The organism is Phenylobacterium conjunctum, assembly GCF_042679085.1.
GTDB lineage: Bacteria > Pseudomonadota > Alphaproteobacteria > Caulobacterales > Caulobacteraceae > Phenylobacterium > Phenylobacterium conjunctum.
Map to the genome: position 1 here is coordinate 1 of NZ_JBHTLQ010000005.1, position 57,671 is coordinate 57,671.

Consider the following 57,671-nt stretch of genomic DNA (forward strand, 5'->3'; position numbering starts at 1 on the left):
GGGCTCGACGGCGCAGGCCGGGGCGGCGTCATCGGCGCAGGGGCGGATGCCTGTTGCGCCAAGCTGCTCGGCGCGGACGCGGGCGGGGGCGCCGGCGGGGCCGGACGGGGCTCAAGCCGCGCCGACGCCGCCCGCGACTGCTCGAAATAGGTCGTAAAGACGCATTGGGCGTAGACCTTCAAGGCCCGCATCATATTGGGGGCGCGCACCTTGCCCGCCCGGTCTTCAGCAACCTCGACGGCGATCAGCTCGTCAAAATTCTCTCCGACTTGCGCCAGGGCGTTTGTCTCATCCGCAGGGGTGATCAGCTTGCCGCCCCCTTGGGCGAGCCCTGACTTGTAGGGGGCCATGAGCCCCGGCCCGAAGTCCACCATGAGGGCGCGGAACTCCTCGTGGTGGCCCGGAACTCTGGCGTCAGCCTTGGCGAGGTCCAGGTCAACGCCCCGCTCTACTGCGGACCACTGCGTCGGGCAGTAGGCGTCCAGCTCCTGGAGCGTGACCGACAAGCCTCGCACCTCGGCCGAAGCCGGCGCCGCCCAAAGCGCCGCCACGGCCACCAATCCGGCCCATCCCGTCATCTTCATCACGCGTCCCCCGCTGGCTTCCAAAGGGAGGGCAGCGGGGGCATGGCGTCTACCAAGGCGAAGTTGTCGCGCGCGACCTATGCTCGCCACGGGGCGGCTTTGATCTGCATCTATGAGCCGTCCCTCAGGCTGGCCCCGCGCCGCCTCAGCGCGCGGACGTGAGCGTCACGGCCGCCGCCGCGAGGGCTGCGATCCGCATCAGGCTCTGGCGATAGCGCGTCGCCGGGACCGGTTCGCCCGCTTCGGACTTGGCGCCCCTGGCGGCCTCCAGGACAGACGCGATCAAGGCATCGGCGTCGTGCCCGAACCGGGCCAGGGTGATCTCGCCACGATCCAGCGCCAGATTGCACAGCGCGGTCAGCCGCGCCGCATAGGTCGCGTCCGCCGCGCTGGCGATGTCCGCCCCCACAGTCATGCGCGTGACGCCCAGTTCGACCAGATGCTCGGACGCGCCATAGCGTTCGTGCATCCAGCCGTAGTTGGCCTCCAGCAGCCCCGCCAAGGCCTCGTGAAACCCAAGGCCCTGGGCCTCCACCGCCGTGCAGCGACGGTTCACCTCCTCAAGGTTCCGGGTCTGCATGGCGCGGAACACCGCCGCCTTGCCATCGAAGTAGAGATAGAGCGTGCCCTTGGCGACGCCGGCCTCGCGGGCGATGTCGTCCATCGAGGTGCGCCTGTAGCCGAAGCGGGAGAACAGTTTCTCACCCGCCGCGACGATCGCTTCCGCCTTGTCCCGCTCGGTACGCGCCTGAACCATGCCCCTTGATTGCAGCCTGCCGGCTTGACTTCAAGTCAGGCCTGTCCAAACTGACCGAAATCATCAAATTGGTCATTTCGTCGGGAGGCGCACATGGAACGTCGCAAATTGGGCAAGGCGGGGCCGGAGGTCTCGGCGATCGGTCTGGGCTGCATGACCATGAGCCCGGTCTATGGTCAGACCCTGGACGAGGCCGAGGCCCTGGCCACCCTGGGGCGCGCCCTGGACCTCGGCGTGACCTTCTGGGACACGGCCGACGTCTACGGCATGGGCCACAACGAGCAGCTGATCGGCGGCTTCCTGAAGGGCCGTCGCGACGCCGTGTTCCTGGCCACCAAGTTCGGGATCACCCGGGCGGGCGTGAACGGCGATCCGGCCTATGTGGAGCAGGCTTGCGACGCCAGCCTGCAGCGGCTGGGGGTCGAGGCCATCGATCTCTTCTATCTGCACCGCGCCCAACCGGGCCGCCCCATCGAAGAGACGGTCGAGGCCATGGCCAAGCTGGTGAAGGCCGGCAAGGTCCGCCATCTGGGCCTCTCTGAGGTCTCGCCCCAGACCCTGGAGCGGGCCTGCAAGGTCCACCAGATCACCGCCGTCCAGAGCGAATACTCCTTGTGGACCCGTGACCCGGAGGCCGGCGTTCTGGAGGCCTGCGAGCGGCTGGGGGTTGGGTTCGTGCCCTACAGCCCCCTGGGCCGCGGCTTCCTCACCGGCGAGATCCGCAGTCCGGACGATTTCGAAGAGGGCGACTGGCGGCGTGGCAATCCGCGTTTCCAGGGCGAGGCCTTCGCCCGGAATCTGGGCCTGGTCGACAAGGTCCGCGCCCTGGCCGAGGCCAAGGGAGTGACGCCGTCCCAGCTGGCCCTGGCCTGGGTGATGGCGCGCAACCCGCACATCGTCCCGATCCCGGGGACGCGGCGGCGGAAATATCTGGAAGACAACGCCGGGGCCGTGAACGTGGCGCTCAGCGCCGCGGAGCTCGCCGAGATCGACGCGGCCTTCCCGCCGGACCTGGACGCCGGCCAGCGCTATCCCGACGCCATGATGGGCGCGCTGAACGGGTAAACACGCTCCCTCTCCCCGCAGGCGGGGAGAGGGCTGGAGTGAGGGGAACGGCGGTCAAGCGGGCTCGGCGTATCAAGCCCAGGTGAGGCGCGTTCGCGTGGCGGGCCCCCTCACCCTGACCCCCTCCCCGAGGGGAGAGGGAACTTGAGTCACTCCGCCTTAGGAGCCTGGCCGGTGATCATCTCGACCAGTTCGGGGCGGATATTGTCCGTGCCTTTTTCGACCATGTGCTGGACGATCCGGGCGCCGACGGCGGCCTGCATCTGGCCGGTGAACTCAGCCTTGTTGCGCTTCACCCAGTCGATCGAGGCGACGCGGTTCTCGTTCAGGCCCTGGAAGCGCGGGGCCACGTGGCGGGCGAACAGCTCGTAGGACTTCTTGGTGGCCGCGAAGTCCGCCCAGTTGTGGGCCATGAACAGGAAGGCGCCGAAGCCGCCCGACTGCTCCATCAGCTGCTCGATGCGGGCGGCGGCGTCGTCCGGGGTGCCGATCACGGCCATGCCGCTTTCGACCATCCGGTCGATGGGATCGCCGTCGCCGGCCGGGATCACCGGCAGGTTGGCGATCTCGCTGAAGTAATAGGCCCACTTTTCAAGGCCGTAGCGGACGTCCTTGTAAGCCTGCTCCTTGGTCTCGGCGATGTGCATCGGCCCGACCAGGCGCCAGCCCGAACGGTCCATGGTCTTGCCGTAGGTCTTGGCCTGCTCTTCCGCGATGGCCCAGTTGGAGGCCAGCGCATTGAAGGCGGCGGTGGAGGTCGCGCCCAGGGACAGAAGGCTCGCGCCATGCTTGCCGGCCGCGCGCGCGCCGGTCGGCGAGACCTGGCTGGCCACCGCGATCTCGACGCTCGGACGCGAATAGGGGGTCATCTGCAGGCGGGCTTCCGCCAGCTCGAACCACTCGCACTTATAGGTGACGGTCTCGCCGTTCAGCAGCTGGACCAGCACGTCCAGGGCCTCGTCCATTCGGTCCCGCTGCTTGGAGGCCGGGATGCCCATCATGAAGGCGTCGGACACCAGGGCGCCGGGGCCCACCCCGAACATCACCCGGCCGCGGGTCATGTGGTCGAGCTGGTTGATGCGGTCGGCCAGCATCAGCGGGTGGTGATAGGGCAGGGAGGAGACGCCGGTGCCCAGCTTGATGTGCTTGGTGCGCTCGGCCGCGGCGGCGATGAACAGTTCGGGGGAGGCGATCAGCTCATAGGCGCCGGAATGGTGCTCGCCGATCCAGGCCTCCTCGTAGCCCAGCTTGTCCAGCCACTCGACCAGCTCCATGTCGCGGTGCAGGGCGAGGGTCGGGTTCTCGTCGATGGGATGGAAGGGGGCGATGAACGCCCCGAAACGTAGCTTTGCGCCGGCCATGATGGGGGTCCCCCTAAAGATTATAGTTGGCTCTAAGTTAGCCCGGAGCGGCCGGTCTGCCTAGCCCGTCATACCCATTATTCGAATTTGGACGCCTCCGAAATCCTTGCTGCGTATGGGACGGGGAGCTTCCGCGAGGTGACCGCGGGTAGGTCGCCTTGTGGCGGGCGGCCTCGGATCATGGTCTCAAGCTTTGGAAAAGCCTCGGTTCATGGCAGGGAAACGGCGTCTGGCCCGGCCCGAAGGATCCACCGCTTGAACTATCGCCACGCCTTCCACGCCGGCAACTTCGCCGACCTCGTCAAGCACGCCGCCCTGCTGGACCTGCTCAAGCGCCTGATGGCCGAGCGGGAGCCGCTGAGGATCATCGACACCCACGCCGGCCGTGGCCTCTATGACCTCGGCGGGGCGGAGGCCAAGCGCTCGGGCGAGGCGGAGCAGGGGGTGTTGAAGCTGATGCAGGCGCCTGGCCTGCCGGCCGCGATCGCGCCCTTGCGGGCGGCGGTGCTGCGGCTGAACAAGGGCGGGACGGCGCGGCTCTATCCCGGCTCGCCGCTGCTGGCCGCGGAGGCCCTGCGGCCGGGCGACACCTATCTGGGCTGCGAGCTGCGCAGCGAGGAGCACGGCGCGCTCAAGGTGGCGCTGAAGGACCGGGCCGGGGTCAGCACCCTGTGCGCCGACGGCTTCCAGACCGCCGCCGACCAGGTCCCGGCCTCCGGCCCCGCCCTGGTGCTGATCGACCCGCCCTTCGAGCGCGGCGATGACTACGACAATATCGTCCAGACCCTGGCCGCCGTGGCCCGGCGCAATTCGCGCGCCGTAGTGATGATCTGGCTGCCGTTGAAGGACCTGGAGACCTTTGACGGCTTCCTGCGCGAGGCCGAGGAGGCCGGGGCGGGCCCGCTGCTGGTGGCCGAGGCGCGCATGCGGCCCTTGACGGATCCGATGAAGATGAATGGCTGCGCCCTGGTGGTGGCCCGCGCTCCGGACGGCTTCGCCCAGGTGCTGGACAGCCTGTGCGCCTGGACTGTGCAGACCTTGGGGCAAAAGGGCGTGGCCAAGGTCTGGACGGCCCGGTAACGCGATTTTGCATGTGCGAACTAGCGGGCTGGTTTATGTTGCGACGCACAATAGCCGTCTGCCAGGAGCCCGTTCGTCCATGTTGACGTCAAAGCTGTTCGAGACCCCCGATCCCGCCAAGCGCCTGAACTTCCAGGTCGGCGTCGCCTCGCCCCTATGGGGCCTCTATGCCGGCATGGCGTCGGCCGGCGTCGCCTATTGGTGGCTGGCCCGCTGGCGCCAGGCGACCAACCTCGAGGCCCTGCTGCCGGCCGCGTCCGAGGCGCAGCCTGAGCCGCAGGTTGAGACCGCGCCTGAGCCGGTGATCGAAGCCGTCGCCGAGCCCGTCGTTGAATTGACCCCCGAGCCGGTGCTTGAGGCCGCCCCTGAGCCGGTGGTCGAGGCCGCTCCGGAACCGACGCCGGAGCCGGTGCTGGAAGCGGCGCCCGAGCCGGTCCTCGCGCCCGGCCCGGCGGCGCCGAAGAAGTCCAAGGCCAAGCCCGCCGCCGAGGCGTAGCCAAGCGCGGCGGCGCGCATTACTTCTCCGTCGCGAACGGGGGAGGGGTTGCGTGCTGAAGCGGCTGATGGACATAGGGGGCGCGGGCCTGGGCCTGCTCATCCTGTCGCCGCTGCTGCTGCTGATCGGCCTGGCCGTGCGGTTGGAATCGCCCGGTCCGGCCCTGCACTGGTCGCGCCGGGTCGGGCGGGATAACCGCATCTTCCGGATGCCCAAGTTCCGCAGCATGCGCACCGACGCCCCCGACGTGGCGACCCATCTGCTGCCGGACCCGGAACGTTGGATCACGCCGCTCGGCGGCCGCCTGCGCCGGACGAGCCTGGACGAACTGCCCCAGCTGTGGAGCGTGTTGGTCGGTGACATGAGCCTGGTGGGGCCCAGGCCCGCCCTGTTCAACCAGGACGACCTGGTCGCCCTGCGCACGGCGGCGGGGGTTCATACGCTACGGCCGGGCCTGACCGGGTGGGCGCAGGTCAATGGGCGCGACGAGATCCCCATCGCCGAGAAGGCCCGCCTGGACGCTGAGTACCTGGCGCGGCGCTCGATCTGGATGGATATCGGCATCATCCTGCGCACGGCGCGCACAGCCCTGTCCGGCCGGGGCATCCGTCACTGACCTGACGCGCTTCGGTGATTGACCTGACGGCGGCGGCGCCAGCACTCTCGCAATCAAAGAGAATCCAAGGAGCGTTTCCATGAGCCTCATCCGTCGCAACCGTCCGGCCGCCCTCGCGCTGGGCGTGGTCCTGGGGCTCGCCGTGGGCGGCGGCGCGGCCTTCGCCGCGGTCGACGCCGGCAAGGTCGTCGCCAGCCGCATCGATGGCTTCAAGAAGATGGGCGCGGCCTTCAAGGGCCTGAACGATGGCCTCAAGGCCGATGCGCCGGACGTAAAGGCGCTGCAGGCCAACGCCAAGACCGTCAACCAGTACGCCAAGCAGGTGGGCAAGTGGTTCCCCGCTGGCACTGGTCCCTCGAGCGGCGTGAAGACCCGCGCCAAGGCCGAGATCTGGTCGGACGCCGCCGGCTACAAGGCCGCGGTCGCCAAGCTGGAGGCTGAGGCCGCCAAGCTGGAAAGCGTCGCCAAGACCGGCAATGTCGATGCGATCAAGGACCAGGCCAAGGCCCTGGGCGGCGCCTGCGGCGGCTGCCACAAGGTCTATCGCGGTCCTGAGGCCTGAGCATGAGCGAGCCCGCCGCCGGCCCCGTCCGCCTCTGGGACGCTCCGACCCGCATCTTCCACTGGTCGCTGGTGGTGCTGATCCTGGTCTCTTGGCTGACCGCCGGGAAGCAGATGGATGTGCACCGGCTGTCGGGCTACGCGGTGCTGGGGCTGGTGGTGTTCCGGCTGTGGTGGGGCGTGGCCGGAGGCTCCACGGCTCGCTTCGCCAGCTTCCTCAAGGGACCTAAGACGACCCTGGCCTATGTCCGCGGCCTGGGCGCCCGCACCTCCAGCGACATCGCGGGCCACAACCCGATGGGCGCCTGGAGCGTGGTGCTGATGATCCTGGTGCTGGCGGTGCAGGTGACGCTGGGCCTGTTCGCCGTGGACATCGACGGTATCGAGAGCGGGCCGTTGTCCGACCTGGTCGATTTCGACACCGGCCGGGCCATGGCTGAGGCTCATGAGCTGAGCTTCCGCATCCTGCAGGGCCTGATCGTCCTGCACCTGGCGGCCATCGCCTACTATCGGTTCTGGAAGAACGAGAACCTGGTGGCGGCCATGATCACCGGCCGTCGGCGCTTTGAAAGCGCGGTGGTTCCTCTGAAGTCGGCTCCGCTCTGGAGCCTGGCCGTCGGCGTGGCGCTCGCCGTCGCCGTGGCCTATGCGGCCGCCAAGGGCTTCCGCTTCTAGAGACATCCCGCCGCCTGGAAGCGGCGGGAGCTCAATCGTCCTTAGCCGGCGGAGCCGCGCAGGCAGGTCAGCCAGGCGTCTTCCCGGGCCTTTTCAGCGGCGCGCAGGGCGGTCTCGGCGTCGCGCACGGCGGCGTCGTGCTTGCGCCATTCCAGCACCGCGCCCTCACGGGCGGCGCGAGCGCCTTCCAAGGTCTCGAAGCGGGCGAGCACGGCGCGCATGGAGTAGTTCACCGGCGGGCCCACGGTCTCGCGGTCCGGATAGACACCGGTGATGGAGTCGGCCGTCTCCTTCTCGATCAGGAAGACGTCGGCCCAGCCGGCGTGGTGACGCATAAGGGCCCAGGGGCGGGCGATCCCGTCGCTCATCGATAACTCCTCGAATCCGCATCGGCGGCGTTTGGCGCGAGCCTAGATTGCGCCGCGCCGAAGTGAAATCCGTTTCCCCCGATCAGGCGCGACAGGTCAAGGGCGTCCGCGGGCTCAGGTCGCGCGCAGATCCCGGAAAGCCAGGACCTGGCCGGCGGCGCCGACGCCGGTCCTCGGGCAATCCCGCCTCAGGGCGCAGAGGTGGCAGGCCGGGTCGAAGTGGTCGCAGATCGACTGGCCATGGGTTTTCATCAGACAGTGCAGCTCTCGCAGGTCCCCAGCCGTCCAGGTCGCCGGAACCTGCGACATCAGCCGCAAATGCGCCTCCTGGGCGTCGCCGCGGCCCACCAGGCCCAGCCGCCGCGCGACCCGGGCCACATGGGTGTCCACCACCAGCACCGGACGGTCCAGGGTGGAGAAGTTGAGCGTCGCCGCCGCGGCCTTGGCGCCCACGCCTGGCAGGCTCATCAGCCAGGCCATGGCCACAGACACCGGCTCCTGCGCCAGGACGTCGAGATCCAGGCCGCCCCGCTTCAGGAGCAGCACCCGGACCAGCACCGGCAACTGCCGCGCCTTGCGGTCGGCGAAGGTCACCGGATCGATGATCTGCTCCAGCTCGCCGACGTCCGCCTCGGCCAGCCTGGTCCAGTCCTCCATGGCCGCGCGCAGGCGCATGAAGGCCGCCCAGCTCACCTCCTCATAGGTTCGCGCCGACAGCACGGCGTGGATCAGTTGCGACACTGGATCGAGGCGCACAGGCGCGACCTGGGGGCCCAGCAGCGCGCGCAGGCGGTCCCGCAGGGCGGGTAGGTGCGAGGGGAGGGCGAGGCTGACTTGCATGCGGTCACGCTAGAACAAAAAGAGAACTTTTGTAAATCCCCGGCGACGCGGTACGAAGGGGCAAACAGGGGAGGGGCGAATGCAGCCTGTGTCGGTCTCGGACTATCGCGAAGGGGCGCGCCGTCGCCTGCCGCCCATGTTCTTCGAGTACATCGACGGCGGCTCCTACGCTGAGGTGACGCTGAAGCGGAACGTCGAGGATCTGGAGGCGATCGCGCTGCGCCAGCTGGTCATGCGCGACATGACCAGGATCAGCACCGAGGTTCAGACCCTGGGCCAGACCCTGTCCATGCCGCTGGGCCTGGCGCCCGTCGGCATGGCCGGCATGTACGGTCGTCGCGGCGAGACCCAGGCGGCGCGGGCCGCGGCCAGCGCCGGCGTTCCCTTCTGCCTCTCGACGGTCGGCGTCTGTTCGGTGGAGGAGGTGGCGGCCACCGGGACAGCGCCCTGGTTCCAGCTCTATATGCTCAAGGACCGGGGCTACATGCGCGAGCTCCTGGGCCGAGCCAAGGCGGCCGGTTGCCCGGTGCTGGTCTTCACCGTCGACCTGCCCCTGCCGGGCGCGCGCTATCGCGACGTGCGCTCGGGCTTCAGCGGGGCCACAGGGCTGTCCGGCCTGTTGAACACCGGCTGGCAGGGGGCGACCCATCTGGACTGGTTCTGGGACGTCTTCGTCAACGGCAAGCCGCACACCCTGGGCAATGTCCAAAGTGCGGTCACGGAGGGGCGTCGGGTCAACGACTTCCTGGGTTGGATCGCCCGCAATTTCGACCGCTCGGTCACCTGGAAGGATCTCGATTTCGTGCGCGAGATCTGGGACGGCCCGATTGTCATCAAGGGCGTGCTGGACCCGGTCGACGCCCGCGAGGCGGTGAAGGCGGGCGCGCAAGGGCTGGTGGTCTCCAACCACGGCGGCCGCCAGTTGGACGGCGTGAAGTCGTCGATCTCGGCCCTGCCCAGGATCGTGGACGCCGTGGGCGGGGACCTTGAGGTGTTCATGGACGGCGGCGTGCGCTCGGGCCTGGACGTGCTCAAGGCCCTGGCCCTGGGCGCCAAGGCCTGCTTCATCGGTCGCCCCTGGGCCTATGCGTTGGGCGCGGGCGGCGAAAAAATGATCGCCAAGATGCTCGGAACCCTGCGCAGCGAGCTGGTCACGGCCATGATCCTGACCGGCTGCGACGACGTGCGGCAGGCCAACAAAGCGTTGCTCGACGTCACGACTTAGAAAAACTTTTCAAAACCGGAGTTTCAGACCCATCGACAAGGGTCGATCTTGCCGCTAATGGCGCGCTCGACGGGCGTCTGACGGCCGGGGTTCTCGGCCGTCTTTCGGCGTGCCTGGAACCCAGGCTCTGGCCCATAGTGAAAGACGAAGTGAGGGGATGCTGATGGGAGCTCCGGAACGGCAAGGTCTTTACGACCCGCGCAACGAACATGATGCGTGCGGTGTGGGGTTTGTGGCCAATATCAAAGGCCGCAAATCGCATGAAGTCGTGGCCTGCGGCCTGGAGATTCTGATCAATCTCGACCACCGCGGCGCGGTGGGCGCGGACCCGCTGGTCGGCGACGGCGCGGGGATTCTGATTCAGATCCCGGACGGCCTGCTGCGCGACTGGGCGTCTAAGGAAGGCGTCGACCTGCCCGAGCCCGGCCACTACGCCGTGGCCATGTGCTTCCTGCCGCAGGACGAGGAGACGCGCACCGTCGCCGTCCAGCAGTTCGAGCACTTCCTGCGTGTCGAAGGCCAGCGCTTCATCGCCTGGCGCGACGTGCCCGTGAACACCAAGGGCCTGGGCGAGGCCGTGCTGGCCCAGATGCCGGTGATCCGCCAGGCCATCGTCGGCCGCGGCCCGAACATCAAGGACCAGGACCACTTCGAGCGGAAGCTGCTGACCATCCGCAAGCAGCTCCAGAACCCGCTGGCCGAGCTGGCGGTGAAGAAGAACCTGCCGGGCTTGACCCAGCTCTACCTGCCGTCCTTCTCAACCCGCACGGTGGTCTATAAGGGCCTGCTGCTGGCCGACCAGGTGGGCTCGTTCTACGAGGACCTGTCCAACCCGCTGACCGAGAGCGCGCTCGCCCTCGTGCACCAGCGCTTCTCGACCAACACCTTCCCGTCCTGGAAGCTGGCCCACCCGTACCGGTTCATCGCCCACAACGGCGAGATCAACACCGTGCGCGGCAACGTGAACTGGATGAACGCCCGCCGGCGTTCACTGGAAAGCGACCTGCTGGGGCCGGACCTGAACAAGATGTGGCCGCTGATCCCGCACGGCCAGTCGGACACCGCCTGCCTGGACAACGCGCTCGAGCTGCTGGTGGCCGGCGGCTATCCGCTGGCGCACGCGGTGATGATGCTGATCCCCGAGGCCTGGGCGGGCAACCCGCTCATGGATCCCAAGCGGAAGGCCTTCTACGAGTACCACGCCGCCCTGATGGAGCCGTGGGACGGCCCCGCCGCGGTGGCCTTCACCGACGGCCGCCAGATCGGCGCGACCCTGGACCGCAACGGCCTGCGTCCGGCCCGCTTCGTCGTCACCGACCAGGACCATGTGATCATGGCCTCGGAAGTCGGCGTGCTGACGGTTCCGGAAGAGCGGATCGTGCGCAAGTGGCGACTCCAGCCCGGCAAGATGCTGCTCATCGACATGGAAGAGGGCCGCATCATCGAGGACGAGGAGATCAAGCGCTCCCTCGCCGAAGCCGAGCCCTATGAAGAGTGGCTGGCCAACACCCAGTTCAAGCTGGAAGACCTGGGCGGCGTGCCCGCCGCCGAGGCCCCGGCCAACGCCCCGGCCAGCCTGCTCGATCGCCAGCAGGCCTTCGGCTACACCCAGGAAGATCTGCAGTTCTTCCTGGAGCCGATGGCGTCCACGGGCGAGGACCCGGTGGGCTCCATGGGCGCCGACGTGCCGATCGCGGTGCTCTCCAAGCGCCCGAAGCTGCTCTACGAGTATTTCAAGCAGAACTTCGCCCAGGTCACGAACCCGCCCATCGACCCGATCCGCGAGGAACTGGTCATGAGCCTGGTCTCGATGATCGGCCCGCGCCCGAACCTGCTTGGCCGTCAGGCCGGCGCCCACAAGCGCCTGGAAGTCTCCCAGCCGATCCTCACCAACGAGGACCTGGCCAAGATCCGCTCGATCAACGAGCTGCTCGACGGCGCCTTCCGCACCGCCACCCTCGACGCCACCTGGCCGGCCGAGGAAGGCCCCGCGGGCCTGGAATGGGCGCTGGACCGTCTGTGCCGTCAGGCGACCGACGCCGTGCTCGCCGACATGAACATCCTGATCCTGTCGGATCGCGAGACCTCGCCGGACCGCATCCCGATCCCGGCGGCCCTGGCCACCGCGGCTGTGCACCATCACCTGATCCGCCAGGGCCTGCGCATGCAGACCGGCCTGGTGATCGAGACCGGCGAAGCCCGCGAAGTGCACCACTTCTGCGTCCTGGCCGGCTATGGCGCCGAAGCCGTGAACCCCTATCTGGCCTTCGAGACCCTGGAGCAGATCCGCGAGCGCAGCGGGCTGTCGATCTCGGCCTATGACGTCCGCAAGAACTACATCAAGGCCGTCGGCAAGGGCATCCTGAAGGTCATGTCCAAGATGGGCATCTCGACCTACCAGTCCTATTGCGGCGCCCAGATCTTCGACGCCGTCGGCCTGTCTTCGGAGCTGGTCGACCACTACTTCACCGGCACCTCGACCACCATCGAGGGCGTCGGCCTGCACCAGGTGGCGGAAGAAGCCGTTCGTCGCCACCGCGACGCCTTTGGCGACAACCCGATCTATGCCGACATGCTGGACGTGGGCGGGACCTACGCCTTCCGCCTGCGCGGCGAGGCCCACGCCTGGACCCCGGAAACGGTCGGCCGCCTGCAGCACGCCGTCCGCGGCAACCTGCCGGAGGAATACAAGGCCTTCGCCCGCGGCATCAACGAGCAGTCGGAACGCCTGCTGACCATCCGCGGCCTGATGCGCTTCAAGACCGCCGAGACTGCGATCCCGCTCGACGAGGTCGAACCGGCCAGCGAGATCGTCAAGCGCTTCGCCACCGGCGCTATGAGCTTCGGCTCGATCAGCCGAGAGGCCCACACCAACCTGGCCATCGCCATGAACCGGATCGGCGGCAAGTCGAACACCGGGGAGGGCGGCGAGGAGCCCGACCGTTTCGTGCGCATGCCGAACGGCGACTCCATGCGCTCAGCCATCAAGCAGGTGGCCTCGGGCCGGTTCGGCGTCACAGCCGAGTACCTGGTCAACGCCGACGACATCCAGATCAAGATGGCCCAGGGCGCCAAGCCCGGGGAGGGCGGCCAGCTGCCCGGCCACAAGGTCGACAAGAACATCGCCCGTGTCCGTCACTCGACGCCGGGCGTGGGCCTGATCAGCCCGCCGCCGCACCACGACATCTATTCGATCGAGGATCTGGCCCAGCTGATCCACGACCTGAAGAACGTGAACCCCAAGGCCCGCATCTCCGTGAAGCTGGTCTCGGAAGTCGGCGTGGGCACCGTCGCCGCCGGCGTCGCCAAGGCGCGCGCTGACCATGTGACCATCTCGGGCTTCGAGGGCGGCACGGGGGCTTCGCCGCTCACCTCGCTGACCCATGCGGGCTCGCCCTGGGAAATCGGCCTGGCCGAGACCCAGCAGACCCTGCTGCTCAACGGCCTGCGCACGCGGATCGCGGTCCAGGCCGACGGCGGCCTGCGCACCGGCCGTGACGTGGCGGTCGCCGCCCTCCTGGGCGCCGACGAGTTCGGCTTCGCCACCGCGCCGCTGATCGCCTCGGGCTGCATCATGATGCGTAAGTGCCACCTGAACACCTGCCCCGTCGGGGTGGCGACCCAGGACCCGGTGCTGCGCGCTCGCTTCACCGGCCAGCCCGAGCACGTCATCAACTACTTCTTCTTCGTGGCCGAAGAGCTGCGGGAGATCATGGCCTCCATGGGCTTCCGCACCGTGGCCGAGATGACCGGCCGGGTGGACCGCCTGGACATGCAGCCGGCCATCGATCACTGGAAGGCCGGCGGCGTCGACCTGTCGAAGATCCTGCACGCTGTGCCGGTGAACGACCCCTCGACCCTGTCCTGGCGCGACCGGCAGGACCACGGCCTGGACAAGGCGCTCGACAACAAGCTGATCGCCGACTCCGCCGACGCCATCGCCGGCAAGGGTCCGGTGCGCGGCGAATACGCCATCAAGAACATCAACCGCACCGTGGGCGCGATGCTCTCGGGCGAGGTGGCGCGGGCCCATGGCCACGCCGGCTTGCCTGAGGACACCATCCACCTGACCTTCAAGGGCCAGGCGGGCCAGAGCTTCGGCGCCTTCACGGCCCGGGGCGTGACCCTGGAGCTGATCGGCGACGGCAACGACTATGTGGGCAAGGGCCTGTCTGGCGGCCGTGTCATCGTGCGCCAGCCGCCCGAGGCCAACCGCGAGCCGACCGAAAACATCATCGTCGGCAACACGGTGCTCTACGGCGCCATCGCCGGCGAGGCCTATATCGAGGGCGTGGCCGGTGAACGCTTCGCCGTCCGCAACTCCGGCGCTGTGACGGTGGTCGAGGGTCTTGGCGACCACGGCTGCGAATATATGACCGGCGGCGTGGTGGTCGTCCTGGGCGATACGGGGCGCAACTTCGCGGCCGGCATGTCCGGCGGCGTGGCTTACGTCTACGACCCGAAGGGTCGGTTCGCGGCCCTGTGCAACCCGGCCATGGTCGACCTGGAGAAGATCTCGGAAGGCGATGCGGCCAACGCCGATGACGAGGGCCGGCCCCAGCGCCGCTCGCCCTCGGTCGCCGACGCGGGCATGGGCGACCTGCTGACCCACGACGCTGAGCGTCTGAAGATCCTGGTCGAACGCCATCTGCTGCACACCGGCAGCGCCCGGGCCAAGTCCATCCTGGACACCTGGGATGTGTCGCTGGGCCAGTTCGTGAAGGTCATGCCGAAGGACTACCGGCGCGCCCTGACCGACATGGCCGCCGAGCGCAAGGCGGCCGCGGCCGTCGCCGCCGAATAGCATTTCAGGAACGGAGTACAGTCATGGGCAAGCCCACCGGCTTCCTGGAAATCGAGCGTCAGGATCGCGGCTACGACAAGCCGGAAGAACGCCTGAAGACCTGGAAGGAATTCGTCCACCCGCTGCCGGCCGACGCGCTGAACAAGCAGGCGTCGCGCTGCATGAACTGCGGGATCCCCTTCTGCCACAACGGCTGTCCGGTGAATAACCAGATCCCGGACTTCAATGATCTCGTCTATCGCGAGCAGTGGAAGACGGCGCTGGAGAACCTCCAGTCGACCAACAACTTCCCGGAGTTCACGGGCCGCGTCTGCCCCGCCCCGTGCGAGGCCGCCTGCACCCTGAACATCATCGACACCCCGGTGACCATCAAGACGATCGAGTGCCAGATCGTCGACAAGGGCTGGGAAGAGGGCTGGATTGCGCCGCAGATGTCGCCCCGCGGCACGGGCAAGCGCGTCGCCGTCGTGGGCTCCGGGCCCGCTGGCCTGGCCTGCGCCCAGCAGCTGGCCCGCGCCGGCCACGCCGCCACCGTGTTCGAGAAGAACGACCGGATCGGCGGCCTGCTGCGCTACGGCATTCCGGACTTCAAGATGGAGAAGCATCTGATCGACCGTCGGGTCGCCCAGATGGAGGCCGAGGGCGTGATCTTCCGCACCGGCATGGAGATCGGCGTCAACGTCTCGGTCCAGCGCCTGCTGGACGACTATGATGTGCTGGTGATGGCCGGCGGCGCGGAAACCCCGCGCGACCTGGTCGTGCCCGGTCGCGAGCTGGACGGCGTCCACTTCGCCATGGACTTCCTGGTCCAGCAGAACAAGCGCAACGCCGGCGACGCCGAGGACAAGGCGGCGCCGCAAGGCACGCTGTCGGCCAAGGACAAGCACGTCGTCGTCATCGGCGGCGGCGACACCGGCTCGGACTGCGTCGGCACCTCCAACCGCCATGGCGCGGCCTCGGTCACCCAGCTGGAGCTGATGCCCCAGCCGCCGGTGCGCGAGAACAAGTCGATGACCTGGCCGGATTGGCCGCTGAAGCTGCGCACCTCGTCCAGCCACGAGGAAGGCTGCGAGCGCGACTTCGCCGTCGCCACCAAGCGCGCCATCGGCAAGGACGGCAAGATCGAGGCCCTGGAATGCGTCCGCCTGGAATGGGTGGCGGGTCCTGACGGCCGCCAGACCATGCAGGAAGTCGCCGGCAGCGAGTTCACTCTGAAGGCTGACCTGGTGCTGCTGGCCATGGGCTTCACCGGCCCGCGCCAGAACGCCTTCACCGAGCAGGCCGGCGTCGAGTTCGACCCGCGCGGCGCGGTCCAGGCCAACACCAACGACTACAAGACCTCCACCCCGAACATCTTCGCGTGCGGCGACATGCGGCGCGGTCAGTCCCTGGTGGTCTGGGCGATCCGCGAGGGCCGTCAGTGCGCCCAGGCGGTGGACGCCTATCTGATGGGGACGTCGAAGCTCCCCCGCTAAGGTTCAGAAATCCCGTCGAAGGGCGTCCTTCGGCGGGGTCGAGCCTAGCGCTCAGGGCTTCGCCATCGGTCCGGTGGGCTCCAAGACGGTGAACCGGAGCCCCTGATAGACCGGCCGCCACCCCCGGCCGTACAGGGGATGTCCGGCCTGCAGGACGATGTATCCGTAGCCCGCCGCCGCCTTCGGCTGAACACTTGCGCCAGGGTCGACCAGCACCATCCTGGGCCGGCCGTGCAGGCCATAGAACAGGTTGTGGTGGGTGTTGGCGTCCTCCACGAAGGCGATGATCCGACCGGGATGCTGGCGCGTCGTCTTGTCGATCGCCTGGATCTCGGCCGCCAGACCCCTGCGATCCGGCACAAGCTGGCTCAGCCACGCGCCGTCCTGGCCTATGGCCAGCAGGGCCAGGATGAAGAAGGCGCCTTGCCAGACCTGGAGCATCGGCGCGCGCCGCAGCATCAAGACAATGGCGCCCAACATCGCCACGACCGCCAGGGCGAAGCTTGGGAAAGTCGATCCGGCATAGCGCGCTGTCGGTAGAGAAAACGCATGCAGGGCGGCGACATCCCAGGGAAACAGGGTGATCGCCTCGCGCAGGGCGATGGTCAGGCCGACCAGACCCGCCAGACAGGTCCCCGCCGCCAACAGCCGCCGGTCGCGCAGGTCTTCTCTGCGGCGGATCGCGGGCCAGGCCGTTAGCCACAGCAGCGGGATGAAGAACTCGAAATACCGCCCCCACAGGCGGTAGGTTTCCGACACTGCGAAGCTCATCTTGAACGCGAAGATCGACACCATGCAGATCGTCGCGGCGAAGGCCCCGAGGGTCAGCAGGAAGGCGAGGTCGGTCCCTTGGGGCGCGAAGGTCTTGTCCCGAACGCGCCGCAACAGGTCATCAAGGCCCAGGGCTATGGCTGGCCCAGCCAGCATCAGCACCGTCATGGTCATGGCGTAGTGGGCGGTCAGGGCGATCCGAGTCGCATCGGCGGCGGGGGGCTGGTCCAGGATCTGGGCGTAGAAGCCCTGGCCGAAGAAGGACAGCTGGCGCGGCAGCTCATGGCTCTCGATGACCCGCAGCAGATGCCCTGTCGCCAGGAAGGCCGCGGCCATTATCACAAGCCTGAGGACCGCCAGGGCGGGGCCGCGTCCACGCTGCAGGATCAGGTCGGCGACCACCAGCGCCGGGCCGGCGCACATCACCGCCAGGCCGTGCGGCTTGATCAGCACCAACGCTGCGGCCATCGCGCCGAACGCGGCGGCGTGGAGGAGGGGGCGTGGCCGCCAGAGCCGCGCCGTCAGCAGGATCATCCCGCCCAGCAGGGCCACGTACCAACCCTCCGGCAGGGCCGTGAATACGAAGCGGTAGTAGGGATAGATCAGGGCCAGCAGGATCAGGCCCAGCGCCTCGCCGCGGTTCAGGCGCGGGGCGACCACGCGCCAGACCAGGACAAGGCCAAGGACGTAGGCGAGGCCCCCGCCGATCCGCAGGGCGTCCAACCCGAACAGGCCGGGCAAAAGGCCGAAGAGCCGGATGATCCAGAAGAACACCACATTGTCGACATTGGCGACGAAGGGCGCGTGTTGCGGGTCGGCCTGCAGCATGTCGCCATAGAGGGCGCGGAGCAGATAGGAGCCTTCGTCGCTGGAATAGAGCGGCAGGCTCAGAAAGGCGCGGGGCAGATGCAGCGCGATCACCGCCAGCGCCATGAGCGCCGCGGCGGTCAGCGCCGACGTCCACTTCACCGTGTATCTTTCCCGGACTTCGCTCATTTCCGCATCATGTTGAGCCGGCTGATTCCTGGCCAGGGTCGGCCCTTGGATTCCTTCTAAGGCGCCATCATGACGCGCGCCCCGCAAGGCCGACGGCGGGCTTTCGGCCGAGCCTTCGGCGGGCTAATCCAGACGGATGATCAAGTCCGCCGCCCTGGCCGTCTTCGCCCTGTTGTCCGCCGCAGCCGCCCAGGCCGAGCCCTATGTGCTGTACAAGGATGCGATCCTGATCGACGGGACAGGCGCTCCGCCCAAGGGGCCGGCGACCATCCTGGTCAAGGGCGAGCGGATCGAGCGGGTCTGGTTCGGCAATGAGCTGGCCTTCAAGCTGCCGCCGGACTCCAAGGTGGTGGACGCCACCGGCCTTTATGTGCTGCCGGGCCTGATCAACAGCCACGAGCACCTGGCCACCCCGCCCAATCGTCCCTTCGCCGAAGCCCAGTTGAAGCGCGATCTCTATGGCGGGGTCACCGGCCAGCGCGACATGGCCGACGACCTGCGCCAGGTGGCGGACCTGGCCCGCGCCAGCCGGGTGGGCGAGATCCCCGCGCCCGACATCCACTACGCCGCCCTGATGGCTGGCCCCGATTTCTTCAAGGACCCTCGCACCCACGCCGTCTCGGCCGGCGCGACGCCGGGCCGGACCCCCTGGATGCAGGCCATCGACGCCAGGACCGACCTGCGCACAGCGGTCACCCTGGCGCGGGGAACCAGCGCCTCGGCGATCAAGGTCTACGCGGACCTGCCGGGCGCGCGGGTGAAGGCCATTGTCGCCGAGGCGCACCGCCAGGGCATCCCGGTCTGGGCCCACGCCGCGGTGTTCCCGGCCAAGCCGTCGGAAGTGATCGCCTCCGGCGCCGACGCCCTCAGCCACGTCTGCATGCTGGCCTATGAGGTCTCCGACCCCGTGCCGGGCGCCTATCACGACCGCGCGCCGGTCGACGAGGCGAGGTTGGGGCAGGGGGACAATCCGGTCATCGGCAAGCTGCTGGGCCAGATGAAGGCCAAGGGGACCGTCCTGGACGCCACCCTGTTCGTCTATGAGGGCCTGGACCGTCGGGCCGCCGCCAACCCCAAGGCCAAGCCTTACTGCACCCTGGCCGTGGCCGCCCGCCTGACCGACCAGGCCCGCCGCGCCGGCGTGACCATCAGCGCCGGCACGGACGGCTTCAGCCCGCCGGAGGATCCCTATCCGGGCCTCTATCAGGAACTGGACCTGCTGGTGAAGACCGCGGGCTTCACGCCGCTGCAGGCGATCCAGGCCGCCACCGAGGGCGGGGCCAAGTCCATCACCCGCGATCCAGATTTCGGAACCATCGCGCCGGGTAAGCTGGCCAATCTGATGTTCACCGCCAAGGACCCCAGCGCCGACATCGGCGCGCTGCGCACGGTGGTCCTGACCGTCAAGCGCGGGGTCGCCTATCCCCGCTCCGACTATGATCCCAAGGCCGACCTGGCCGCGCGGAAGGAAGACTGATGCTCGATCGCCGCCAGACCCTCGCCCTCGCCGCCGCAGGGCTCGCCGCCAGCGCCGTCCCCGCTTTCGCGGCGGGCAAAAAGCCGGTCATCGTCAACGCCCTGGGCGGGATCATGAATCCCAACATCCCGCTCGGCCAGAAGGCCACCTTCCTGCCGGGCGGCGAGGAGCTGGACATCGATGTCCGCGCCATCGCCGACGCCCGGGCCTCCGGCGTCACCGCCGTCAACTGCACCTTGGGCTATGTCGCCGGGCCGCAGGATCCGCACCAGTTCACCCTGGAAGACCTGGACCAGTGGGACGCTCTGCTGCGGGCCAATCCGAAGGACCTGCTGCTGGTGCGCACCGCCGCCGACATCCTCAAGGCCCGCGACGAGGGGCGGATCGGGGTCATCTACGGGTTCCAGAACGCCCTGCAGGTCGGCGAGCACCTGGAGCGCGTGGACCAGTACGCCGCTCGCGGCGTCCGGGTGATCCAGCTGACCTACAATCCCGCCAACACCCTGGGCGACGGCTCGATGGCGCCGGAGAACCGGGGCCTGACGCCCCTCGGCCGCAAGGTGGTCGAGAAACTGAACCAGGCCCGCGTGATGGTCGACCTGTCGCATTCGGGCGAGCGCACCTGCCTGGACGCCATCGCCGCCTCCAAGGCCCCGATCTCCATCAACCACACCGGCTGTCGGGCCCTGGCGGACCTGCCGCGCAACAAGACCGACGCGGAGCTGCGCGGCGTGGCGGAGAAGGGCGGCTTTGTCGGCGTCTACTTCATGCCCTTCCTGAAGATCGACGGTCACCCGCGCGCCGCCGACGTGGTCGACCACATCGAATACGCCCTCAAGGTCTGCGGCGAGGATCATGTCGGGATCGGCACCGACGGCTCGGTGGTCGGGGTGGATGACCTGGCGGTCTATCAGGGGGCGCTGGAGAAGGAGATCGCCGAGCGCCGCGCCGCCGGCATCAGCGCCTCGGGCGAGCGGCCGGACACCTATCCCTTCGTTGTCGACCTGCGCGACCGAAACCAGTTCCACAAGCTGGCCGACCTGCTGGCCGGCCGGGGCGTGAAGCCGCGGGTGATCGACAAGGTGCTGGGCCTGAACTTCCTGGCCTATGCGCAGGAGATCTGGGGCTAAGCCTTCTGGCCATACCGCTCGGCGACAGCGGCCCAGCCGGCCTCGCAGAAGGTCGCCCAGACCTCGGCGGCGCGGTCAGGCGAGACGTCCATCTGATTCAGGGGTTCGCCCGCGCCGGTCGCGGCCTTCAGCATCAGATAGGCGGTGAGCGCGGCGACGTCGTGCGGCAGTTTGAAGGCCGCCGCCGCATGACCTGCATAGACTCTGTGCACCGCCTGCGGATCGGGGAGCACGCCGGGGCCCAGAAGCTCGGCGACACCGGGGTCGTTCAGCAGGGCGTGAACAACCGCGCTGTTCTCCCCGCAGTAGTTGAAGGTTCTCGCCAGGCCGACCCGGATCCGCTCGTGGAAATCGGTCGCATCCTTGACGGTGAGGTCCGTCCCGCTGGGCTGATAGTCCCGCGCCAGGAGCGCCTTGAGCAGGTCGTCGACCGCGGAGAAATGTCGATAGATCAAGGCCTTTGAGATGCCCGCCTCGATCGCCACGGCCTCCAGGGTGCACCGGGACAGCCCATGCTTCAGGATCAGCGTCTTGGCGCTATCCAGAATCTGATCCTTGCGGCCCTGACGCGACAGGCGCGACGCCCGTTCCCGGCTCATGCTGTACCCCCAACTCAACGCGCAACTCAGAGTAGGAGGGTTTGCGGGCGAGCGGTAAACAAACACTACTCAAGATGGGGAATCCTCTTGGAGCCCCGGCGGTTTCCTTCGGCGGCCAACTGCGCGATGGTCCGCCAGCTTGATCCGGCGGTGCGGATTGGCGGGGGAGACGTGGGATGAAAGCGAAGCTGCTGGCGGCGGCCATGGTTCTGGTGGGCGCGACCCAGGCGCAGGCGGCGGACCTGTTGCTGCACGGCGGGCCGATCTATACCGGCGAGGCCAAGGTTGAGGCCCTGGCCATCAAGGACGGCAAGGTGATCTATGCCGGCCCCCTGGCTCAGGCCCGCCAGGTTGCGCCCAAGGCCACGGACATCGACCTGAAGGGCGCGGCCGCCTTTCCGGGGCTGGTGGACGCCCATGCTCACCTGATGGGGATCGGCTTGCGCGAGCTGACCCTGAACCTGGAGGGAACCGCCTCCATCGCCGAACTGGCCCAGAAGGTGAAGGCCTGGAACGCGGCGCATCCGGGCGCCGATCCCTTGAGCGGCCGGGGCTGGATCGAGACCCACTATCCGGAGAAGCGCTTCCCGACCCGCGCCGACCTCGACGCCGCCGTGCCGGACCGGGCGGTGGTGCTGACCCGCGCTGACGGACATGCCCTGGTGGCCAATTCCAAGATGCTGGCCCTGGCCGGGATCACTCGCGACACCCCCGATCCGGCCGGCGGGCAGATCCTGAAGGACGCCCAGGGCGAGCCCACAGGCATGCTGATCGACAACGCCCAGCGCCTGCTGACCGGCAAGATTCCGCCGCCCAGCGCCGAGATGAAGCGCGAGGCGGCCAAGCGCGCCGTTCAGCTCTACGCCTCCCGCGGCTGGACCGGCATGCACAGCGTCAGCGTGAACGCCGAGGACGTGACCATCCTGAACGAGATGGCCGCCAAGGGGGAGCTGCCGATCCGCGTCGACAACTTCATGGACCCGAAGAGCGCCGACGAGGTGCTGGCCAAGGGGCCCTTCGCCGACCCCACGGGCCTCGTCCGGGTCGACGGGATCAAGATGTACATGGACGGCGCCCTGGGCTCGCGGGGCGCGGCGCTGCTCGCCCCCTATAACGACGCCGAGGGGACAGGCCTGATCCTCACCGATCCGGCGGTGATCTCCGCCACCCTGGCCAAGGCCAGGGCGGTCAAGGCCCAGGTGGCCATCCACGCCATCGGCGACCGCGGCAACCGGCTGGTGCTGGACCTGTTCCAGAAGGCCTATGCCGACGCCCCCGCCGCCCTGGCCGCCGCCCGCTGGCGGGTGGAGCACGCCCAGATCATCGCCGAAGAGGACAAGCCGCGCTTCGCCAAGCTGGGGATCATCGCCTCGATGCAGCCCAGCCACGCCATCGGCGACCTCTATTTCGCCCCCGCCCGCCTGGGCGAGAGCCGGCTGAAGGAAGCCTATGCCTGGAAGGATCTTTGGGACCTGGGCGTCCACATGGCCGCCGGCACGGACGCGCCGGTGGAGAAGGGCGACCCGCTGATCGAGTTCTACGCCGCCACCTACCGCCACGCCCTCAACGGCTTTGCGGGTCCCGACTGGGGGCTGGACGAGGTGCTGACCCGGCCCCAGGCCCTGACCATGCTGACCAAGGGCTCAGCTTATGCGGCGTTCCGGGAAAAGGACCTGGGCGACCTCAGCCCCGGCAAGGCGGCTGACATCTCGGTCTTCTCGGCCGACCTCATGACCGTTCCCTTCGCCGACATCCCCAAGGCCCACGCGGTCCTGACGATCGTCGGCGGCAAGATCGTCTACGACGGCCGGGGCAAGTAGGGCTCAGGCTGCCGGGGTGACGCGGACCTCGGTGCGGCCCGACAGGGTCACGCTTAGGTCCGCCATCCCGTCGGCGCCAGCCACGATCCGCGCCGGTGTCGCCCCGGTGACGGCGTAGGCCGCGCCGGGCGTCAGGCGGGCCAGGCCCAGGGCCTGCGCGCCGTCGCCCGCACCGGGATAGAGGGTCAGCTCCAGGTCCTCGCCGTGGCTGAAGGCGCGGGCCACCAGCACCTCCGGATAGGCGCAGCGCTCCAGCACCGGCCCCCGTCGCGCGCCCTCCGTCGGGCCTTCGGCGAACGAGCGGGCGAAGTCGCCGGTCTTCATGATCTGACCCATCACCGCATAGGTGTTGGCTCCGTTGGAGCCCTTCAGGTAGCGACGCACCCCGCCTTCGACCGTGCGCCCGCAGTCGGCGTCCAGCGCCGCCTGGGCGGCCTCGGCGAGTTCGGTGTCCCCGAACTCCTTGGCCCCGGCCAGGATGGAGGCGTAGGCGTAGGCGTGGCCGCTGCGATAGTTGCCGACGTCCAGGCCGGCGCCCGGCAGCATCAGGCGCGGGCGGCCGTCCGGCCCCGGCTGCACCGCCGGGCCGACCTCGCGCCGGGCCACCGCCCACAACAGCTTGGCGCGGTCGGGGACAAAGATGTTCTCGAACAGGGAATAGCCGATCTCGCTGGCCGGGAAGGGCACCGGCAGGCCCGTGAGCTGCGACTTCAGGCCGATGATGGAGCCGCTCTCGTCCGTGAACTCGGTGTCCAGCTCCTTCAGCCAGCGCGGCAGGTAGCGGGCCACATTGTCCGTGCCGCAGACCGCGTCCTGCACCGCTAGGGAGCCCATGCCGTAGTGATTGCAGATCGGGTAGATCCAGTTTGGCTCGCAGGCGTAGAGGCCGAACTCCGCCCGGTCGTAGTTGGAAGTCACCGACCCGATCAGGGTGTTGAAATCGTGCCGATAGGCGGTGCGGGCGTCCTGGCGGAAGGTCAGGCTGCCGGGCTCCAGATAGCGGCGGTCGCCGCTGGCCAGCATGTACTGGCCCACATGCATGCCGAACCAGCCGGTCAGCATGATGTTGTCCTTCTTAGCCGGATCCCAGTCGGTGAAGTTCAGGTGGCCCCAGCAGGACTCATAGATCCAGTAGCCCCAGACCTTCCGCAGCAGGTACTTCTCGATCAGGTTCCGCTGCGCCTGGCCCATATAGCCGGTGAAGTTGGGGACATAGGCGCCCTGGGCGATGCCCAGCGCAAAACCCATGTGGTTGATCTGGTAGCGCAAGGCCGACGGCTGGAACTGCTCGATCACGTCAAAGCCGCCCCATTCGTCGATGGGCTGCAGGGCGCGGTCCAGCAGATAGCGGACGGCCGACAGGTCCTCCGGCGACAGTTCGCGGGTCTCGGGATCCGGGCGCTCGGCGGTGCGCCGGCCGACCTCGGCCAGGGAGGCGGGAAGATAGGCTTCGCGGTTGGCGGCCTTCTCCCAGCCCTTCTTGCGCAGATTTGCGGTGCGGCGGCCGAAGCCGGCGATCACCAGGCCCACCGCGCCGGCCGCCATGTAGGGCGCGCCGCTCCACGCCGTTTCGCCGGCCAGCGCGCCGGCCAGGAGGGCCGAGCCCAGCCAGACGCCGACGGGCGCCACGACCATGCCGGCCCAGAACCAGGCGATCAGGCTGCCTACGAACAGGGCCATGGCCAGGGGAAACAGCAGGGCCGCCCAGCCGCCCACCGCCAGGAAGCCGCCGCCGGGGATCCATAGGCCCAGAGCCGCGGCCTTCAGGGCCGGACTGGCGTCGAACAGCCAGGCGCTCAGGCCCAGGGCGGCGAGGGCCAGGTAGATCACCAGGGTGCGGCGTTGGCGCGCGACGGTCACCGGACCCTTGCGGGTCTCGCCTAGGGTCTGGGCGGCGGCGTGGAACGGGGTGTCGAGGACGGTCATGGGGCGGTCTTTCCGGTAAAGACGCAGAGCGGTGAGGCGAGGGCGGGGGCGGCCTGGGCCAGCGGGCCGCTGACCAGAGCCAGGGCGACCAGCACCGAGGCGGCGACAGCCAGGGCCTGGAAGCTGACGATGAAGGGCAGGCTGGCGCGCCGCGTGCGCGAGTCCGCGCCTGGCGCCCAGGCGACGGCGGCGTTGCGGCTCGGGTCCTGGCCCAGGTCCCGGCCGAACAGCCTGGCCAGGGGCAGCAAGAGCTGGTGCAGCAGGAACACGGCGAAGGCGCAGCAGGCGAACATCCCACCCCCCCCCCCCAGGCTGGATTTTCGACGCAGCTTGGGAGGCCTGACGGGACGGGTCCAATCGATTTATTGGCCTGATTTATCGACCTAGCTTATAGATCATCCATGGACTTCGACCTGAAGAGTCTGCGCTGCTTCCTGGCCCTGGCCGACGAGCTGAACTTCAGTCGGGCGGCGGCGCGAGTGAACCTGACCCAGCCGGCCTTCTCCAGCCAGATCCGCGGCCTGGAACAGCGCCTGGGCTTTTCTCTCTTCGAGCGCACCACCCGCCAGGTGGGCCTGACCCGCCAGGGCGAGCGGCTGGTCCCGGCGGCGCGCCGTCTGCTGGCCGATGCGGCGACCCTGCAGGAGCGGGTGGCCGAGATGCGCGGCGGCCGGACCCGCAGGCTGGCCTTCGGCGCGGCCTTCTACACCCTGGACATCCCCGAGCGGGTCCGGCTGATCGAAGCCTTCCAGGCCGAGCAGGCCGGCGCGCCCTTCGAGGTGACCACCGCCTGGCAGCACGAACTGGTCCCACAGCTCGACCAGGGCCGCATCGACATGGCCCTGCTGATCGGCGCGCCGGTCCCGCGCGCTGACTATGTCCGGGAGCGGGCCACGCGGCCCATGCTGGAGACCGCCTTTCCCGAAGACCTGCCCAGGCTTGTGCTGCGGCGGGAGCCCGTGCGCCTGTTGATCCCGGCGGAGTCGCCCCTGGCCTGGCGGCGCACCTTGCCGCGCGAGGCCCTGGACGGGGTTCGGGTCGCGGTGCTTGGCGACAGTCACGGGGAGGCGGTGAACGGCCCGATCCGCCGGCTGCTGGAGATGGCGGGCGCCCAGGCGGTGGCCCCGCCGGAGTCCCACGCCATCGCGGTCGAGCGCTATGGCCGCCAGTTCCGCATGCCGGCCATCAGCCTGGGCTGGTTCGGCGCGCCAGAGGCCGGGGGCGACATGGTCCGCCGCGAGATCGCCGGTTTCGAGCACGCCACTGAACTCGCCCTGGTGCACGGCCCCCTGGGCTTGAGCGCGGAGGCCCAGGGGCTCTGGCGCCAGGCCCAGGATATCTTCGACACCGCCTCCTGATCGCGGCCTTGCCCCAAGGGACAGACGCTTACTAGGTATGCTCCCTCGGGCCCAGGTCCCGCAGGAGTGCCGCCCATGAAGCGCCCGTTCGGCCAGAACTACGCCTTTGTCGTCGCGGCCTGCGTCTTCCTCGCCCTGCTGGCGGCCGCCGGCCTGCGCTCGGCGCCGGGCGTCCTGATGCTGCCCCTGGAGCGCGCCTTCGGCTGGGACCGGGCCACGGTCTCGGCGGCGGCGGCGGTGGGGATCTTTCTCTATGGCCTGACCGGCCCCTTCGCTGCTTCGATGATGCAGAGCTTCGGGGTGCGACGGACGGTCAGCTTGGCCCTGCTGCTGATGGCGGTCTCCACCGGCCTGTCGTCCTTCATGACCCAGCCCTGGCAGTACGTGGCCACCTGGGGCGTGCTGGCCGGCGTGGGCTCCGGGGCGGTGGCGATGGTGCTGGGCGCGACCGTGGTGAACCGCTGGTTCGTGGCGCGACGCGGCCTGATGATGGGCCTGCTCACCGCCTCCACCGCCACAGGGACCCTGGTCTTCCTGCCGGCCATGGCTTGGCTGGCCGAACACGCCGGCTGGCGGCCGGTGGTGCTGACCATCGCTGGCGTCACGGCGGTGCTGGCGCCCGTGGTCTGGCTGCTGCTGCCGGAACGCCCCGCCGACATCGGCCAGACCCCCTATGGCGCGCCGGCCGACTACCAGCCGCCGCCCGCGCCGGCCGGCGGAGCCCTGGCCTACGCCTTCCAGACCCTTGGACGTGCGGCGCGCACCCGCACCTTCTGGCTGCTGTTCCTGGGTTTCTTCGTTTGCGGCCTGACCACCAACGGCCTGGTGGGCACCCACCTGATCGCCATGTGCGGCGACTACGGCATGAGCGAGACCCGGGCGGCGGGCCTGCTGGCGATGATGGGGCTGTTCGACCTGGTCGGCACCACGGCCTCCGGCTGGCTCACCGACCGCTATGACCCGCGCAAGCTCTTGTTCGCCTATTACGCCCTGCGCGGCCTGTCCCTGATCGTCCTGCCGTTCACCGACTTCTCGATCGTTTCGCTCAGCCTGTTCGCAGTGTTCTACGGCCTGGACTGGATCGCCACCGTGCCGCCCACCGTGCGCCTGGCCACCGACGCCTTTGGCGACCGCGACGGCCCCATCGTCTTCGGCTGGATCGCCGCCGGGCACCAGGCGGGCGCCGCCACCGCCGCCATCACCGCCGGGGTGCTGCGCGCCGCCGAGGGCCGCTATCTCGAGGCCTTCGTCCTGGCGGGCTTCACCGGCTTCGCCGCGGCCATCGCCTCGCTGATGATCCGACGCCAGACCCGCCCAGGCGCTTTCGCCTGATCCAAAGTCCCGTCTAAGGTGCCCGCATGAAGCTCTTCTATTCGAACGCCTCGCCCTTCGCCCGCATGGTCCTGGTGGCCGCCCACGAACTGGGCCTGGCCGACCGCATCGAGCTGGTCACCGCCGCGGTCAGCCCGACGGCCGCCAACGCTGATGTCGCCGCGGCCAATCCCCTGAGCAAGGTGCCGACCCTGGTCACCGACGACGGGGCGGCCATCTATGACAGCCGGGTGATCGTCGACTATCTTGACAGCCTGACGCCCCGGGCGCTCGCGCCGCGCGCCGGGCCTGAGCGGTTCGCCGTCCTGACCGACCTGGCCGCCGCCATCGGCCTGTTGGACGCCGCGCTGTCGGCTCGCTACGAGCGCGCCTTCCGGCCCGAGCCCCTGCGCTGGGAGGACTGGGCGCAGGGCCAGGTGGACAAGATCCGCCGCACCCTGGACCTGTTCGAGACCCGCTCCCTGAAGGGCGCGGGTGAGATCGGCATTGTCGACATCGCGGTCGGCTGCTGCCTGGGCTATCTCGATTTCCGCTTCCCGGAAGAGGACTGGCGCGCCACGCGGCCGAAGCTGGCCGCCTTCTACGCTGACCTGGCCAAGCGTCCGGCCTGGCCGCTGACCGACCCGGCCCGCTGACCCATGGCTGTCCGCACCGCCTATGTGGCCTTCACCACCGCCGCCGGCCTGACCGTGGCGGGGAAGCTGTCGATCCCGGCCTCGGAGGCCAAGGTCCCGGCGGTGGTCATCTGCCATGGCTCGGACGGGGTGGACGGACGCGGGGAGTTCTATCGCCCGGCCCTGAACGCCGCCGGGATCGCCACGCTCGAGGTCGACATGTGGGCCGCGCGGGGGACGGCGCGCGGGGCGGCGGCCCGGCCGCGCACGCCGCTGGACACGCTTCCCGACGCCTTCGCCGCCAAGGCCTTTCTGGCCGCCCAGCCGGAGATCGATCCCGAGCGCATCGGGGTCATGGGCTTCTCCTGGGGCGCGGTGGTCAGCCTGATGTGCGCCACCCCGCGCGCCGTGCAGGCGGCGGGGCAGGGGCCGTTCCGCGCCCACATGGCCAACTATCCGGTGGTGTGGGCCTATGAGAACGTGCCTGGCCTGACCCTGGCTGAGCTGACCGGAGCGCCGATCCTGATCCAGTGCGGCGACGCAGACACCTATGACGACCCCGACGGCCTCGACCAGCTGATGGCCCGCCTGCCGGAGGCCTCGCGCAAGCTCATCACCGCGAAGACCTATCCCGGCGCCACCCACGGTTTTGATCGTGACCTGCCGCCTCAGACCATCAACGACCCCTTCGCCCACAAGGGGCAGGGCGGCCCGGTGCTGATGGAATTCAGTCCGGGCGCCGCTGCGTCATCCCGTGACGCCTGCGTCACTTTTTTCGCGGCGAACCTCTGAGCCCCTTGCGCGCACGGCGTTCGCCGCCGAAGTATCCCCGCATTGGGAGCGCGGTGAACGCGCCTCGCGGAGGATAGACCATGGACGCGAAACTCGGCCACGACGCCGCCTCGATGAACGCCATCCTAGCGGCGCAGAAGGCGGCCCACCTGCGCGACGGCGCGCCCTCGGCGGAGAAGCGCATCGAGCGCATCGACCGCTGCATCGCCCTCCTGGTCGACAACCGCAAGGCCATCGAGGACGCAATCAACGAGGACTTCGGCTCGCGCTCGCGCGAGGCCACAGCCTTCACCGATATCGCTGGCTCCATCGGCCCGCTCAAGCACGCCCGCGACCACCTGAAGAAGTGGATGCGGCCCGAGAAGCGCAAGACCACCCCGGCGATCCTGGGCCTGTTCGGCGCCAAGGCCGAGGTGCACTTCCAGCCCAAGGGCGTGGTGGGCGTGATCAGCCCCTGGAACTTCCCGATCAACCTGACCTTCGCGCCCCTGGCCGGCGTGCTTGCGGCGGGTAACCGGGCGATGATCAAGCCCTCGGAGTTCACCCCCGCCACCTCGGCCCTGATGGCCCAGATGTTCGGCGGCGCCTTCTCTCAGGAGGAGATCGCGGTGATCACCGGCGGTCCTGAAGTGGGCCAGACCTTCACCAGCCTGCCCTTCGACCACATCATCTTCACCGGCGCGACCAGCATCGCCCGCCACGTCATGAAGGCGGCGGCCGAGAACCTGGTGCCGCTCACCCTCGAACTGGGCGGCAAGAGCCCAGTGGTCATCGGCCAGTCGGCCGACCTGTCCACGGCCGCGGCCCGGGTGATGTTCGGCAAGACCCTGAACGCCGGCCAGATCTGCCTGGCGCCGGACTATGTGCTGGCGCCCCGCGACAAGGTCGACAGCTTCGTCGCCGAAGCCCAGGGCGCGGTGAAGAAGATGTTCCCGACCATCAAGGACAATCCCGACTACACCGCCATCGTCGCCCAGCGGCACTATGACCGCATCATGGGTTATGTGGAGGACGCCCGCGCCAAGGGCGCCCGCATCATCGAGATCAAGCCGGACGACGAGGACCTGACCCAGCAGGAGCACCGCAAGATCGCCCCGACCCTGATCATCGATCCCACCGACGACATGAAGGTGATGCAGGAAGAGATCTTCGGTCCCGTGTTGCCGGTGAAGACCTATGGCAAGCTGGACGAGGCGCTGGACTACATCAACAGCCACGACCGGCCGCTCGGCCTCTACTACTTCGGTGATGACGCCGCCGAGCAGGAGAAGGTGCTGACCAGCACCACCTCCGGCGGGGTGAGCGTCAATGACGTGATCATGCACGTGGCCCAGGAAGAGCTGCCCTTCGGCGGTGTCGGTCCGGCCGGCATGGGCAGCTATCACGGCGTCGACGGCTTCCGCGAGTTCAGCCACAGGAAGGCGATCTTCTCGCAGATCAAGAAGGACATCGGGCCGCTGCAGATGCTGCGGCCGCCCTACGGCGCGGGGATCCGGAAATATCTCGACAGCCAGATGAAGCGCTGAGGCGCCCCGCGCCGGACGGCGAGGACGGGCAGGGGGCCGGGATGACCGCGTCACCCTTCCTGTCCGGCGCCTTCATGCCGCGCTGGGTGGTCGGGGCGCCGCCCGGCGGGCTGAGGCTCCACATCAGCATCCCTCTGCGCCCCAGGTTCACCGGTGTGTTGCACTAGCGGGCGAGGCGACGCGCCGATTCAGGCGGCGCGCAATTTGGCGAGCGCGGGTCTCGAAGGCTGCGGTTCCGGTGCGCCCGAGCGTCGCAGACCGCCGTCTACAACCCTACGGTGGCAGGCGACCCGTTCCGGGGCGACTGTTGGAGGCGGAAGACGGGCGCGCGTCGGCCTGTGAGGCGACCTCCGCGTCGGCGCCAGACGAGGATCGCGGTCGCGGGGTTCTGTGGTTTCCAAAGGGGTTGCAACGCGCTGACCCTGGATCCGGGCGCTCCCCCGCGAACCCCTTGACCCACAACGCGCCGGTAGGCGCAGGGCGCGGCTCCAGCCAATATGTCGCACGCCAGGACGCCCCGCACTGCCGGTTGGCCGGCAATTGAACTCGCCGCCAAGGCGAGAATCCCCCTATGCCAAGGCGTAGCTCCGACTCCGAGTAACGAGTTGGAAACGATGTTTGATCACGGTTAACGAGCCGGAAAGTCTCGCTCAGGTTGAGCGGCGCGACCGGCGGGGTGTGTACGGCGGCGCCGATCCTGGCGCAGCAGCGACTTCACGGCGGGGACGGCTATATGGGCATTTCGGCTCTCTCAGCGGCGCAGATCAGCGCGCTGTCGACCAGCACCATCCAGGCCCTGTCGACCACCGACATCCAGGCGCTCAGCAGCACCCAGATCGCTGCGATCAACACCAGCGGCATCGGGGTTCTCGACGCCACCCAGCTGGGGGCGCTCTCGTCGACCCAGGTCCGGGGGCTCACCACCACCCAGATCTCCTACCTTTCTGACAGCGTCTCCTTCTCCTCCAACCAGCTGATGGTGCTGAACGGCGCCCAGCTGAACGCCCTGTCGACCACCCAGATCGCCGGCCTGGACGCCACCGAGATCGGCGTCCTGTCCTCGACCCAGCTTTCCGGCCTGTCGGCCACCCACGTCTCCGACCTCACCGCCACCCAGGTCGGCAGCCTGTCGACCACCCAGGTCCGGGGTCTGACCAGCACCCAGCTGGCCGGCCTGAGCACCACGGACATCGGCGAATTGTCGTCCACCCAGGTCTCGGCGTTCAGCACGTCGCAGATCTCGGCCCTGTCCGTCACCAATGTGGGCGCGCTGTCGACCACCCAGATCGGCGGGCTCAGCTCCACCCAGATCGGCGCCCTGTCGGTCGCCAAGTTGTCCGCCTTCGACGCCACCCAGATGGGCGCGCTGTCGACGACCCAGATCAGCGGCCTGACCTCGACCCAGCTCAACGGCCTGTCGACCACCGACTTCGGCGAACTGACCTCGACCCAGATCGGCGGCCTGACCTCGACCCAGCTGGGCGCGCTGTCGGCGACCAACTTCTCCAGCCTGGACGCCACGACGGTCGGCGCCCTGACCGAGACCCAGATCCGCGGCGTCACCGCCACCCAGATGCGGGCCCTGTCGACGACCGACATCGGCGAGCTGTCGTCGACCCAGGTGGGCGTGCTGTCCTCGACCCAGGTGGCCTCGCTGTCGGCGACCAACTTCTCGGCCCTGGACGCCACCCAGGTCGGCGCCCTGTCCACCACCCAGCTGCGCGGCGTCACCAGCGACCAGATGCGGGGGCTGAACACCACCGACATCGGCGAACTGAACTCGACCCAGGTCGGCGCCCTGGCCACGACCCAGCTGGCCGCCCTGTCGGCGACCAACGTCTCGGCGCTCGACGCCACCCAGGTCGGCGCCCTGTCGACGACCCAGGTCCGGGCCCTGACCACGACCCAGCTTGGCGGTCTTTCGACCACCGATGTCGGGGAGATGTCCTCGACCCAGGTGGGCGCCCTGGCGACGACCCAGCTGGCGGCGCTCAGCACCACCAACATCTCGGCCCTGTCGACCACCCAGCTCGGCGCCCTGACCCCGACCCAGATCAGCGCCCTGTCGGCGACGGCGGTTTCCGGGCTCGACGCCACACAGGTCGGCGCGCTCACCACCACCCAGATCGGCGGGCTGACCGGCACCCAGCTGCGCGCCCTCTCCACCACCGACTTCGGCGAACTCTCCACCACCCAGCTCGGCGCGCTGACCGCGACCCAGCTGTCGTCCCTGTCGGCCACCAATGTCTCGGCGCTGGATGCGACGACCGTCGGCAATCTCTCGACCACCCAGGTCCGCGGCCTGACCACCACCCAGCTGGCGGGCCTGTCGACCACCGACATCGGCGAGCTGTCCTCGACCCAGGTGGGCGCCCTGGCGCCGACCCAGCTCGCAGCGCTGAGCGCCACCAACATCTCCGCCCTGGACGCGACCCAGGTCGGCGCGCTCTCGACCACCCAGGTGCGCGCCCTGACCGCGGACCAGATGCGCGGCCTGTCGACCACCGACATCGGCGAGCTCAGCTCGACCCAGGTCGGCGCCCTGGCCACCACCCAGGTGGCGGCGCTCAGCGCCACCAATGTCTCGGCCCTGGATGGGACTCAGGTCGGCGCCCTGTCGGCGACCCAGGTCCGCGCCCTGACCTCGACCCAGCTCGGCGGCCTGTCGACCACCGACATCGGCGAACTGTCCTCGACCCAGGTGGGCAGCCTGGCGACGACCCAGCTGTCGGCCCTGTCGACCACCAATATCGGCGCGCTCTCGACCACCCAGTTGGGCGGCCTGACCTCGACCCAGCTCGGCGGCCTGACCGCCACGGCCCTGTCCACCCTCGATGAGACCCAGGTCGGCGCCCTGACGACCACCCAGGTGGGTGGGCTGACGACCACCCAGCTGCGGGCGCTGTCGACCACTGACTTTGCTGAACTGTCCGCGACCCAGATCGGCGCCCTGACCTCGACCCAATTGGGCGCCCTGTCGGCGACCAATCTGTCGTCGCTCGACGCCACCACCACCGGCGCCCTGACGACCACCCAGCTGCGGGGCCTCACTACCACCCAGATGGCCGGGCTCTCGACCACGGACGTGGGTGAGCTGACCTCGACCCAGATTGGTTCGCTGGCCTCGACCCAGCTCGGCGCCCTGACGGCGACGGCTCTGTCGGCCCTCGACGCGACCCAGGTCGGCGCGCTCTCCACGACCCAGCTGCGTGGCCTGACCACCACCCAGGTGGCTGGCCTCTCGACCACCGATATCGGCGAGTTGTCCTCGACCCAGATCGGCAGCCTGGCGACGACGCAGCTGGCGGCCCTGTCCTCCACCAATGTCTCGGCCCTGGACGCCACCCAGGTGGGCACGCTGAGCGCCACACAGGTCCGGGCCCTGACCAGCACCCAGCTGGGCGGCCTCTCGACCACCGACATCGGCGAACTGAGCTCCACTCAGGTGGGCGCCCTGACGGCGACCCAACTCGGCGCCCTGTCTACGACCAATATCGGCGCCCTCAGCACCACCCAGATCGGCGGCCTGACCTCGACCCAACTGGGCGCCCTGAGCGCCACCGCCTTGTCGACCCTGGACGCCACTCAGGTCGGCGCCCTGAGCACGACCCAGGTGGGTGGCCTGACCTCGACCCAGCTTCGCGGCCTGTCGACCACCGACTTCGGCGACCTGACCACCACCCAGGTTGGCAGCCTGAGCGCCACCCAACTCGGCGCCCTGTCGACCACCAACCTGTCGGCCCTCGACGCCACCACCATGGGCGGCCTGACGGCCACCCAGCTGCGCGGCCTGACCACGACGCAGATGGCTGGACTCAGCACCACCGACATCGGGGAACTGTCCTCGACCCAGGTCGGCGGTCTCGCCACGACGCAACTCGCGGCCCTGACCTCGACCAATGTCTCGGCGCTCGACGCGACCCAGATCGGCGCGCTCAGCACGACGCAGGTGAGGGCGCTGACGACCACCCAACTCGGCGGTCTCTCCACCACCGATATCGGTGAACTCAGCTCGACCCAGGTCGGCGCCCTGGCGACGACCCAGATCGCGGCCCTGTCGACCACCAACATCGGCGCCCTGTCGACCACTCAGATCGGCGGCCTGACGCCGACCCAGATCTCGGCCCTATCGGCGACCGCCGTGACAGGCCTGGACGCCACCCAGGTCGGTGCGCTCAGCACCACCCAGATCGGCGGCCTGACCGGCACCCAACTGCGCGCCCTGACCACCACCGACTTCGGCGAGCTGAGCACGACCCAGCTTGGCGCTCTGACGGCGACCCAGCTGGCCTCGCTCTCGGCCACCAATGTCTCGGCCTTGGACGCCACCACGGTCGGCAATCTCTCGACCACCCAGGTCCGCGGCCTCACCACGACCCAGCTGGCCGGCCTGAGCACCACCGACGTCGGCGAACTGTCTTCGACCCAGGTCGGGGCCCTGACCCAGACCCAGTTGGGCGCTCTGACTCCGACCGCTCTGTCGGCCCTGGACGCCACCCAAGTCGGCGCTCTGTCGACCACGCAGCTGCGTGGCCTGACCACCACCCAGGTGGCTGGCCTGTCCACCACCGACATCGGCGAACTGTCCTCGACCCAGATCGGCAGCCTGGCCACGACGCAACTGGCGGCTCTGAACTCGACCAACGTCTCGGCGCTCGACGCCACCCAGGTCGGCACGCTGAACGCCACCCAGGTCCGGGCCCTGACCAGCACCCAACTGGGCGGCCTGTCGACCACCGATATCGGCGAACTCAGCTCGACCCAGGTCGGGGCGTTGACCCAGACCCAGCTGGCGGCGCTCAGCACCACCAACATCGGCGCGCTCAGCACGACCCAGCTGGGCGGTCTGACCTCGACCCAGGTCGGCGGCCTGACCAACACGGCGCTGTCGGCCCTCGACGCGACCCAGGTCGGCGCCCTGACGACGACCCAGGTCGGTGGCCTGACCAGCACCCAGGTCCGCGCGCTCTCGACCACGGACTTTGGCGAACTGTCGACCACCCAGGTGGGCGCCCTGTCGGCGGCCCAGCTCGGCGCCCTGTCGACCACCAACCTCTCGGCCCTCGACGCCACCACCATGGGCGGCCTGACGGCGACCCAGCTGCGTGGTCTGACGACGACGCAAATGGCGGGGCTCAGCACCACCGACATCGGCGAGCTGTCCTCGACCCAGATCGGCGGTCTCGCCACGACCCAGTTGGCGGCGCTCACCGCGACCAACGTCTCGGCCCTGGATGCGACCCAGGTCGGCGCGCTCTCGACCACCCAGGTCCGCGCCCTGACCACTACCCAGCTCGGCGGTCTGTCGACCACCGACATCGGTGAACTCAGCTCGACCCAGGTTGGCGCTTTGGCCACCACCCAGATTGCGGCGCTCAGCACCACCAACATCGGCGCGCTGTCGACCACCCAGATCGGCGGCCTGACCCCGACCCAGATCTCGGCCCTGTCGGCGACCGCTGTCACCGGCCTAGACGCGACCCAAGTGGGCGCGCTCAGCACCACCCAGATCGGCGGCCTGACCGGCACCCAGCTGCGGGCCCTGACCACCACCGACTTTGGTGAACTGAGCACGACCCAACTCGGCGCCCTCAGCGCGACCCAGCTGGCCTCGCTGTCGGCCACCAATGTCTCGGCCTTGGACGCCACCACGGTCGGCAATCTGTCGACCACCCAGGTCCGCGGCCTGACCACGACCCAGCTCGCCGGCCTGAGCACCACCGACGTCGGCGAACTGTCTTCGACCCAGGTCGGGGCCCTGACCCAGACCCAGTTGGGCGCTCTGACGCCGACCGCTTTGTCGGCCCTGGACGCTACCCAGGTGGGCGCGCTCTCGACCACGCAACTGCGTGGCCTGACCACCACCCAGGTCGCTGGCCTGTCGACCACCGACATCGGCGAACTGTCCTCGACCCAGATCGGCAGCCTGGCCACGACGCAGCTGGCGGCTCTGAACTCGACCAACGTCTCGGCGCTCGACGCCACCCAGGTCGGATCCCTGAACGCCACCCAGGTCCGGGCGCTGACTTCGACCCAGCTCGGCGGCCTGTCGACCACGGACATCGGCGAACTCAGCTCGACCCAGGTCGGGGCGTTGACCCAGACCCAGCTGGCGGCGCTCAGCACCACTAACATCGGCGCGCTCAGCACGACCCAGCTGGGCGGTCTGACCTCGACGCAGGTCGGCGGCCTGACCAACACGGCCCTGTCGGCCCTCGACGCCACCCAGGTCGGCGCCCTGACGACGACCCAGGTTGGCGGCCTGACCTCGACCCAGCTTCGCGCGCTCTCGACCACGGACTTTGGCGACCTGACCACCACCCAGGTTGGCAGCCTGAGCGCCACCCAACTCGGCGCCCTGTCGACCACCAACCTGTCGGCCCTCGAAGCCACCACCATGGGCGGGCTGTCGGCGACCCAGCTGCGTGGTCTGACCACGACGCAGATGGCGGGGCTCAGCACCACCGACATCGGGGAACTGTCCTCGACCCAGGTCGGCGGTCTCGCCACGACGCAACTCGCCGCCCTGACCTCGACCAACGTCTCAGCGCTCGACGCGACCCAGGTGGGCGCGCTCAGCACGACGCAGGTGAGAGCGCTGACGACCACCCAACTCGGCGGCCTCTCGACCTCCGACATCGGCGAGTTGTCCTCGACCCAGGTCGGCGCCCTGGCGACGACGCAGATTGCGGCGCTCAGCACCACCAACATCTCGGCCCTGTCGACCACCCAGATCGGTGGCCTGACCCCGACCCAGATCTCGGCCCTGTCGGCCACGGCCGTCACCGGCCTCGACGCGACCCAAGTGGGGGCATTGTCGACCACCCAGATCGGCGGCCTGACCGGCACCCAGCTGCGCGCCCTGACCACCACCGACTTCGGCGAACTGAGCACGACCCAACTCGGCGCCCTCAGCGCGACCCAGCTGGCCTCGCTGTCCGCCACCAATGTCTCGGCCCTGGACGCCACGACGGTCGGCAATCTCTCGACCACCCAGGTCCGCGGCCTGACCACGACCCAGCTCGCCGGCCTGAGCACCACCGACGTTGGCGAACTGTCCTCGACCCAGGTGGGCTCGCTCACCCAGACCCAGCTCGGCGCCCTGACCGCGACCGCCCTGTCGGCCCTGGACGCCACCCAGGTGGGCGCGCTCTCGACCACGCAACTGCGTGGCCTGACCACCACCCAGGTCGCTGGCCTGTCGACCACCGACATCGGCGAACTGTCCTCGACCCAGATCGGCAGCCTGGCCACGACGCAACTCGCGGCTCTGTCCTCCACCAACGTCTCGGCCCTCGACGCCACCCAGGTCGGCACGCTGAACGCCACCCAGGTCCGGGCCCTGACCAGCACCCAGCTGGGCGGGCTCTCGACCACGGACATTGGCGAGCTGTCCTCCACCCAGGTCGGCGCCCTGGCCACCACCCAGCTGGCCGCGCTCTCGACGACGAACATCGGCGCCCTGTCGACGACCCAGGTCGGTGGCCTGACCTCGACCCAGCTTGGCGCCCTGTCCGCCACGGCCCTGTCGACCCTGGACGCGACCCAGGTCGGCGCCCTGAACGCCACCCAGGTCGGCGGTCTGACGGCGACCCAGCTGCGGGCCCTGACCACGACGGACTTCGGGGACCTGACGACCACTCAGGTCGCGGGCCTCACGGCGACCCAACTCGGCGCCCTGTCGACCACCAACCTGTCGGCCCTCGACGCCACCACCATGGGCGGCCTGACGGCGACCCAGCTGCGCGGCCTGACCACCACCCAGATGGCGGGCCTGTCCACCACCGACATCGGCGAGCTGTCCTCGACCCAGATCGGCGGTCTCGCTACGACCCAGTTGGCGGCGCTCACCGCGACCAACGTCTCGGCCCTGGATGCGACCCAGGTGGGCGCGCTCTCGACCACCCAGGTCCGCGCCCTGACCACGACCCAGCTCGGGGGGCTGTCGACCACAGACATTGGTGAACTGTCCTCGACCCAGGTCGGCGCCCTGGCGACCACCCAGATCGCGGCGCTGAGCACCACCAACATTGGCGCGCTGTCGACCACCCAGATCGGTGGCCTGACCCCGACCCAGATCTCGGCCCTGTCGGCGACCGCTGTCACCGGCCTGGACGCGACCCAAGTGGGCGCGCTCAGCACCACCCAGATCGGCGGCCTGACCGGCACCCAACTGCGCGCCCTGACCACCACTGACTTCGGCGAACTGAGCACGACCCAGCTCGGCGCCCTCAGCGCGACCCAGCTGGCTTCGCTGTCGGCCACCAACGTCTCGGCCCTCGACGCCACGACGGTCGGCAACCTCTCGACCACCCAGGTCCGCGGCCTGACCACCACCCAGCTGGCCGGTCTCTCGACCACGGACGTGGGCGAGCTCAGCTCGACCCAGGTCGGGGCCCTGACCCAGACCCAGCTGGGCGCTCTGACGCAGACCGCTCTGTCGGCCCTGGACGCCACCCAGGTCGGCGCGCTCTCGACCACGCAACTGCGCGGCCTGACCATCACCCAGGTCGGCGGCTTGTCGACCACCGACATCGGTGAACTCAGCTCGACCCAGATCGGCAGCCTGGCGACGACCCAGCTGGCGGCGCTCAACGCCACCAACGTCTCGGCGCTCGACGCCACCCAGGTCGGTTCTCTGAACGCCACCCAGGTGCGGGCGCTGACCAGCACTCAGCTGGGCGGCCTCTCGACCACGGATATCGGTGAACTGTCCTCGACCCAGGTCGGGGCGCTGACCTCGACCCAGCTGGCGGCCCTGTCGACCACCAATGTCGGCGCGCTTTCGACCACCCAGCTGGGCGGCCTGACCTCCACCCAGGTCGGCGGCCTGACCACCACGGCCCTGTCGACCCTGGATGCGACCCAGGTTGGCTCGCTCTCGACGACCCAGGTCGGCGGCCTGACCGCGACCCAGCTGCGGACCCTGACCACCACCGACTTCGGCGACCTGACGGCGACCCAGGTCGGCGCCCTGAGCGCCACCCAGCTGGCGGCGCTCTCGGCCACCAACCTGTCGGCGCTTGATGCGACCACCACGGGCGCCCTGACGGTGACCCAGGTGCGGGGCCTGACCACCACCCAGATGGCCGGTCTCAGCACCACCGATATCGGTGAGCTGACCTCCACCCAGGTCGGGGCCCTGTCCTCGACCCAGCTCGGGGCGCTGACGCCCACGGCGCTCTCGGCCCTGGACGCCACCCAGGTGGGCGCGCTCACGACAACCCAGCTGCGCGGCCTGACCACCACCCAGGTGGCGGGGATCTCGACCACCGACATCGGCGAACTGTCCTCGACCCAGATCGGCAGCCTGGCGACGACCCAGCTGGCGGCGCTCAACGCCACCAACGTCTCGGCCCTGGACGCGACCCAGGTCGGCACGCTGAACGCCACCCAGATGCGGGCCCTGACCAGCACCCAGCTCGGCGGTCTGTCGACCACTGACATCGGCGAACTCAGCTCCACCCAGGTCGGCGCCCTGACCGGCACCCAGCTGGCGGCCCTCAGCTCCACCAATGTCGGCGCGCTCTCGACCACCCAGCTGGGCGGTCTGACCTCGACCCAGGTCGGCGCCCTGACCGCGACGGCCCTGTCCACCCTGGACGCGACCCAGGTCGGCGCCCTGACCACCACCCAGGTCGGCGGCCTGACGGCCACCCAGCTGCGGAGCCTGACCACCACCGACTTCGGCGAACTCAGCTCCACCCAGGTCGGCGCCCTCAGCGCCACCCAACTGGGCGCGCTGTCGGCGACCAACGTCTCGGGCCTCGACGCCACGACCGTCGGCGTCCTGTCGACCACCCAGGTGCGCGGCCTGACCTCGACCCAGCTTGGCGCCCTCAGCACCACGGACATCGGCGAGCTGTCCTCGACCCAGGTCGGGGCCCTGACCTCGACCCAGCTCGGGGCGCTGACGGCCACCGCCGTCTCGGCGCTGGACGCCACCCAGGTGGGCGCGCTCACGACCACGCAACTGCGCGGCCTGACCACGACCCAGCTGGCGGGCCTGTCCACCACCGACATCGGCGAGCTGTCCTCGACCCAGGTCGGCGGACTGGCCACGACTCAACTGGCGGCCCTCAACGCCACCAACGTCTCGGCCCTGGATGCGACCCAGGTCGGCGCCCTGAGCGCCACCCAGGTCCGCGCCCTGACCTCGACGCAACTCGGCGGCCTCTCGACCACCGATATCGGCGAGCTGTCCTCGACCCAGGTCGGCGCCCTGGCCACCACCCAGGTCGCGGGCCTCGCCACGACCCAGGTGGGCGCGCTCAGCACCACCCAGATCGGCGGTCTCAGCTCGACCCAGCTCGGGGCGCTCACCACCACCAACCTGTCGAATCTGGACGCCACCCAGGTCGGCGCCCTGACCACCACCCAGGTGCAGGGTCTGACCGCGACCCAGCTGCGGGCGCTCACCACCACCGACTTCGGTGAGCTGTCCTCCACCCAGATCGGCGCTCTGACGGCCACCCAGCTGGGCTCGCTGTCGGCGACCAATATCTCCGACCTCGACGCCACCACGGTCGGCGCCTTGAGCACCACCCAGGTTCGCGGCCTGACCACCACCCAGGTGGCCGGCCTGTCGGCCACCGACGTCGGCGAACTGACCTCCACCCAGGTCGGCGCGCTCTCGACCACCCAGCTCTCGGCGCTGACGGCGACCGCGGCCTCGGCCCTCGACGCCACCCAGGTCGGAACCCTGACCGCCACCCAGATCCGGTCGCTCACCACGACCCAGCTGGGCGGTCTGTCGACCACCGATATCGGCGAACTGTCCTCGACCCAGGTCGGCGCCCTGGCCACCACCCAGGTGGCGGCCCTCAGCGCCACCAATGTCGGCGCGCTCTCGACCACCCAGCTGGGCGGCCTGAGCTCGACCCAGCTGGCCTCGGTCACCAACACCGGCCTGTCCGCGCTGGACGCCACCCAGGTCTCCGCCCTGACCACCACCCAGGTGCGGGGCCTGACCACGACCCAGATCCGGTCGCTGAGCACCACCGACTTCGCCGAGCTCACCTCGACGCAGATCGGCGCCCTGACCAGCACCCAGATTTCCGGCATCTCGGCGGCCAACCTGTCCGCCATGGACGCCACGACGGTGGGCGTGCTCTCGACGACCCAGCTCCAGGGCCTCTCGACCATCCAGCTCGTGGGCCTGACCAGCACGGATATCGGTGACTTCAGCTCGACCCAGATCGCCGGCCTGACCTCGACCCAGCTCGGCTCGCTGACCGCCACGACCTTCTCGGCGCTCGACGCCACCCAGGTCAGCGGCCTCAGCTCCACCCAGGTCCGGGGCCTCAGCTCCGGCCAGGTGGCGGCGCTGACGGAGACCGATATCGGCGAGCTGACCTCGACCCAGATCACCGGCCTGACGCCGACCCAGCTTTCGGCCCTGTCCACGACCAGCCTCTCGGCCCTGGACGCCACCCAGATGGGCGCGCTCTCCGGAACCCAGCTGCGCGGCATGTCCACGACCCAGGTCCGGGCGCTGAGCACGACGGATATCGGGGAGCTGTCCACGACCCAGATCGGCGCCCTGACCTCGACCCAGATGGGCGCCCTGACCACCACGGTGATCAGCGCCCTGACCACGACCCAGATGACCGGGCTCTCGACGACCCAGATCCCGGGTCTGACCACCACCCAGATCGACTACCTGTCGACGACCAATATCTCGGCGCTGTCCTTCAGCCAGGCTGAGGCCTTCACCACGACCCAGGTCCAGTCGCTGGATAACGACCAGATCGTGGCCTACCTCAACATCACCTGAGGCGGTTCGCCGTCCAGGTCAGGGCCGGGCGTCTCACGACGTCCGGCCTTTTTCGTGCGCGACAATTCGCCGGGGAGGGCGGGGCAGGGGAGCCCGCACCCGAATTGGTTCCCTAGGCTGGGCGTGCGATGATTTGTTAAGACGAATCGTCAGGCGCATCCGGGGGCGCGATGTCCGAAGCAGCCTTCATCTCCGCGGTCCAGAAGATCACCAGCGCCCAGCTCGACCTGGGCGGTGTGATCACGGCCGCCGGTGAGCAGCTGCAGGCCGGCCAGCCCACCCTGGCGCAACAGCTCTATCGCATCTGGCTGCAGTTCAACCCGGATCATCCCCAGGCCTATGTCGCCCACTTCAACCGGGCCGGCCTGCACATGGACGCGGGCGACCTGGCCGGCGCCAACGAGGCTCTGTCCGCCGCCGTGGCGCTGAACCCGGACTTCCCGCCCGCCTACATCAACCTGGGCGGGGTGCTGGAGCGCAGCGGCGATCCGGAAGGCGCCATCGGCAAGTGGCGCGAGGTCCTGACCCGCCAGGCCCAGGTCACCGGTCCCGCCATCGGCTACAGCGTCGCCGCCTTGAAGCAGATCGGCCGGGTGCTCGCCGACCACCAGCAGCTAGAGCCCGCCGAGGCCGCCCTGCAGCAGAGCCTGTCGCTCAATCCGTGCCAATACGACGTGCTCGGCCAGTATCTCGCCCTGCGCATGGGCCAGTGCAAATGGCCGGTGACGGTCCCGTGGGAGGGCATGGACCGCAAGGCGCTGGTCTCCGGCGTCCATCCCCTGTCCATGGGCGTCTATACCGACGATCCCATGCTGCAGCTGGCCGCCGCCAGCAACTATACGCGCGAGATGATCGATACCCGGCCGGAGGCCCAGATCGCCTCGGACCGCCGCTTCGCCCCCATCGACCTGACCGGCCGTCGCCTGCGTGTCGGCTATGTCTCCTCCGACCTGCGCGACCATGCCGTCGGCTACCTGATGGCCGAGCTGTTCGAGGTGCATGACCGCGAGAAGATCGAGGTCTTCGCCTATTACTGTGGGCCGGCCGCGCGGGACGGACTGAACGCCCGCATCAAGGGCGCGGTGGAACACTGGACCGACATCCGGGCCTTGAGCGACGAAGCCGCCGCCGCGGCCATCGCCGCCGACGGGATCGACATTCTGGTGGACGTCAACGGCCACACCCGCGACGCCAAGAGCGGGGTCTTCTCCCGCCATCCGGCCCCGATCCAGGTCAACTGGCTGGGTTATCCCGGCACCATGGGCGGACCGCACCACCACTACATCGTGGCCGATCCCCTGATCATCCCGCCGGGCTTCGAGATCTACTATTCTGAAAAGGTCGTGCGGCTGCCCTGCTACCAGCCCAATGACCGCAAGCGCGCCGTCGACGCGGAGCGGCCCAGCCGCGCCGACGCCGGCCTGCCGGACGACGCCTTCGTCTTCTGCTGCTTCAACGGCCCGCAGAAGATCAGCCGCTTCACCTTCGCCCGCTGGATGGAGATCCTGTCGCGCACGCCGAACAGCGTGCTGTGGCTGCTGCACAGTTCCGAGGACGTCCACGCCCGGCTGCGGGGCTACGCCGAACAGGCCGGGATCGCGCCGGAGCGCCTGATCTTCGCGCCCAAGCAGCACAACGCCCAGCATCTGGCGCGCTATCCGCTGGCCGACCTGTTCCTCGACACCTCGCCCTATGGCGCCCACACCACGGCCTCCGACGCCCTGTGGATGGGCGTGCCGGTCCTGACCCTGCCGGGGCGCAGCTTCGCCTCGCGGGTCTGCGCCAGCCTGGTGACCGCCGCCGGCCTGGGCGATCTCGTGGCGACCAGCGCCCAGGACTATGTGGACCGCGCCGTCGCCCTGGCCCACGCCCCGGCCGAGGTCGAGGCGCTGAAGGCTCGACTGGCGGCCGGTCGCGACACCTGTGACCTGTTCAACACCGACAAGCTGGTGACCCAGCTGGAAGGCCTCTATGCGGGCATGGTCGCCGACTATCGCGAGGGGCGTCCGCCCCGGCCCGACCTGACCAATCTTGAGGCCTATTTCGCGGTCGGCGCCGACCTGGACCATGAGGGCCAGGAGATGCTGCTGCGGCAGGACTACGAGCAGGTCTACAAGGACCGGCTCGCCCTGCGCCATCTCCTGCAACCCCTGCCGGCCGACACCCGTCTGTGGACCGAGGCCGACATCGCCTGGGCCGAGGGCCTGGTCGGCGGCGGCGCGGCTGTCACGCCCTTTCCCCGCAAGCGCGCCGCCGGCGACTGACCTGAACCCTTAAGCCCGCACCGCGGGCCAGCCTGGACCACCAATGAACCGAGACGTGCTGCAAGGCCTGCGCTTCCAGGGCTATTCGCCCCGGACCCTGCTCGACGTGGGCGCCCATCTGGGCGGCTTCTCGGTGTCGTTCCTGGACGTCTTCCCGACCTGCGTCCCCACCCTGGTCGAGCCCAATCCGCACTGCCAGGACGATCTGGCGCGCCTGCCGTTCGAGCGCCACGCCGTGGCCGCCTCCTCGGAATCGGGGACGGCGGAGATGTTCCTGACCCAGGAATGGCTGCAGTCCACGGGCAGCTCGCTCTATCGCGAGAACACCGCCTTCTTCCGCGACGAGGTGTTGGTGAAGCAGGAGGTGCCGAAGGTGCGCCTCGACGACCTGTTCGCCGGCCGCCGCTTCGACTTCGTCAAGATCGACACCCAAGGCTCGGAACTGGACGTGCTCCAGGGCGGCCAGGCTGTGCTGCGCCAGGCCGACTACATCCTGATCGAGGTCTCCCTGGTCGACTACAATATCGGCGGCGCCCAGGCCGAGGCGGTGTTCGCTCAGATGGCGGCCATGGGCTTCCGCTGCGCCGACGTCACCGAGTTCCACCGCCTGCGCGGCGTCGCCGACGGCGGCCTGCTGCAGATGGACTTCCTGTTCGAAAAGATCGTCCAGCGGCCCAGCCAGAACTACGGCTATGGAACCCTGCACGGCCACGACGCCCTGCTGGAGTGGCTCAAGGCCCAGAAGGCCCGCTGCCCGGAATTCAGCGTCATCGACGTGGGCGCGGCCGCCAACCCCTGGACCGCGGAGGTGCTGAACGCCACCTTCGACATGAACGACACCCAGGTGGCGCCCCTGCATTTCCGGGGCAATTTCAACGACGCCCGCAGTTGGGACGCGGTCCTGCAGCACGTGGCGCGGAACGGCCGCTTCTCCTACTGCGTCTGCTCCCACACCCTGGAAGACCTGGCCTATCCGGCCATGGCCCTGGAGATGCTGCCCCGCATCGCCGAGGCCGGCTACATCGCCGTGCCCTCACGCTATCTGGAGAGCCTGCGACCCGAGGGGCCGTATCGCGGCTTCATCCATCACCGCTGGGTGCTGGACAATATGGGCGATGAACTGGTCCTGGCGCCCAAGATCCCGCTACTCGAACACCTGGCCCTGACGGGCGAGGCGGAATGGCCTGAGGCCCGCGACCGCTTCGAGTTCCAGATGCACTGGCGTGGCGCGATCAGCTTCACCCCGATGAACGGCGACTATCTGGGTCCGACCCGCAACGCCGTGATCGGCATGTACGGCCAGTTCTTCGATCGGCCATGAGCCGGGGTCCGAAGACGGCGCGGCTGATCAGCCTCGCCCAGGCCCTGAACGGCGAGGGGCGTCACGGCGACGCCCTGGCCATCGTCGAGTATCTGCTCACCGTTTCCCCCGGCGACGCCGAGCTGCGGCTGGAGGAGGCGAGGGCGCTGGGCGGCCAGGGGGACATCCTCGCCGCCCTGGAGCGTCTGCGCGGCCTACGAGACATTGGCGGCGAAGCCTTGCTGGCCGAGATCCGTGTTCAGTCCCTGGCCGCTATTGAACGCTTCAACGCCCATCTGGAGGCCGGCGAGGTCGAGGCGGCGGAGACCTACGCCTCGGCCCTGGCGGCGCTGATGCCCCAGAACCCGGCCATGGTCGCGGCCGCCTTCTCCTGCAACCTGGCCCTGGAGCGTCCAGAGATCGCGGCCGCCTACGCCCACGCCCTGCTGGCCCTGGTTCCCGACCATCCGCAAGCCCTGGCCTATCTGGGCCTTGAGGCCACGCCGGCCGAGCCGGATCTGGACCAACTGGTCGCCGCCGCCCTGGCCAGCGACCAGAACCCGCTCCTGAAGCTACGCGACCTGCATGACGCCGCCAGCCGGATCCTCTGCCAGCCCCTGACGGACAAGGGGCTCGATCATCTGCGCCTTCTGCTCGCCACGGCCCGGGACCTTGAGGTGCCTGTGGACCCTGGCTCGGAGTGGGAGGGCTGGGAGCGGCACTATCGCCTACTCATGTCCGCTGTGGACCTGGACATGGTGCTGGGGCCGACACCGCAGCCGGGGCCAGAGGCGGACCTGGAGTTCCGCTCCGCCAAGGGGGAGGTGCTGGACTGGGCCGGCCTTCGCGCTCATGCCGACCGGCTGGGTGCGCGGTGCGTCTTCTTCGCCGCCGCGGACGAGGCCTATGTGGACCTCTATGCCCGGTGGTACGCCCTGTCGGTGCTCAAGTACGGCGACGTGCCCGCCCTGATCGTCGTGCATGTGATCGGCGGCATGGGGAAACTGGCCGAGGTCGCCGCCAGGGTCGGGATCGATGACGACCGCCTGGTGTTCGCAGCGGACACCTTTGACGCCGCCAAGGCCCTGGCCACCGGCTGCTTCGACGCCCCGCCCAAGGGCCGGGCGGAAAAGCCCATCGCCCACTACCAGTGCGTCCGCTTCATTCGCCTGGGCGCGCTGCTCGCCCACCTTGAGCGCCCGGTCTTTGTCTCCGACATCGACCTGATCCTGCAGCGCGGGGTCGCTGACCTGCTGGACCGCACGGCGGGCGCCGATGTGGTGTTCAACGAGAACACCGAGAACTGGAACGCCGGCTCGAGGCTCACCGCCAACCTGTTGCAGGTCAATCCGACCCCCGGCGCCCGAACCCTCTTGGCCTTCCTGCGGGTGTATCTCGAACGCGCGCTCAGCGGGCCGGCCGTGACCCGTTGGATCGACCAAGTGGCCCTGATCCTGGCCCGTCATCACCTGATGACCCGGCTTGAGGCGCCCGCAATCGACTATTTCGACACGAGTTCAGACATCAATAACGTGATGTACCCCTCATATCAGGCGCATCCGTTCCGGTTCCTCTCGCTGTTCCACGGGTTCGACACCTCCAGCCTGGAGGGCGATCCAAGGGTTCTGGGGGCCGAGACCTAGACTAGGGCAGGGGGAAGTCATGAAGCGTATCCTGGTCACCGGCGGCGCCGGCTTCATCGGATCGCATCTGTGCGAGCGTCTGCTCGACCAGGGCCACGAGGTGCTCTGCGTCGACAACTACTTCACCGGCCGCCGTCGCAATGTCGCCCGCCTGTTGGACAATCCGCGCTTCGAGCTGATGCGCCACGACGTGACCTTCCCGCTCTTCGTGGAGGTCGACGAGATCTACAATCTGGCCTGCCCCGCCTCGCCGGTGCACTACCAGTACGATCCGGTGCAGACGACCAAGACCAGCGTCCATGGCGCGATCAACATGCTGGGCCTGGCCAAGCGCACCCGCGCCAAGATCTTCCAGGCCTCGACCAGCGAGGTCTATGGCGACCCGGTGGTCCACCCGCAGGTCGAAGAATACTGGGGCAATGTGAATCCCATCGGCATCCGCTCCTGCTACGACGAGGGCAAGCGCTGCGCCGAGACCCTGTTCTTCGACTACCACCGCCAGCACAAGGTGAGGATCAAGGTCGCCCGGATCTTCAACACCTATGGTCCGCGCATGCATCCCAATGACGGGCGCGTGGTGTCCAACTTCATCGTCCAGGCCCTGAAGGGCGAGCCGATCACCCTCTATGGCGACGGCCAGCAGACCCGCTCCTTCTGCTTCGTCGACGACCTGGTCGAGGCCTTCCTGCGCCTGATGGGGACCAGCGACGACATCACCGGCCCGATCAATCTGGGCAATCCCGGTGAGTTCACGATCCGCGCCCTGGCCGAGAAGGTCATCGCCATGACCGGCTCCAGCTCCAAGCTGGTGTTCCTGCCCCTGCCGTCGGACGATCCCAAGCAGCGCCAGCCGGACATCTCCAAGGCCCGCGAGGTCCTGGACTGGGAGCCGACCACGCACCTCGAGGCCGGCCTCGCCAAGACCATCGCCTACTTCGACACCCTGCTGAAGGAAGAGGTGGCGGCCTAAGCCGCAGCCCGGTCTTCGGTGTTGACGCCCAGGCTCAGCTCGAAGTCCCGCAGCAGGTCATGGGCGTCGGGCCCGTCGCATTCCAGGCGCGCGCCTTCGGGGAAGCGATAGCGCCAGAAGCTGGCGATGTGCGACAGGGCGCCCACCATCTCGCCCAGGGACAGGAACATCGTCGGCGCCCGGACCAGGAAGGTGCGGAAAGCCCTGGGTTCGCCGTTGCGGGTCAGGTCGCGGAAGGCGTCGTCATAGACGGCGATGGCCGTGGCCACCTCCCGATAGCAGCGCCCCACGGCCCGCCGGATGCGCGCCTGGGCCTTGCGGACATAGTCCAGAGACTCCCGTGAACAGGGCGGCAGGACCTTCAGGGCTTCGATCTCGTCGAGCACCTTGTTCACGCGGCTGGTCAGGTCGGCCAGGCACCACTTGTAGTAAAGAAACCCCCGCCAGCTGAAGACGCCCTCCCGGAAGCTCTCGGGATCCAGGCCGAAGGTCATCCGTAGGGGTTCGAGCTTCTCGTCGATCCGCGCGGAGAGCAGGCTGTCCACCAGCCGGCCCCCGTCATTGACCTCGAGGTCGCCGAAGGCCAGGGCGATCAGGTTGGCGACCTCCTCGGCCACGAAGGCGCGCATACGCTCGATATCGGCCTGGGAGATGGCGAAGTAGCAGGGGGCGACGTCGACCTTCCGCCGCCGCAGGTGCTCCCGCAGCAGGAAGGGATCGAACGAGGGCAGCTCGTTCATGATCTCCAGCACGCGGACGTCGCGGACGAAGTCGGCGCCGTCCTCGCCGCCGCACACGTCCATCAGGCCCTCGCGCCAGCCTCTTTGGCCCATCAGGATCGACAGGCCGCCCAGGCCGAACTGGTCTCGGTGCAGGGGAAAGATGATCTTGGTCGTGGTTCGGTTGGGGCAGGTGACCAGGTAGACCTCGTCATCCCGCAGGCGGTGCTTCACGAACAGGGAGGTGTTCAGCAACCGCGACCGGAACAGCGGTCGGTCGATATAGTCCCACGACTCGGACCAATCCCGGGCCACGGCGACAAGGTTCAGCACCCGCGTCGTGGAGGCGGTCTGCTCAAGGTTGGCCAGATTGCGCACGCCGCTGCGGGCCTGGGCGGAGAAGGCCGAATTGGGTCTGCTCATCGGGACGGGTCCGGGGCGGCGATAGCGTCACCATGCCGCACCGAGGTCACGCATAGGTTTAAAACCAGAGTGAATCGCTCGTTAGGGGCGTATTTTGCAATCGCGGCGAGCGTGGCCTGGAGCGAGCTCGCGAAAGTTTCCGACCGCTTGGCCGGTTTTGACCTGGGGTGGCATTGACCCCGGGGCAGGGGCTTCCCAGATCAACTGCACAATAACGCCCGGCGCCGGTCCCTCTGGAGCGGCCGCACGGATATCAGGCCCGAGGTCAGCTCGGGCCCTAGGGAGGCAGGGCTTGAGGCCGACGCTGGGATCAGCGCCGAGACGGGAGATATGCGCGCGCCGCCGCCGCGCACCCCAGCCCATTTCATTTCTCCCGCCGCACCCGCGCCGTTCCGCGCCCAGCCCCACCCGACGGGAGTTTCCATGAGTTCGACCACGACGGCCGAGCGGCCGCCGCTCACCCTTGGCGTAAAGCTGCTCTACGGGATGGGGGCGGCGGCGAACACCATCAAGCAGCGCGGCGTCTCCACCTTCCTGCTGCTGTTCTACAACCAGGTGGTGGGCCTGCCGCCGGCCATGGTCTCCGGCGCGATCGCCATCGCCCTGGCGGTGGACGCGGTGGTCGATCCCATGGTCGGCCAGGTCTCGGACAACTTCCGCTCCCGCTGGGGGCGCAGGCATCCCTTCATGTACGCCGCCGCCCTGCCGGTCGGCGTCGGCTTCTTCCTGTTGTGGAACCCGCCGCACGGCTGGGAGCAACAGGCCCTGTTCGTCTACATGCTCACCTGCCTGCTGGTGATCCGGGTGTTCGACACCTTCTTCGAACTGCCGTCCTCGGCCCTCCTCGCCGAGCTGACGGACAAGTACGACGAGCGCACCAGCATGATCGCCATCCGCCAGCTGTTCGGCGTTATCGGCGCCCTGCTGATGACCCTGGCGGTCTATCAGGTCTTCCTGCGTGAGAACCCCGACGGCTCCGGCGGCGTCACCCAGCGGGAAGGCTGGTTCGCCTATTCCATCGTCGCCGCCATGATCATCTCCCTGGTGATCCTGGCCTCGTCCTGGGGCACCCACTCCCAGATCCCGTTCCTGCGTCAGCCCCCGTCGCGCAAGGTGACCTTCGCCGGCATGGCCAAGGAGATGGGCGAGACGCTCAAGAACCGCTCGTTCCTGGTGCTCACGGTCAGCGGCATGTTCATGTCCATGTCGCTGGGCCTCAAAGGGGCGCTGGAGCTCTATTTCAGCCTCTACTTCTGGGGCCTGAACCAGGCCCAGCTCTCCCTGCTGACGGTTGCGGGCATGATCGCCAGCGTCTCCGGGGCCGCGCTCGCCGCGCCCGTGGCCAAGCGCCTGGGCAAGCGCAACGGGGCCATCATCATGTTCGCCGGCGCTGTGGTGGCCTTGGTGGGCCCCATCTTCCTGCGCCTGATCGGCCTGATGCCGCCCAATGGCTCGACCGCCCTGTTCGTCATCCTGTTCATCGACGTGATCCTGAACGGCGCCATGGCGATCATGACCGGCGTCATGCTGGCCTCGATGATCGCCGACGTGGTGGAGGAGTCGGAGGTCCAGACCGGCCGCCGCTCCGAGGGCCTGCTGATGAGCGCCGACAACCTGTTCAAGAAGCTGGTGTCCGGCGTCGGTGTCTTCGCCTCGGGCCTGGTGCTGGCCTTCGCCCAGTTCCCGCAAGGCGCCAAGCGCGGCGAGGTGCCGGAGGATATCCTGCACGCCATGGCCTGGGTCTATCTGCCGGTGATCCTGGGCTTCTACAGCATCGCGATCCTGGGCCTGTTCCTGTTCCGCATCGACCGCAAGACGCACGAGGATAACCTCGCCATCCTGCGCGCCCGGGCCGAAGCCGAGGCCGAGATCGAGCAGGGGCGGCCGCCGACCCTGCCGTGATATTCTCTATGGAGAAACATTCTCTCTAGAGTGAAAATCACTCGCAAGCCGGGGCGACCGGCGCCATCCTGCCCGCCAACAAGAAACCTTCAGGGTGGAGACGGGCATGGGTCAGGTGGATCTGGTCGTCCGGGGCGGCACGGTGTTCGACGGAACCGGCGCGCCGGGCGTCGAGGCGGATGTGGCGGTGGACGCTGGCCGCATCGTCGCGGTGGGCCCGCATCTGGCGCTCAAGGGACGCGAGGAGATCGACGCCCGCGGCCTGCTGGTCACCCCCGGCTGGGTCGACATCCACACCCACTATGACGGCCAGGTGACCTGGGCTTCGCGGCTCGATCCGTCCTCGACCCTGGGCGCCACCACGGTGGTCATGGGGAATTGCGGCGTTGGCTTCGCGCCGGTGCGGCCCCAGGACCACGACACCCTGATCCGCCTGATGGAGGGCGTGGAGGACATTCCGGGCGCGGCCCTGCACGAGGGCCTGACCTGGAAGTGGGAGAGCTTCGGCGACTACATGGACGCCGTCGACAGCATCCCGCACGACATCGACGTCGGCCTGCAGGTCCCCCACGGCGCCCTGCGCGTCTATGTGATGGGCGAGCGCGGCGCGAACCGAGAGCCCGCGACCGCGGACGAAAACGCCGCCATGCGCGAGATCACCGCTGAGGCGATCCGCCAGGGCGCCCTGGGCTTCTCCACCACCCGCACCATGGTCCACCGCACCGCCGACGGCGACCTGACGCCCACGATCGGCGCGGCCCGTGACGAGATGCTGGCCATCGCCCAGGGCCTGGCCGACGCCGGCTCCGGCGTCCTGCAGATCGTCAGCGACTTCAAGGATATGGACGAGGAATTCGCCCTGCTGCGCGAGATGATGGTCGTCGCCGGCCAGCCGCTCAGCTTCTCCATGGTCCAGGCCGATGTGGTCCCCGACCAGTGGCGTCACCTGATGGAGCGCCTGGACAAGGCCGCCGACGACGGCCTGCCCATGAAGGCGGTGATCGCCGGCCGACCCGTGGGCCTGATGCTGGGCCTGCAGGGCTCGGCCCATCCCTTCATCTCCCGGCCCAGCTACCAGGAGATCGCCGACCTGCCGCTGGACGAGAAGGTCGCGCGGATGCGCGATCCGGCCTTCCGCGCCCGGCTGATCGCCGAGGCGCCCGCCAAGGGCCACCCGTTCATCAACTCCCTGGCCGGCGCCTATCACAAGATGTTCGAGCTGGGCGATCCGCCGAACTATGAGCCGGATCCCAAGGACAGCCTGGGCGCCAAGGCCAAGGCGCTGGGCGTCAATCCGGACGAGCTGGTCTATGACGCCCTGATCGCCGACGAAGGCCGCGCCTTCCTCTATTTCCCCATGCACAACTACGTCGAGGGCAGCCTCGACAATGTGCGCACCATGATCGACAGCCCCAACACCCTGTCGGGCCTGTCCGACGGCGGGGCCCATGTGGGGGCGATCTGCGACGTCAGCCTGCCGACCTTCATGCTCACCCACTGGGTCCGCGACCGCACCCGCGGCCCGCGCTTTGACCTGGCCCGGATGATCCACATCCAGACCCAGGTGACAGCGGAATCCGTGGGCCTGCTGGACCGCGGCGTCATCGCGCCGGGCTACCTCGGGGACCTCAACGTCATCGACTTCGAGCGGCTGCAGCTCAAGGCGCCCTACATGGTCTACGACCTGCCCACCGGGGCGCGGCGCCTGATGCAGGAGGCTGACGGCTATGTGGCGACCATCAAGTCCGGCCAGGTGATCTATCGCGAGGGCCAGCCCACCGGCGCCCTGCCGGGCCGTCTGGTCCGCGGCCGCCAGCCGGCGCCCCAGGCGCTCGCTGCGGAGTAGGGGGCCTTGGTTCCGCTCATCATCGAGGCGGCGCTGAATGGCGGCACGCCCAAGTCCCGCCAGCCGCACACGCCCAAGACCCCGGTCGAGATCGCGACCGACTCCCTGGCCGCGCTCGCCGCCGGCGCCGGCGTCGTGCACACCCACATCCAGGGCTACACCGCCACCGGCGACGCCGCCGCCCAGGAGTATTGGGCCGGCTGGGCGCCGGTGCTGGACCAGCAGCCTGACGCGATCCTCTACGCCACCGTGGCCGGGGGAAAGTCGGCGGAGGACCGCTTCGGCCACTATCGCGACCTGGCCCGGCGCGGCATGCGCATGGGCGCGCTCGACCCAGGCTCCGTGAACCTCGCCACCCACGGCGACGACGGCCTGCCGGGGACGACCTCCTTCGTCTACCAGACCAGCTACAAGGATATCGCCTGGCTGACGGACGTGCTGGCGGCTGAAAAACTCGGCCCGTCCATCGCCGTCTATGAGCCGGGGTTCCTGCGCGCCACGCTCGCCTATCACCGGGCCGGCCGCCTGCCGAAAGGCGCCTTCGTGAAGTTCTACTTCGGCGGCGCCTACAACATGCTGGACGGGCAGAAGAGCGACATCACCTTCGGCCTGCCGCCGACGCAGAAGGCCCTCGAGGCCTATCTGGAGATGATGGAGGGCTGCGACCTGCCCTGGGCCGTCACCATCCTGGGCGGCTGTGTCGCCGAGACGGGGCTTGCGAAGTTGGCCATCGAACGCGGGGGACACGTCCGGGTGGGCTTGGAGGACTATGCCGGTCCGCGCACGCCCACCAACGCCGAACTCGTGGCCGAAATCGTCGAGATGGCCAAGGCCGCCGGCCGCCCGGTCGCGACCAGCGCCCAGACCGCCGAGATCCTGGGCCTGCCCGCCTGATGCCCAGCGCCACGGTCCATGTGCTGAGGCCTGAGCCCCCGGCCAAGCCGGTGGGGGCGGTCACTTCGGCCATCGCCATCCTGCGCTGCCTGGGCCAGTCGACTGAGCCCTTGCGCCTGTCGGACATTGTCCGCGAACTCGGACTCAACAGCTCGACCGTCCTGAACATCCTGCGGACCCTCGACTATGAGGGCCTGGTCGCCGTCGACCCTCGCACCAAGCGCTACCAGTTGGCCCAGGGCCTGGCCGATCTCGCGAGGCCGCTGACCGGCCAGGACGACACTCGGATGCTGCGCCAGATGGACCTGACGGCCGAGGCGCTGGGCGCCACCGTCGCCCTGTGGACCGTTATTGGCGACGAGGTGGAGCTGACCCACGTCGCCGAGTCCTCAGCGGTCATGCGCATCGCCTTCACCGTGGGCCGTCGCCTGCCGGCCTATCTCGGCGCCATGGGCCGCCTCGTGGCCGCGCGCAGCGATGCGGGCCCGGCCGAGCGTCGCCGCCAGTTCGACGCCGTGCCCTGGAACCGCCCGCCGGCCTATGAGGCCTGGCTGGCCGAGGTGGAAGAAGCCCGCCGCCTCGGCGTCGGCTTCGACCACGGCGCCGTCAATCCTGGGGTGCTCGGTGTCGCCGTGCCGGTGGAGGGGCAGGGGCCCCTTCGCCGGATCATCGCCGCCGCCATGTTCGAAACCCCTGACCTGCAACCCGACCTCATCGCCGAGCGCCTGCGCCAGATCGCGGCCCTGGCTCCAGACGCGGAGACCCGCCATGCATGACCTGATCCTCAAGAACGGCCTGATCGTCGACGGCACGGGCGCGCCCGGCTTTCGCGGCGATGTCGCCGTCAAGGACGGCGTGATCGTCGAGGTGGGCGAGGTGTCCGGCCCGGCCGCCCGCACCCTGGACGCTGACGGCGCCCTGATCACCCCCGGCTTCGTCGACATCCACACCCACTATGACGGCCAGGTGTCCTGGGACAGCGTGCTGGCGCCGTCCTCGATCAACGGCGTCACCTCCATCGCCATGGGCAACTGCGGCGTCGGCTTCGCGCCCGCCCGGCCCGAGAAGCACGCCTGGCTGATCAACCTGCTGGAGGGCGTGGAAGACATTCCCGGCACGGCCCTGGCCGAAGGCCTGACCTGGGATTGGGAGACCTTCCCCGACTATCTGAACGCCCTGGCCCGCCGCAGCTACACGCTGGATATCGGCGCTCACGTGCCTCACGCGGCCCTTCGCGCCTATGTGATGGGCGACGCCGGCGGCGACCATGAGGCGGTTCCGTCTGATGCTGAACTCGCCCGCATGGAGGCTCTGACCTTCGAGGCCATGGAGGCCGGCGCCCTCGGCTTTTCCACCTCCCGCACCTATGTCCACCGCAGCCGCGACGGCCAGAACATCGGCACCCTAACGGCGTCGGAGGCCGAGCTTCTGGGCATCGCCGGCGCCCTGAAGCGGGCGGGCCGGGGCGTGATCCAGCTGATCAGCGACGCCTACCTGACCCCCGACGACGACTTCGCCCAGCGCGAGATGGACCTGATCCGCGCCCTGGTCCGCACCACCGGCCGCAAGCTGTCCTTCACCGTGCAGCAGACCGATGACGCGCCCGACCGCTGGAAGCACATCTTCCGCGAGGTGGCGGCCATGAACGCCGAGGGCCTGGACGTGAAGACCCAGGTGGCCCCGCGTCCCCTGGGCGTGATCCTCAGCTTCGCCTCGACCACCAACCCGTTCTTCATCTGCCCGACCTACCGCGAGGTGGCCCGCGAGGCGACGACCGAACAGCGGCTCGCCGCCCTGGCCGACCCGGCGGTGAAGGCCAAGATCCTGGCCGAGCACAAGCACATCCATCCGCCCGGCATGGCCCTGATCATCGTCCAGGGTTTCAACCGCATGCACCGCATGACCGATCCGGTGGACTACGAGCCCGACGCCTCGACCTCGCTCGGCGTCGAAGCTGAGCGCCTGGGCCGCGACCCGGCCGACTTCGTCTATGACGTGCTGCTGGAGGAGGGCGGTCGCCGGCTGCTCTACATGCCGCTGATCAACTATGCGCGCGGCAACCTCGACGACGTCTGGGGGATGATGAGCGGGCCGCACAGCCTCTATGGCCTGTCGGACGGCGGCGCCCACTGCGGCACCATCTGCGATGGCTCCTTCCCGACCACCACGCTCGAGCTGTGGTCCAAGGGCTCCAAGCAGGGCTACAAGGCGCCCATCGAGCAGCTGGTCCACGGCTACACCCAGCGCAACGCCCAGCACGTCGGCTGGCATGATCGCGGCGTGGTGAAGCCGGGCTACCTGGCCGACCTGAACGTCATCGACCTCGGGGGGCTTTCCCTCGGCCCGCCGGAGATCGTCCAGGACCTGCCCGCCGGCGGCGCCCGCCTGCTGCAGACCGCCCGCGGCTATCGCTGGACCGTCAAGTCCGGCAAGGTCACCTTCGAGAACGGCGCCTGGACCGGCGAAGTCCCCGGCAAGCTGCTGCGCGGCGACCAGGGGCTCTAGCATTTCCCCCGCACATCCCGGCCTTCGCCCGGATGTGCGGGGAATTCGCTCAAACCCGCAACACCGCCTTGGCCATGATGTTCCGCTGCACCTCATCCGTGCCGCCGGCGATGCTGGCCGCACGGCCTTCGTAGTAGCGGGCGACCTCGCGCCTGGCCCAGGCCGGGCCGAGGGGCGGGGAGGGCGCGGGGCCCGCCGCTTGCGGGAACCAGGGCGCGGCATAGTCGCCGGCGGTCTCCACATAGAGCTCCGTCATACGCTGAACGATCTCCGTGCCCTTGAGCTTCAGCATTGAGGATTGCGCGCCAGGGGCGTCGCCCGCCGCCACTTCCCACAGGGTGCGCAGTTCGGTCATTTCCAGGGCCTTGAGTTCGATCTCGGTCTCCATCAGCCGGCGTGCGAAGCCGGGCTCACGGATCAGGCCGTTGTCGGTGGCCGCGGCGCGGATCCCGGCCAGCAGGTTTAGCGACAGGGAGACATAGGCCTGGCCCGTGCGCTCGTGAGTCAGGAGGCCCTTGGCGTAGGTCCAGCCCTGGCCCTCCTCGCCGATGCGGTTCTCGACGGGCACGCGGACGCCGTCAAAGGTCACCCGGTTGAAGCTGTGGCGGCCGTCGAGGGAGATGATTGGCGAGACCTCGATCCCGGGCGTGCGCATATCCACCAGCAGGAAGGTGATTCCGGCCTGCTTCTTGGCCTCGGTCGCCGTGCGGGTCAGGCAGAACATCCAGTCGGCCTGGTGGGCGCCGCTGGTCCACACCTTCTCGCCGGTGATCACATAGTGGTCGCCCTCCAGCTCGGCCGCCGTGCGCAGAGAGGCCAGGTCCGAGCCCGCGCCCGGCTCGGAATAGCCCTGACACCAGCGGACCTTGTCGGCCAGGATATCGGGCAGGAACCGCGCCTGTTGCTGCGGCGAGCCATAGCCGAACAGGATCGGCGCCAGCATGCCCATGCCCATCCCGCCCACCTGCGGCGGTAGGCCGGCCCGGCTGGTCTCGCGTTCCCAGATGAAGGCCTGGGTGGCGCTCCAGCCGGGACCGCCGAACTGGACCGGCCACTTGTTCGCCGCCCAGCCTCTGGCCAGCAGGGCGTCGCGCCACCGCGCCTCGTCGTCGGCGTTCTGCTCGCGCGGCGCATGATCCGGAAAGGTCTGAGCGATCAGCGCGCGCACCTCGTCCCGAAAG

The 57,671-nt window shown here is 69.1% G+C and carries 38 protein-coding genes and 1 pseudogene (1 of these 39 running past the window's edge); 28 read left to right on the plus strand and 11 right to left on the minus strand.

Features of this window, described 5'->3' with window-relative positions; genetic code table 11:
* Together ACFQ27_RS02995 and ACFQ27_RS03000 are read right to left on the minus strand one after the other, a co-directional pair.
* Window positions 1-584, minus strand: a pseudogene (locus tag ACFQ27_RS02995) (hypothetical protein); the annotation flags it as partial.
* A gap of 145 nt (window positions 585-729) precedes the next feature.
* On the minus strand, window positions 730-1,341 hold the full coding sequence (locus ACFQ27_RS03000) for a TetR/AcrR family transcriptional regulator (protein WP_377352398.1): 612 nt from the start codon (window positions 1,339-1,341) through the stop codon (window positions 730-732).
* Window positions 1,342-1,434: 93 nt separating this feature from the next.
* Between ACFQ27_RS03000 and ACFQ27_RS03005 the strand changes: the two genes are divergently transcribed.
* The gene (locus ACFQ27_RS03005; protein WP_377352400.1) at window positions 1,435-2,406 is read left to right on the plus strand and encodes an aldo/keto reductase; all 972 of its coding nucleotides are present in this window, start codon (window positions 1,435-1,437) and stop codon (window positions 2,404-2,406) included.
* 149 nt (window positions 2,407-2,555) lie between these two features.
* Here the strand turns inward: ACFQ27_RS03005 and ACFQ27_RS03010 are convergent, their stop codons facing one another.
* A complete protein-coding gene (locus ACFQ27_RS03010; protein ID WP_374346385.1) occupies window positions 2,556-3,767 on the minus strand; it encodes an LLM class flavin-dependent oxidoreductase in 1,212 nt (403 codons plus the stop codon).
* 255 nt (window positions 3,768-4,022) lie between these two features.
* Here ACFQ27_RS03010 and rlmJ point away from each other — a divergent pair, with 255 nt between their 5' ends.
* The 5 genes from rlmJ (at window position 4,023) to ACFQ27_RS03035 (ending at window position 7,195) form a co-directional block, all read left to right on the plus strand.
* Entirely contained in the window at window positions 4,023-4,847 is an 825-nt protein-coding gene (gene rlmJ / locus ACFQ27_RS03015; RefSeq protein ID WP_377352402.1) for a 23S rRNA (adenine(2030)-N(6))-methyltransferase RlmJ, read from the plus strand.
* 79 nt (window positions 4,848-4,926) lie between these two features.
* A complete protein-coding gene (locus ACFQ27_RS03020; RefSeq protein ID WP_377352404.1) occupies window positions 4,927-5,343 on the plus strand; it encodes a hypothetical protein in 417 nt (138 codons plus the stop codon).
* A 52-nt stretch (window positions 5,344-5,395) separates the two neighbouring features.
* On the plus strand, window positions 5,396-5,959 hold the full coding sequence (locus tag ACFQ27_RS03025) for a sugar transferase (protein WP_449304994.1): 564 nt from the start codon (window positions 5,396-5,398) through the stop codon (window positions 5,957-5,959).
* A 79-nt stretch (window positions 5,960-6,038) separates the two neighbouring features.
* Window positions 6,039-6,521, plus strand: coding sequence for a c-type cytochrome (locus tag ACFQ27_RS03030; RefSeq protein WP_374346382.1), 483 nt, complete (start codon window positions 6,039-6,041; stop codon window positions 6,519-6,521).
* 2 nt (window positions 6,522-6,523) lie between these two features.
* Window positions 6,524-7,195: a cytochrome b/b6 domain-containing protein gene (locus ACFQ27_RS03035; RefSeq protein WP_377352405.1), complete on the plus strand. Its 672-nt coding sequence runs from the start codon at window positions 6,524-6,526 to the stop codon at window positions 7,193-7,195.
* A 41-nt stretch (window positions 7,196-7,236) separates the two neighbouring features.
* Here ACFQ27_RS03035 and ACFQ27_RS03040 read toward each other — a convergent pair whose 3' ends face one another.
* Together ACFQ27_RS03040 and ACFQ27_RS03045 are read right to left on the minus strand one after the other, a co-directional pair.
* The gene (locus tag ACFQ27_RS03040; RefSeq protein ID WP_374346380.1) at window positions 7,237-7,563 is read right to left on the minus strand and encodes a hypothetical protein; all 327 of its coding nucleotides are present in this window, start codon (window positions 7,561-7,563) and stop codon (window positions 7,237-7,239) included.
* A gap of 114 nt (window positions 7,564-7,677) precedes the next feature.
* Complete coding sequence (locus tag ACFQ27_RS03045; protein WP_377352408.1) at window positions 7,678-8,403, minus strand: endonuclease III domain-containing protein; 726 nt, start codon at window positions 8,401-8,403, stop codon at window positions 7,678-7,680.
* A gap of 79 nt (window positions 8,404-8,482) precedes the next feature.
* Here ACFQ27_RS03045 and ACFQ27_RS03050 point away from each other — a divergent pair, with 79 nt between their 5' ends.
* The 3 genes from ACFQ27_RS03050 to ACFQ27_RS03060 all read left to right on the plus strand — a co-directional run bounded on the left by ACFQ27_RS03050 (window position 8,483) and on the right by ACFQ27_RS03060 (window position 15,907).
* Complete coding sequence (locus ACFQ27_RS03050; protein WP_374346378.1) at window positions 8,483-9,628, plus strand: L-lactate dehydrogenase; 1,146 nt, start codon at window positions 8,483-8,485, stop codon at window positions 9,626-9,628.
* 163 nt (window positions 9,629-9,791) lie between these two features.
* Complete coding sequence (gene gltB / locus ACFQ27_RS03055) at window positions 9,792-14,432, plus strand: glutamate synthase large subunit (protein ID WP_377352411.1); 4,641 nt, start codon at window positions 9,792-9,794, stop codon at window positions 14,430-14,432.
* Window positions 14,433-14,455: 23 nt separating this feature from the next.
* Window positions 14,456-15,907 (plus strand): glutamate synthase subunit beta, encoded by a 1,452-nt coding sequence (locus ACFQ27_RS03060; protein ID WP_377352412.1) that lies wholly within the window; start codon window positions 14,456-14,458, stop codon window positions 15,905-15,907.
* Window positions 15,908-15,958: 51 nt separating this feature from the next.
* Here ACFQ27_RS03060 and ACFQ27_RS03065 read toward each other — a convergent pair whose 3' ends face one another.
* Window positions 15,959-17,674, minus strand: coding sequence for a hypothetical protein (locus ACFQ27_RS03065; protein ID WP_377352414.1), 1,716 nt, complete (start codon window positions 17,672-17,674; stop codon window positions 15,959-15,961).
* Window positions 17,675-17,810: 136 nt separating this feature from the next.
* On the opposite strand from ACFQ27_RS03065, the gene ACFQ27_RS03070 reads away from it, so the two are divergent.
* Together ACFQ27_RS03070 and ACFQ27_RS03075 are read left to right on the plus strand one after the other, a co-directional pair.
* Entirely contained in the window at window positions 17,811-19,151 is a 1,341-nt protein-coding gene (locus ACFQ27_RS03070) for an amidohydrolase family protein (protein ID WP_377352416.1), read from the plus strand.
* Window positions 19,151-20,281, plus strand: a complete 1,131-nt coding sequence (locus ACFQ27_RS03075) for a dipeptidase (RefSeq protein ID WP_377352417.1) — start codon at window positions 19,151-19,153, stop codon at window positions 20,279-20,281. The genes ACFQ27_RS03070 and ACFQ27_RS03075 overlap by 1 nt, the downstream gene beginning before the upstream one ends.
* Here the strand turns inward: ACFQ27_RS03075 and ACFQ27_RS03080 are convergent.
* Window positions 20,278-20,880, minus strand: a complete 603-nt coding sequence (locus tag ACFQ27_RS03080) for a TetR/AcrR family transcriptional regulator (RefSeq protein ID WP_374346371.1) — start codon at window positions 20,878-20,880, stop codon at window positions 20,278-20,280. The genes ACFQ27_RS03075 and ACFQ27_RS03080 overlap by 4 nt on opposite strands.
* Before the next feature lie 176 nt (window positions 20,881-21,056).
* Between ACFQ27_RS03080 and ACFQ27_RS03085 the strand changes: the two genes are divergently transcribed.
* Window positions 21,057-22,700 carry an amidohydrolase gene (locus tag ACFQ27_RS03085; protein WP_377352418.1) on the plus strand — a complete coding sequence of 548 codons (1,644 nt, stop codon included), beginning with the start codon at window positions 21,057-21,059 and terminating at the stop codon, window positions 22,698-22,700.
* A 3-nt stretch (window positions 22,701-22,703) separates the two neighbouring features.
* Here ACFQ27_RS03085 and ACFQ27_RS03090 read toward each other — a convergent pair whose 3' ends face one another.
* Both ACFQ27_RS03090 and ACFQ27_RS03095 read right to left on the minus strand, forming a co-directional pair.
* Window positions 22,704-24,626, minus strand: a complete 1,923-nt coding sequence (locus ACFQ27_RS03090; RefSeq protein ID WP_377352419.1) for a linalool dehydratase/isomerase domain-containing protein — start codon at window positions 24,624-24,626, stop codon at window positions 22,704-22,706.
* Window positions 24,623-24,919: a hypothetical protein gene (locus tag ACFQ27_RS03095; protein WP_377352420.1), complete on the minus strand. Its 297-nt coding sequence runs from the start codon at window positions 24,917-24,919 to the stop codon at window positions 24,623-24,625. The genes ACFQ27_RS03090 and ACFQ27_RS03095 overlap by 4 nt, the downstream gene beginning before the upstream one ends.
* 108 nt (window positions 24,920-25,027) lie before the next feature.
* On the opposite strand from ACFQ27_RS03095, the gene ACFQ27_RS03100 reads away from it, so the two are divergent.
* The 11 genes from ACFQ27_RS03100 to ACFQ27_RS03150 all read left to right on the plus strand — a co-directional run bounded on the left by ACFQ27_RS03100 (window position 25,028) and on the right by ACFQ27_RS03150 (window position 48,201).
* Entirely contained in the window at window positions 25,028-25,984 is a 957-nt protein-coding gene (locus ACFQ27_RS03100; protein WP_377352421.1) for a LysR family transcriptional regulator, read from the plus strand.
* 75 nt (window positions 25,985-26,059) lie between these two features.
* Window positions 26,060-27,316, plus strand: coding sequence for an MFS transporter (locus tag ACFQ27_RS03105; RefSeq protein ID WP_377352423.1), 1,257 nt, complete (start codon window positions 26,060-26,062; stop codon window positions 27,314-27,316).
* Between the two features lie 26 nt (window positions 27,317-27,342).
* Window positions 27,343-27,951, plus strand: coding sequence for a glutathione S-transferase (locus ACFQ27_RS03110; RefSeq protein WP_374346364.1), 609 nt, complete (start codon window positions 27,343-27,345; stop codon window positions 27,949-27,951).
* A 3-nt stretch (window positions 27,952-27,954) separates the two neighbouring features.
* Window positions 27,955-28,722, plus strand: a complete 768-nt coding sequence (locus tag ACFQ27_RS03115; protein WP_377352425.1) for a dienelactone hydrolase family protein — start codon at window positions 27,955-27,957, stop codon at window positions 28,720-28,722.
* Between the two features lie 80 nt (window positions 28,723-28,802).
* Window positions 28,803-30,248, plus strand: a complete 1,446-nt coding sequence (locus ACFQ27_RS03120; protein ID WP_377352426.1) for a coniferyl aldehyde dehydrogenase — start codon at window positions 28,803-28,805, stop codon at window positions 30,246-30,248.
* Window positions 30,249-30,289: 41 nt separating this feature from the next.
* Window positions 30,290-30,415, plus strand: coding sequence for a hypothetical protein (locus tag ACFQ27_RS03125; protein ID WP_377352428.1), 126 nt, complete (start codon window positions 30,290-30,292; stop codon window positions 30,413-30,415).
* Between the two features lie 566 nt (window positions 30,416-30,981).
* The gene (locus ACFQ27_RS03130) at window positions 30,982-42,024 is read left to right on the plus strand and encodes a hypothetical protein (RefSeq protein WP_449304997.1); all 11,043 of its coding nucleotides are present in this window, start codon (window positions 30,982-30,984) and stop codon (window positions 42,022-42,024) included.
* Between the two features lie 170 nt (window positions 42,025-42,194).
* Window positions 42,195-44,288 (plus strand): O-linked N-acetylglucosamine transferase, SPINDLY family protein, encoded by a 2,094-nt coding sequence (locus ACFQ27_RS03135; protein ID WP_377352430.1) that lies wholly within the window; start codon window positions 42,195-42,197, stop codon window positions 44,286-44,288.
* Between the two features lie 43 nt (window positions 44,289-44,331).
* Window positions 44,332-45,609: an FkbM family methyltransferase gene (locus ACFQ27_RS03140; RefSeq protein WP_377352431.1), complete on the plus strand. Its 1,278-nt coding sequence runs from the start codon at window positions 44,332-44,334 to the stop codon at window positions 45,607-45,609.
* Window positions 45,606-47,231, plus strand: a complete 1,626-nt coding sequence (locus ACFQ27_RS03145; protein ID WP_377352434.1) for a tetratricopeptide repeat protein — start codon at window positions 45,606-45,608, stop codon at window positions 47,229-47,231. Before ACFQ27_RS03140 ends, ACFQ27_RS03145 begins: the two co-directional genes overlap by 4 nt.
* A 19-nt stretch (window positions 47,232-47,250) precedes the next feature.
* Window positions 47,251-48,201, plus strand: coding sequence for a UDP-glucuronic acid decarboxylase family protein (locus ACFQ27_RS03150; RefSeq protein WP_374346357.1), 951 nt, complete (start codon window positions 47,251-47,253; stop codon window positions 48,199-48,201).
* Here ACFQ27_RS03150 and ACFQ27_RS03155 read toward each other — a convergent pair.
* Window positions 48,198-49,343 carry a hypothetical protein gene (locus ACFQ27_RS03155; RefSeq protein ID WP_377352436.1) on the minus strand — a complete coding sequence of 382 codons (1,146 nt, stop codon included), beginning with the start codon at window positions 49,341-49,343 and terminating at the stop codon, window positions 48,198-48,200. The two genes, ACFQ27_RS03150 and ACFQ27_RS03155, sit on opposite strands and share 4 nt — an antisense overlap.
* A gap of 423 nt (window positions 49,344-49,766) precedes the next feature.
* On the opposite strand from ACFQ27_RS03155, the gene ACFQ27_RS03160 reads away from it, so the two are divergent.
* From ACFQ27_RS03160 to ACFQ27_RS03180, 5 genes are all read left to right on the plus strand, one after another.
* On the plus strand, window positions 49,767-51,245 hold the full coding sequence (locus ACFQ27_RS03160; protein WP_374346355.1) for an MFS transporter: 1,479 nt from the start codon (window positions 49,767-49,769) through the stop codon (window positions 51,243-51,245).
* 106 nt (window positions 51,246-51,351) lie between these two features.
* Window positions 51,352-53,091 (plus strand): N-acyl-D-amino-acid deacylase family protein, encoded by a 1,740-nt coding sequence (locus ACFQ27_RS03165; RefSeq protein ID WP_377352437.1) that lies wholly within the window; start codon window positions 51,352-51,354, stop codon window positions 53,089-53,091.
* A 6-nt stretch (window positions 53,092-53,097) separates the two neighbouring features.
* Window positions 53,098-53,985, plus strand: a complete 888-nt coding sequence (locus tag ACFQ27_RS03170; RefSeq protein ID WP_377352438.1) for a 3-keto-5-aminohexanoate cleavage protein — start codon at window positions 53,098-53,100, stop codon at window positions 53,983-53,985.
* Window positions 53,985-54,761, plus strand: a complete 777-nt coding sequence (locus ACFQ27_RS03175) for an IclR family transcriptional regulator (protein ID WP_374346352.1) — start codon at window positions 53,985-53,987, stop codon at window positions 54,759-54,761. The genes ACFQ27_RS03170 and ACFQ27_RS03175 overlap by 1 nt, the downstream gene beginning before the upstream one ends.
* Complete coding sequence (locus tag ACFQ27_RS03180) at window positions 54,754-56,490, plus strand: N-acyl-D-amino-acid deacylase family protein (RefSeq protein ID WP_377352439.1); 1,737 nt, start codon at window positions 54,754-54,756, stop codon at window positions 56,488-56,490. The genes ACFQ27_RS03175 and ACFQ27_RS03180 overlap by 8 nt, the downstream gene beginning before the upstream one ends.
* A gap of 49 nt (window positions 56,491-56,539) precedes the next feature.
* On the opposite strand, the gene ACFQ27_RS03185 is transcribed toward ACFQ27_RS03180, so the two are convergent.
* On the minus strand, window positions 56,540-57,671 hold the 3' portion of the coding sequence (locus ACFQ27_RS03185; protein ID WP_374346350.1) for an acyl-CoA dehydrogenase family protein. It continues 32 nt past the right edge of the window; the window shows 1,132 of its 1,164 coding nt (coding positions 33-1,164); its start codon lies off the right edge, out of view; the stop codon is at window positions 56,540-56,542.

What these genes read in the sequence shown, in the direction of transcription:
- ACFQ27_RS03000 (WP_377352398.1), bottom strand. Translation starts at nt 1,341, where the DNA reads ATGGTTCAGGCGCGTACCGAGCGGGACAAGGCGGAAGCGATCGTCGCG.
- ACFQ27_RS03110 (WP_374346364.1), top strand. Translation starts at nt 27,343, where the DNA reads ATGAAGCTCTTCTATTCGAACGCCTCGCCCTTCGCCCGCATGGTCCTG.
- ACFQ27_RS03115 (WP_377352425.1), top strand. Translation starts at nt 27,955, where the DNA reads ATGGCTGTCCGCACCGCCTATGTGGCCTTCACCACCGCCGCCGGCCTG.
- ACFQ27_RS03100 (WP_377352421.1), top strand. Translation starts at nt 25,028, where the DNA reads ATGGACTTCGACCTGAAGAGTCTGCGCTGCTTCCTGGCCCTGGCCGAC.
- ACFQ27_RS03180 (WP_377352439.1), top strand. Translation starts at nt 54,754, where the DNA reads ATGCATGACCTGATCCTCAAGAACGGCCTGATCGTCGACGGCACGGGC.
- ACFQ27_RS03010 (WP_374346385.1), bottom strand. Translation starts at nt 3,767, where the DNA reads ATGGCCGGCGCAAAGCTACGTTTCGGGGCGTTCATCGCCCCCTTCCAT.
- ACFQ27_RS03160 (WP_374346355.1), top strand. Translation starts at nt 49,767, where the DNA reads ATGAGTTCGACCACGACGGCCGAGCGGCCGCCGCTCACCCTTGGCGTA.
- ACFQ27_RS03045 (WP_377352408.1), bottom strand. Translation starts at nt 8,403, where the DNA reads ATGCAAGTCAGCCTCGCCCTCCCCTCGCACCTACCCGCCCTGCGGGAC.
- ACFQ27_RS03020 (WP_377352404.1), top strand. Translation starts at nt 4,927, where the DNA reads ATGTTGACGTCAAAGCTGTTCGAGACCCCCGATCCCGCCAAGCGCCTG.
- ACFQ27_RS03155 (WP_377352436.1), bottom strand. Translation starts at nt 49,343, where the DNA reads ATGAGCAGACCCAATTCGGCCTTCTCCGCCCAGGCCCGCAGCGGCGTG.
- ACFQ27_RS03070 (WP_377352416.1), top strand. Translation starts at nt 17,811, where the DNA reads ATGATCAAGTCCGCCGCCCTGGCCGTCTTCGCCCTGTTGTCCGCCGCA.
- ACFQ27_RS03145 (WP_377352434.1), top strand. Translation starts at nt 45,606, where the DNA reads ATGAGCCGGGGTCCGAAGACGGCGCGGCTGATCAGCCTCGCCCAGGCC.
- ACFQ27_RS03040 (WP_374346380.1), bottom strand. Translation starts at nt 7,563, where the DNA reads ATGAGCGACGGGATCGCCCGCCCCTGGGCCCTTATGCGTCACCACGCC.
- ACFQ27_RS03095 (WP_377352420.1), bottom strand. Translation starts at nt 24,919, where the DNA reads ATGTTCGCCTGCTGCGCCTTCGCCGTGTTCCTGCTGCACCAGCTCTTG.
- gltB (WP_377352411.1), top strand. Translation starts at nt 9,792, where the DNA reads ATGGGAGCTCCGGAACGGCAAGGTCTTTACGACCCGCGCAACGAACAT.
- ACFQ27_RS03165 (WP_377352437.1), top strand. Translation starts at nt 51,352, where the DNA reads ATGGGTCAGGTGGATCTGGTCGTCCGGGGCGGCACGGTGTTCGACGGA.
- ACFQ27_RS03105 (WP_377352423.1), top strand. Translation starts at nt 26,060, where the DNA reads ATGAAGCGCCCGTTCGGCCAGAACTACGCCTTTGTCGTCGCGGCCTGC.
- ACFQ27_RS03150 (WP_374346357.1), top strand. Translation starts at nt 47,251, where the DNA reads ATGAAGCGTATCCTGGTCACCGGCGGCGCCGGCTTCATCGGATCGCAT.
- ACFQ27_RS03005 (WP_377352400.1), top strand. Translation starts at nt 1,435, where the DNA reads ATGGAACGTCGCAAATTGGGCAAGGCGGGGCCGGAGGTCTCGGCGATC.
- ACFQ27_RS03130 (WP_449304997.1), top strand. Translation starts at nt 30,982, where the DNA reads ATGGGCATTTCGGCTCTCTCAGCGGCGCAGATCAGCGCGCTGTCGACC.
- ACFQ27_RS03125 (WP_377352428.1), top strand. Translation starts at nt 30,290, where the DNA reads ATGACCGCGTCACCCTTCCTGTCCGGCGCCTTCATGCCGCGCTGGGTG.
- ACFQ27_RS03065 (WP_377352414.1), bottom strand. Translation starts at nt 17,674, where the DNA reads ATGAGCGAAGTCCGGGAAAGATACACGGTGAAGTGGACGTCGGCGCTG.
- ACFQ27_RS03075 (WP_377352417.1), top strand. Translation starts at nt 19,151, where the DNA reads ATGCTCGATCGCCGCCAGACCCTCGCCCTCGCCGCCGCAGGGCTCGCC.
- ACFQ27_RS03080 (WP_374346371.1), bottom strand. Translation starts at nt 20,880, where the DNA reads ATGAGCCGGGAACGGGCGTCGCGCCTGTCGCGTCAGGGCCGCAAGGAT.
- ACFQ27_RS03060 (WP_377352412.1), top strand. Translation starts at nt 14,456, where the DNA reads ATGGGCAAGCCCACCGGCTTCCTGGAAATCGAGCGTCAGGATCGCGGC.
- ACFQ27_RS03135 (WP_377352430.1), top strand. Translation starts at nt 42,195, where the DNA reads ATGTCCGAAGCAGCCTTCATCTCCGCGGTCCAGAAGATCACCAGCGCC.
- ACFQ27_RS03030 (WP_374346382.1), top strand. Translation starts at nt 6,039, where the DNA reads ATGAGCCTCATCCGTCGCAACCGTCCGGCCGCCCTCGCGCTGGGCGTG.
- ACFQ27_RS03175 (WP_374346352.1), top strand. Translation starts at nt 53,985, where the DNA reads ATGCCCAGCGCCACGGTCCATGTGCTGAGGCCTGAGCCCCCGGCCAAG.
- ACFQ27_RS03035 (WP_377352405.1), top strand. Translation starts at nt 6,524, where the DNA reads ATGAGCGAGCCCGCCGCCGGCCCCGTCCGCCTCTGGGACGCTCCGACC.
- ACFQ27_RS03120 (WP_377352426.1), top strand. Translation starts at nt 28,803, where the DNA reads ATGGACGCGAAACTCGGCCACGACGCCGCCTCGATGAACGCCATCCTA.
- ACFQ27_RS03140 (WP_377352431.1), top strand. Translation starts at nt 44,332, where the DNA reads ATGAACCGAGACGTGCTGCAAGGCCTGCGCTTCCAGGGCTATTCGCCC.
- ACFQ27_RS03085 (WP_377352418.1), top strand. Translation starts at nt 21,057, where the DNA reads ATGAAAGCGAAGCTGCTGGCGGCGGCCATGGTTCTGGTGGGCGCGACC.
- ACFQ27_RS03050 (WP_374346378.1), top strand. Translation starts at nt 8,483, where the DNA reads ATGCAGCCTGTGTCGGTCTCGGACTATCGCGAAGGGGCGCGCCGTCGC.
- ACFQ27_RS03090 (WP_377352419.1), bottom strand. Translation starts at nt 24,626, where the DNA reads ATGACCGTCCTCGACACCCCGTTCCACGCCGCCGCCCAGACCCTAGGC.